This is a genomic window from Fusobacterium sp. (genome assembly GCF_032477075.1).
Lineage (GTDB): Bacteria > Fusobacteriota > Fusobacteriia > Fusobacteriales > Fusobacteriaceae > Fusobacterium_A.
On the sequence record NZ_JAWDXO010000004.1, the window covers coordinates 57,672 to 114,350 of the forward strand.

At 28.3% G+C, this 56,679-nt stretch carries 57 protein-coding genes, 1 tRNA gene, 1 rRNA gene and 1 riboswitch (1 of these 60 cut by a window edge); of the genes, 15 read left to right on the forward strand and 44 right to left on the reverse strand.

Features of this window, described 5'->3' with window-relative positions; translation table 11 throughout:
• Nucleotides 1–964, reverse strand: the 5' end (the start) of a protein-coding gene (locus tag E6771_RS03215; protein WP_316089642.1) for an aminotransferase class I/II-fold pyridoxal phosphate-dependent enzyme. The gene continues 1,385 nt to the left of window position 1, outside the view; only the first 964 of its 2,349 coding nucleotides appear in the window; its start codon is at nt 962–964; its stop codon lies beyond the left edge, outside the window.
• Nucleotides 965–1,118: 154 nt separating this feature from the next.
• On the opposite strand from E6771_RS03215, the gene E6771_RS03220 reads away from it, so the two are divergent.
• The 6 genes from E6771_RS03220 to E6771_RS03245 all read left to right on the forward strand — a co-directional run bounded on the left by E6771_RS03220 (nt 1,119) and on the right by E6771_RS03245 (nt 6,615).
• The gene (locus tag E6771_RS03220; protein ID WP_316089643.1) at nt 1,119–1,706 is read left to right on the forward strand and encodes a DJ-1/PfpI family protein; all 588 of its coding nucleotides are present in this window, start codon (nt 1,119–1,121) and stop codon (nt 1,704–1,706) included.
• Between the two features lie 215 nt (nt 1,707–1,921).
• Nucleotides 1,922–2,407, forward strand: coding sequence for a peptidylprolyl isomerase (locus E6771_RS03225; RefSeq protein ID WP_316089644.1), 486 nt, complete (start codon nt 1,922–1,924; stop codon nt 2,405–2,407).
• Between the two features lie 84 nt (nt 2,408–2,491).
• Entirely contained in the window at nt 2,492–2,923 is a 432-nt protein-coding gene (rpiB, locus tag E6771_RS03230; protein ID WP_316089645.1) for a ribose 5-phosphate isomerase B, read from the forward strand.
• 44 nt (nt 2,924–2,967) lie between these two features.
• A complete protein-coding gene (locus E6771_RS03235; protein ID WP_316089646.1) occupies nt 2,968–3,309 on the forward strand; it encodes a histidine triad nucleotide-binding protein in 342 nt (113 codons plus the stop codon).
• A 559-nt stretch (nt 3,310–3,868) separates the two neighbouring features.
• The gene (locus E6771_RS03240; RefSeq protein WP_316089647.1) at nt 3,869–5,386 is read left to right on the forward strand and encodes an AbgT family transporter; all 1,518 of its coding nucleotides are present in this window, start codon (nt 3,869–3,871) and stop codon (nt 5,384–5,386) included.
• Nucleotides 5,387–5,421: 35 nt separating this feature from the next.
• On the forward strand, nt 5,422–6,615 hold the full coding sequence (locus tag E6771_RS03245; RefSeq protein WP_316089648.1) for an amidohydrolase: 1,194 nt from the start codon (nt 5,422–5,424) through the stop codon (nt 6,613–6,615).
• A gap of 215 nt (nt 6,616–6,830) precedes the next feature.
• Here the strand turns inward: E6771_RS03245 and E6771_RS03250 are convergent, their stop codons facing one another.
• Complete coding sequence (locus tag E6771_RS03250) at nt 6,831–10,628, reverse strand: autotransporter outer membrane beta-barrel domain-containing protein (protein ID WP_316089650.1); 3,798 nt, start codon at nt 10,626–10,628, stop codon at nt 6,831–6,833.
• Nucleotides 10,629–11,348: 720 nt separating this feature from the next.
• Between E6771_RS03250 and E6771_RS03255 the strand changes: the two genes are divergently transcribed.
• Nucleotides 11,349–11,927 (forward strand): urea carboxylase-associated family protein, encoded by a 579-nt coding sequence (locus tag E6771_RS03255; RefSeq protein WP_316089651.1) that lies wholly within the window; start codon nt 11,349–11,351, stop codon nt 11,925–11,927.
• A gap of 349 nt (nt 11,928–12,276) precedes the next feature.
• On the opposite strand, the gene E6771_RS03260 is transcribed toward E6771_RS03255, so the two are convergent.
• Nucleotides 12,277–12,801: an AAA family ATPase gene (locus tag E6771_RS03260; protein ID WP_316089652.1), complete on the reverse strand. Its 525-nt coding sequence runs from the start codon at nt 12,799–12,801 to the stop codon at nt 12,277–12,279.
• Nucleotides 12,802–12,946: 145 nt separating this feature from the next.
• Complete coding sequence (locus E6771_RS03265; protein WP_316089653.1) at nt 12,947–14,146, reverse strand: hypothetical protein; 1,200 nt, start codon at nt 14,144–14,146, stop codon at nt 12,947–12,949.
• Between the two features lie 143 nt (nt 14,147–14,289).
• On the opposite strand from E6771_RS03265, the gene E6771_RS03270 reads away from it, so the two are divergent.
• Nucleotides 14,290–15,363 (forward strand): AbrB family transcriptional regulator, encoded by a 1,074-nt coding sequence (locus E6771_RS03270; RefSeq protein WP_316089655.1) that lies wholly within the window; start codon nt 14,290–14,292, stop codon nt 15,361–15,363.
• Nucleotides 15,364–15,478: 115 nt separating this feature from the next.
• On the opposite strand, the gene E6771_RS03275 is transcribed toward E6771_RS03270, so the two are convergent.
• The 3 genes from E6771_RS03275 to E6771_RS03285 all read right to left on the reverse strand — a co-directional run bounded on the left by E6771_RS03275 (nt 15,479) and on the right by E6771_RS03285 (nt 18,469).
• Nucleotides 15,479–16,369, reverse strand: a complete 891-nt coding sequence (locus E6771_RS03275) for a DMT family transporter (RefSeq protein ID WP_316089656.1) — start codon at nt 16,367–16,369, stop codon at nt 15,479–15,481.
• Nucleotides 16,370–16,452: 83 nt separating this feature from the next.
• A complete protein-coding gene (locus E6771_RS03280) occupies nt 16,453–17,313 on the reverse strand; it encodes an MBL fold metallo-hydrolase (protein WP_316089657.1) in 861 nt (286 codons plus the stop codon).
• A 463-nt stretch (nt 17,314–17,776) separates the two neighbouring features.
• A complete protein-coding gene (locus tag E6771_RS03285; RefSeq protein ID WP_316089658.1) occupies nt 17,777–18,469 on the reverse strand; it encodes a YjjG family noncanonical pyrimidine nucleotidase in 693 nt (230 codons plus the stop codon).
• A gap of 211 nt (nt 18,470–18,680) precedes the next feature.
• Between E6771_RS03285 and E6771_RS03290 the strand changes: the two genes are divergently transcribed.
• Both E6771_RS03290 and E6771_RS03295 read left to right on the forward strand, forming a co-directional pair.
• Entirely contained in the window at nt 18,681–19,616 is a 936-nt protein-coding gene (locus E6771_RS03290) for a homoserine kinase (RefSeq protein WP_316089659.1), read from the forward strand.
• 53 nt (nt 19,617–19,669) lie between these two features.
• Nucleotides 19,670–19,744: transfer RNA gene (locus E6771_RS03295), tRNA-Glu, on the forward strand.
• Nucleotides 19,745–19,976: 232 nt separating this feature from the next.
• Here the strand turns inward: E6771_RS03295 and E6771_RS03300 are convergent.
• The 5 genes from E6771_RS03300 to E6771_RS03320 all read right to left on the reverse strand — a co-directional run bounded on the left by E6771_RS03300 (nt 19,977) and on the right by E6771_RS03320 (nt 24,665).
• A complete protein-coding gene (locus tag E6771_RS03300; RefSeq protein ID WP_316089660.1) occupies nt 19,977–21,326 on the reverse strand; it encodes an MATE family efflux transporter in 1,350 nt (449 codons plus the stop codon).
• Between the two features lie 369 nt (nt 21,327–21,695).
• The gene (gene pcp, locus E6771_RS03305; protein ID WP_316089661.1) at nt 21,696–22,340 is read right to left on the reverse strand and encodes a pyroglutamyl-peptidase I; all 645 of its coding nucleotides are present in this window, start codon (nt 22,338–22,340) and stop codon (nt 21,696–21,698) included.
• Between the two features lie 43 nt (nt 22,341–22,383).
• Nucleotides 22,384–23,307: a DUF979 domain-containing protein gene (locus E6771_RS03310; RefSeq protein WP_316089662.1), complete on the reverse strand. Its 924-nt coding sequence runs from the start codon at nt 23,305–23,307 to the stop codon at nt 22,384–22,386.
• 14 nt (nt 23,308–23,321) lie between these two features.
• Nucleotides 23,322–23,984 (reverse strand): DUF969 domain-containing protein, encoded by a 663-nt coding sequence (locus E6771_RS03315; protein WP_316089663.1) that lies wholly within the window; start codon nt 23,982–23,984, stop codon nt 23,322–23,324.
• A 318-nt stretch (nt 23,985–24,302) separates the two neighbouring features.
• Entirely contained in the window at nt 24,303–24,665 is a 363-nt protein-coding gene (locus tag E6771_RS03320; protein WP_316089664.1) for a hypothetical protein, read from the reverse strand.
• 248 nt (nt 24,666–24,913) lie between these two features.
• Here E6771_RS03320 and E6771_RS03325 point away from each other — a divergent pair, with 248 nt between their 5' ends.
• Complete coding sequence (locus E6771_RS03325; RefSeq protein WP_316089665.1) at nt 24,914–25,903, forward strand: hypothetical protein; 990 nt, start codon at nt 24,914–24,916, stop codon at nt 25,901–25,903.
• 188 nt (nt 25,904–26,091) lie between these two features.
• Here E6771_RS03325 and cobK read toward each other — a convergent pair whose 3' ends face one another.
• The 16 genes from cobK to E6771_RS03405 form a co-directional block, all read right to left on the reverse strand.
• Complete coding sequence (cobK, locus tag E6771_RS03330) at nt 26,092–26,838, reverse strand: precorrin-6A reductase (RefSeq protein ID WP_316089666.1); 747 nt, start codon at nt 26,836–26,838, stop codon at nt 26,092–26,094.
• On the reverse strand, nt 26,835–27,566 hold the full coding sequence (cobJ, locus tag E6771_RS03335) for a precorrin-3B C(17)-methyltransferase (protein WP_316089706.1): 732 nt from the start codon (nt 27,564–27,566) through the stop codon (nt 26,835–26,837). The genes cobK and cobJ overlap by 4 nt, the downstream gene beginning before the upstream one ends.
• Nucleotides 27,559–28,545, reverse strand: a complete 987-nt coding sequence (gene cbiG / locus E6771_RS03340; RefSeq protein ID WP_316089667.1) for a cobalt-precorrin 5A hydrolase — start codon at nt 28,543–28,545, stop codon at nt 27,559–27,561. Before cbiG ends, cobJ begins: the two co-directional genes overlap by 8 nt.
• A 1-nt stretch (nt 28,546) precedes the next feature.
• Nucleotides 28,547–29,305, reverse strand: a complete 759-nt coding sequence (gene cobM, locus E6771_RS03345) for a precorrin-4 C(11)-methyltransferase (protein WP_316089668.1) — start codon at nt 29,303–29,305, stop codon at nt 28,547–28,549.
• The gene (gene cobI, locus E6771_RS03350) at nt 29,284–30,006 is read right to left on the reverse strand and encodes a precorrin-2 C(20)-methyltransferase (protein ID WP_316089669.1); all 723 of its coding nucleotides are present in this window, start codon (nt 30,004–30,006) and stop codon (nt 29,284–29,286) included. The genes cobM and cobI overlap by 22 nt, the downstream gene beginning before the upstream one ends.
• Complete coding sequence (gene cbiT / locus E6771_RS03355) at nt 29,999–30,577, reverse strand: precorrin-6Y C5,15-methyltransferase (decarboxylating) subunit CbiT (protein WP_316089670.1); 579 nt, start codon at nt 30,575–30,577, stop codon at nt 29,999–30,001. The genes cobI and cbiT overlap by 8 nt, the downstream gene beginning before the upstream one ends.
• Nucleotides 30,564–31,208, reverse strand: a complete 645-nt coding sequence (cbiE, locus tag E6771_RS03360) for a precorrin-6y C5,15-methyltransferase (decarboxylating) subunit CbiE (RefSeq protein WP_316089707.1) — start codon at nt 31,206–31,208, stop codon at nt 30,564–30,566. Before cbiE ends, cbiT begins: the two co-directional genes overlap by 14 nt.
• Nucleotides 31,201–32,322 carry a cobalt-precorrin-5B (C(1))-methyltransferase CbiD gene (cbiD, locus tag E6771_RS03365; RefSeq protein ID WP_316089671.1) on the reverse strand — a complete coding sequence of 374 codons (1,122 nt, stop codon included), beginning with the start codon at nt 32,320–32,322 and terminating at the stop codon, nt 31,201–31,203. Before cbiD ends, cbiE begins: the two co-directional genes overlap by 8 nt.
• The gene (locus E6771_RS03370) at nt 32,322–32,969 is read right to left on the reverse strand and encodes a precorrin-8X methylmutase (RefSeq protein WP_316089672.1); all 648 of its coding nucleotides are present in this window, start codon (nt 32,967–32,969) and stop codon (nt 32,322–32,324) included. Before E6771_RS03370 ends, cbiD begins: the two co-directional genes overlap by 1 nt.
• The gene (locus E6771_RS03375) at nt 32,970–34,295 is read right to left on the reverse strand and encodes a cobyrinate a,c-diamide synthase (protein WP_316089673.1); all 1,326 of its coding nucleotides are present in this window, start codon (nt 34,293–34,295) and stop codon (nt 32,970–32,972) included.
• A complete protein-coding gene (locus tag E6771_RS03380) occupies nt 34,292–35,350 on the reverse strand; it encodes a histidinol-phosphate transaminase (RefSeq protein ID WP_316089674.1) in 1,059 nt (352 codons plus the stop codon). Before E6771_RS03380 ends, E6771_RS03375 begins: the two co-directional genes overlap by 4 nt.
• Nucleotides 35,351–35,362: 12 nt before the next feature.
• Entirely contained in the window at nt 35,363–36,331 is a 969-nt protein-coding gene (gene cbiB, locus E6771_RS03385; protein WP_316089675.1) for an adenosylcobinamide-phosphate synthase CbiB, read from the reverse strand.
• A gap of 3 nt (nt 36,332–36,334) precedes the next feature.
• On the reverse strand, nt 36,335–37,813 hold the full coding sequence (locus E6771_RS03390; RefSeq protein ID WP_316089676.1) for a cobyric acid synthase: 1,479 nt from the start codon (nt 37,811–37,813) through the stop codon (nt 36,335–36,337).
• A gap of 170 nt (nt 37,814–37,983) precedes the next feature.
• A riboswitch (cobalamin riboswitch) is annotated at nt 37,984–38,162 on the reverse strand.
• 206 nt (nt 38,163–38,368) lie between these two features.
• Nucleotides 38,369–40,222, reverse strand: a complete 1,854-nt coding sequence (locus E6771_RS03395) for an ATP-dependent helicase (RefSeq protein ID WP_316089677.1) — start codon at nt 40,220–40,222, stop codon at nt 38,369–38,371.
• Nucleotides 40,223–40,339: 117 nt separating this feature from the next.
• Nucleotides 40,340–41,299 (reverse strand): Gfo/Idh/MocA family oxidoreductase, encoded by a 960-nt coding sequence (locus E6771_RS03400; protein ID WP_316089679.1) that lies wholly within the window; start codon nt 41,297–41,299, stop codon nt 40,340–40,342.
• Between the two features lie 28 nt (nt 41,300–41,327).
• Nucleotides 41,328–42,848: an ABC transporter permease gene (locus E6771_RS03405; RefSeq protein ID WP_316089680.1), complete on the reverse strand. Its 1,521-nt coding sequence runs from the start codon at nt 42,846–42,848 to the stop codon at nt 41,328–41,330.
• A 155-nt stretch (nt 42,849–43,003) separates the two neighbouring features.
• Here E6771_RS03405 and E6771_RS03410 point away from each other — a divergent pair, with 155 nt between their 5' ends.
• Both E6771_RS03410 and E6771_RS03415 read left to right on the forward strand, forming a co-directional pair.
• On the forward strand, nt 43,004–43,996 hold the full coding sequence (locus E6771_RS03410) for a hypothetical protein (RefSeq protein ID WP_316089682.1): 993 nt from the start codon (nt 43,004–43,006) through the stop codon (nt 43,994–43,996).
• Between the two features lie 64 nt (nt 43,997–44,060).
• Nucleotides 44,061–44,642, forward strand: a complete 582-nt coding sequence (locus tag E6771_RS03415) for an HdeD family acid-resistance protein (RefSeq protein WP_316089684.1) — start codon at nt 44,061–44,063, stop codon at nt 44,640–44,642.
• 125 nt (nt 44,643–44,767) lie between these two features.
• Here the strand turns inward: E6771_RS03415 and E6771_RS03420 are convergent, their stop codons facing one another.
• The 8 genes from E6771_RS03420 to E6771_RS03455 form a co-directional block, all read right to left on the reverse strand.
• Entirely contained in the window at nt 44,768–45,052 is a 285-nt protein-coding gene (locus E6771_RS03420) for an HU family DNA-binding protein (protein WP_005950442.1), read from the reverse strand.
• A 9-nt stretch (nt 45,053–45,061) separates the two neighbouring features.
• Nucleotides 45,062–45,343, reverse strand: coding sequence for an HU family DNA-binding protein (locus tag E6771_RS03425; protein ID WP_005950438.1), 282 nt, complete (start codon nt 45,341–45,343; stop codon nt 45,062–45,064).
• On the reverse strand, nt 45,343–45,777 hold the full coding sequence (locus tag E6771_RS03430; RefSeq protein ID WP_316089686.1) for a hypothetical protein: 435 nt from the start codon (nt 45,775–45,777) through the stop codon (nt 45,343–45,345). Before E6771_RS03430 ends, E6771_RS03425 begins: the two co-directional genes overlap by 1 nt.
• 111 nt (nt 45,778–45,888) lie before the next feature.
• A complete protein-coding gene (locus E6771_RS03435) occupies nt 45,889–46,284 on the reverse strand; it encodes an adhesion protein FadA (protein ID WP_316089687.1) in 396 nt (131 codons plus the stop codon).
• A gap of 48 nt (nt 46,285–46,332) precedes the next feature.
• Complete coding sequence (locus E6771_RS03440) at nt 46,333–46,722, reverse strand: adhesion protein FadA (protein ID WP_316089688.1); 390 nt, start codon at nt 46,720–46,722, stop codon at nt 46,333–46,335.
• Nucleotides 46,723–46,766: 44 nt separating this feature from the next.
• Nucleotides 46,767–47,261, reverse strand: coding sequence for a hypothetical protein (locus E6771_RS03445; protein ID WP_316089689.1), 495 nt, complete (start codon nt 47,259–47,261; stop codon nt 46,767–46,769).
• Complete coding sequence (locus E6771_RS03450; RefSeq protein WP_316089690.1) at nt 47,258–47,794, reverse strand: hypothetical protein; 537 nt, start codon at nt 47,792–47,794, stop codon at nt 47,258–47,260. The genes E6771_RS03445 and E6771_RS03450 overlap by 4 nt, the downstream gene beginning before the upstream one ends.
• A 39-nt stretch (nt 47,795–47,833) precedes the next feature.
• Nucleotides 47,834–48,076: a hypothetical protein gene (locus E6771_RS03455; protein WP_316089691.1), complete on the reverse strand. Its 243-nt coding sequence runs from the start codon at nt 48,074–48,076 to the stop codon at nt 47,834–47,836.
• A 176-nt stretch (nt 48,077–48,252) separates the two neighbouring features.
• On the opposite strand from E6771_RS03455, the gene E6771_RS03460 reads away from it, so the two are divergent.
• Both E6771_RS03460 and E6771_RS03465 read left to right on the forward strand, forming a co-directional pair.
• Nucleotides 48,253–48,849, forward strand: a complete 597-nt coding sequence (locus E6771_RS03460) for a tyrosine-type recombinase/integrase (RefSeq protein WP_316089693.1) — start codon at nt 48,253–48,255, stop codon at nt 48,847–48,849.
• A 638-nt stretch (nt 48,850–49,487) separates the two neighbouring features.
• Nucleotides 49,488–49,853 (forward strand): hypothetical protein, encoded by a 366-nt coding sequence (locus E6771_RS03465; RefSeq protein ID WP_316089694.1) that lies wholly within the window; start codon nt 49,488–49,490, stop codon nt 49,851–49,853.
• A gap of 39 nt (nt 49,854–49,892) precedes the next feature.
• On the opposite strand, the gene E6771_RS03470 is transcribed toward E6771_RS03465, so the two are convergent.
• The 8 genes from E6771_RS03470 to rrf all read right to left on the reverse strand — a co-directional run.
• Nucleotides 49,893–50,600 (reverse strand): queuosine precursor transporter, encoded by a 708-nt coding sequence (locus E6771_RS03470; RefSeq protein WP_316089695.1) that lies wholly within the window; start codon nt 50,598–50,600, stop codon nt 49,893–49,895.
• Between the two features lie 19 nt (nt 50,601–50,619).
• Nucleotides 50,620–51,324: a radical SAM protein gene (locus tag E6771_RS03475; RefSeq protein ID WP_316089697.1), complete on the reverse strand. Its 705-nt coding sequence runs from the start codon at nt 51,322–51,324 to the stop codon at nt 50,620–50,622.
• 454 nt (nt 51,325–51,778) lie between these two features.
• Entirely contained in the window at nt 51,779–52,324 is a 546-nt protein-coding gene (gene rnmV, locus E6771_RS03480; protein ID WP_316089699.1) for a ribonuclease M5, read from the reverse strand.
• Nucleotides 52,325–52,452: 128 nt separating this feature from the next.
• A complete protein-coding gene (locus E6771_RS03485) occupies nt 52,453–53,451 on the reverse strand; it encodes an alpha/beta hydrolase (RefSeq protein WP_316089700.1) in 999 nt (332 codons plus the stop codon).
• 57 nt (nt 53,452–53,508) lie between these two features.
• Nucleotides 53,509–54,900: an asparagine--tRNA ligase gene (gene asnS / locus E6771_RS03490; RefSeq protein WP_316089702.1), complete on the reverse strand. Its 1,392-nt coding sequence runs from the start codon at nt 54,898–54,900 to the stop codon at nt 53,509–53,511.
• An 18-nt stretch (nt 54,901–54,918) separates the two neighbouring features.
• A complete protein-coding gene (locus tag E6771_RS03495) occupies nt 54,919–55,119 on the reverse strand; it encodes a DUF896 domain-containing protein (RefSeq protein ID WP_005950408.1) in 201 nt (66 codons plus the stop codon).
• Nucleotides 55,120–55,291: 172 nt separating this feature from the next.
• A complete protein-coding gene (locus E6771_RS03500; RefSeq protein WP_316089704.1) occupies nt 55,292–56,512 on the reverse strand; it encodes an FtsW/RodA/SpoVE family cell cycle protein in 1,221 nt (406 codons plus the stop codon).
• A gap of 74 nt (nt 56,513–56,586) precedes the next feature.
• Nucleotides 56,587–56,679 (reverse strand): 5S ribosomal RNA (gene rrf, locus E6771_RS03505); the annotation flags it as partial.

Genomic DNA, 56,679 nt, shown 5'->3' on the forward strand with positions numbered 1-56,679 from the left:
AAATACCTTCCTTTCCTACTATTTCATCTCCAAAGCAGAACATACCTGGAATTCTGTTAACTTCATTTCTAAATCTCTTAGCTAATTTTATAGTTCTATCTAAAAGTTCATATCCTTCTGTTGCTATCTGTCTTCTTGCACAATCCAATGAAGCCATCAATGGATAAGAAGGTGATGTTGTATGCAAAAGACTTAATATTTGCTGTACTCTATTTGTATCAATTCTATCAGAATTTACATGCAAAAGTGACATTTGAGTCATTGCTCCAATTATTTTATGTGTACTTTGAGCACATATATCTGCTCCTACATCTACTGCTGAAAGTGGTAGTTCATCATGAAAGTGAAGATGAGGTCCATGTGCTTCATCTACTATAAGAGGAATATCATAACTATGAACTATATCAGCGATTTTTTTTATATCAGTTGCTACTCCATAGTATGTGGGATTTATGATTAATACTGCCTTTATATCTGGATGCTGTTTCAGCATATTTTCTACTGCTTGAGGTCTGACACCATGGGCTATTCCTAACTCTTCATCAACTTCTGGATTCATATAAATAGGTTCAGAACCGCTTAATATGATACCAGCTGAAACTGATTTATGTACATTTCTTGGTACTAATATCTTATCTCCAGCTTTCATAACAGACATAATCATTGCTTGAATAGCACCAGAAGTTCCATTTACTGCGAAAAAGCTTTTCTTAACACCATAAGCATCTGCTGCCAATTCCTGAGCTTCTTTTATACAGCTTTTTGGCTGATGTAGTCCATCTACCATCTTAAAAATAGTTACATCTATGGAGAAAGGCCCATTCCCCATGAAATCATAAAATTCTTTGTCTACTCCTTTTCCTCTCTTGTGACCAGGTACATGAAATGGAAGAATATCTCTTCCAACATATTCATCTTTCAACACAGAGAATAGCGGAGTCTTATTTTGGTCTAGCTTTGACATCTTACCTCCTTTAGTAATTTTTTTGTTATAGATATTTATTCTTTTTTGTAATATAATGTTGAAAATAACATATTTACATAAAAAGTTAAATACGATGTATTGTAAAGCTTTTTATCTAATTAGTCAATATAATTTATTTTTTTAGGAGAAAATTATGAAAAACATACTGTTACTTATTTCACAGGGAGTTGAAATTCTTGAAGTATCCTCATTTATTGATGTCTTCGGCTGGAATATGATTGTAGGAAAAAAGGACACTCTTATTACCACTTGCAGTTTCCATAATATAATTAATTGTACATGGAATGTTAGTCTTTTGCCAGAAATAAATTTAAAAAACACAAAATTAAATTTAAAAGAATATGATGCTTTAGTAATTCCTGGGGGATTTGGTAAAGCAGGTTTTTTTAATGATATGAAAAATAAAGAATTCCATAATATTATTCAAAACTTTTATAACAGAAATAAAATAATAATTGGTGTCTGTACTGGTGTTATCCCCCTGGGGGAAAGCGGAATTCTCAAAAATAGAAAAGCTACTACTTATCTTTTGGATAATGACAGATATTTTAAACAGCTTTCAAACTTTGGAGCAATTCCTATAAGAGAAGAAATTGTAATTGATGACAATATTATTACTTCATCTGCTCCCAAAAATGCTTTAGAGACAGCATTTATTCTCCTTGAAAAATTAACTTCTAAAGAAAATATGGAAATGGTAAAATACAATATGGGATTTTAGTTTCTCTGATACTTTTAACCTACCAAATTATATAAAGAAATCCTTTAAAATTATTTTATACTAAAAAATTTTTATATATTTTTGCTTTTAGTTACCACAATATATTCTATATTATTCTATTATTAAAAAAAATTGATGAAATTTATTAGAAATTGTGGTATTCTTATTTATATGAAGACTTTTAGAAAAAATTATTTTAAAGAGGTGAGTTTTTTATGAAAATTGCTGAAAGCAATGTAGTAACATTAGAATTTAAAGTTTATGATAATGATACAAATGAACTTTTAGAGGATACACAAGAAGTTGGACCATTTTTCTATATCCATGGATTAGGAAATTTTGTTCCTAAAATTGAAGAAGCTTTAGAAGGACAAGAAAAAGGATTTAAAACTATTATGACTCTTACTCCAGAAGAAGGATATGGAGAATATGATGAAGATCTTGTTGATAAAATGGATAAAGCTGATTTTGAAGAGTTTGATGATATTTATGAAGGACTTGAATTCATAGCCGATATGGATGACGGAACTGAGCAGCAATATGTAATTACTGCTATTGAAGATGATGTTGTTACAGCTGATGGAAATCATCCATTTGCTGGTAAAAATATCAGATTTGAAGTTGAAGTAACTGGTGTAAGAGAAGCTACTGAAGAAGAATTAGAGCATGGGCACCCTCACTTTGAAGGTTTTGAAGATTAATCAATAGCAATCCAACAGGCTGACTAAAAGTGATATTTTTGCCAGCCTGTTCTTTTATATTTTAATTTTGGAGGTGTAACAATTATGAAAATCGCTTTGGGTGCGGATCATGGTGGATTTGAATTAAAAGAAAAAATAAAGACACATCTTATAAAAAATGGATATGAAGTATTAGATCTTGGAACAAATTCAAGTGATTCTGTTGATTATCCTGAATTTGGCCATGCTGTAGGATATACTGTTGCTGAAAAAAAAGCTGAATTTGGAATAGTTATCTGTGGAACTGGAATAGGTATTTCTATTGCTGCTAATAAAGTTACTGGCATCAGAGCTGCTCTTTGTACTAATACTACTATGGCAAGACTGACTAGAGAACATAACAACGCTAATATCCTTGCATTAGGTGGTAGAATTATTGGAGATATTCTTGCACTTGAAATGGTTGATACTTTCCTTACTACTGAATTTCAAGGTGGAAGACATGAGAAAAGAATCACCAAAATAGAAAATGTCTAAATTTTATTTTATAATAAATTATATTAAATTTGGGAGATGATTTTATGGCTACTATTTTTACAAAAATAATAAATAGAGAAATTCCAGCAACTATTATTTATGAAACTGATAATGTCTTGGCTTTCAAAGATATCAATCCTGCTGCACCTATACATATTTTGATAGTACCTAAAAAAGAAATTCCTACTGTAAATGATATAACTCCTGAAGATAGAGAAATAATAGGAGATATGTATCTTGCCATTGGAAAGATAGCTAAAGACTTAGGAATCGACCAAGAAGGTTATAGAGTTATAGCTAACTGTAATGAGTATGGTGGCCAGGAAGTATTTCACCTGCATTTTCATCTTCTTGGAGGAAAAAATTTAGGTTCTCTGATTTCTTAAAATTTAATTTTATTATTGAGACTGTTTCATAGATTTGAAACAGTTTTTTTATTTTAAAAAAATTAAATATATTTTAATAATATTTTTCTGTGATTATATTAATATGACTTGATAATTTTCAATTCTTTTTATATATTATTATAAAACATATTGACTTTTTTTATTTTTAGTGTATAACTTTTTAACAAAGGTTGATTGTCTAAAACTATGTCTAAAATATTTTAAAAGAGAAATTATATATCAAATTCAAATTCCTTAAGCTTAATAAAGGTACTATAATAATTAGAATTTGACTATAATTAAAGTAGCAGATAATTTTTTTAAAAACTAATTTATTAATCATAATTTTAGTACTATTTTTAACTATTTAATATTTGCTTTGTTTTTTAAACGTTGTTCTAGTCATATATAAAAAGAATGATAAAATATCTTTTTTATATATTTTTTTAATATAAAAAAGTTGATTTTTTCTAAATAAGATATATAATAAAGTATTATAAGTTTTGTCTAAAAAGACGTCTTAAAATATCAGAATACTTTTTACAAGGGAGGATTTATTATGGCAGATGCAAATATTAAAAAACATGGTTTTCTAGATTGGGTGGAAAGAGTAGGAAATAAAATCCCTCATCCTTTTATTCTTTTCTGCTGTTTAGCTGCTGCAATTATAATTATTTCAGCAATATGTACTATTTTTAAGATTCAGGTAGTTGACCCTGTTACAAATAAAGTCGTAATGGCAAAAAGTCTTTTGTCTGCAGAAGGTATAAACTTTATGTTGCAAAATATGGTTAAAAATTTTACTGGTTTCTCTCCTTTAGGACTTGTGTTAGTTATGACACTTGGTATTGGTCTTGCTGAACATGTTGGCCTTGTTTCATCATTTATGAGAAACAGTATCCTTACATTAAAAGATTACCCAAGAATAATAACTTTTATGGTAATGATAATTGGAATATGTGGAAATTTAGCTTCTGATGCTGCCATTGTTGTTATTCCAGTTATATCTGCTTTCATTTTCCTATCTTTAGGAAAACATCCATTGGCAGGTATTGCAGTAGGATATGCTGCCACTACAGCGGGATTCAGTGCTAACCTTTTAGTTGCAGGAACAGATGCACTTCTAGCAGGTATTACAACTGAAGCTGTTAAAATAGTAAATCCTGATATGCAAGTATCAGTAGTTTGTAACTGGTATTTTATGTTTGTCTCTACTTTCCTTCTTGCAATAGTAGGTACTATTGTTACAGAAAAAATAATTGAGCCAAGACTTGGAAAATATACTGGGAAAAAAATAATAACACAAGAAGAAGTTTCTCCTTTAGAGAAAAAAGCTCTAAGAAATTCTGGAATAGCTACTGCAATTTATTTAATTATTTTATTTGTAGCAGTTTTTCCTCAAAATAGTTTTCTTAGAAATGCAAAAACAGGTTCTTTATTAGATTCACCTTTATTGAAAGCTATTATTCCTATACTTTTAATACTTTTTCTAGTTGCTGGTATATCTTATGGTATTACTATGGGAAAAATTAAATCAGCTGGAGATGTACCTAAATATATGACTATTGCCATGAAGGATATGTCTTCATACATTGTTCTAGTATTTATCATTGGACAATTTGTTGCATACTTCAACTGGAGTAAACTTGGATATATACTTGCTGTTAATGGAGCAGAAATGCTTACTTCAATGAACTTGAAAGGAATTCCTCTTTTCATAATGTTTATCTTTTTGACTGCATTTATTAATTTATTTATAGGAAGTGGATCTGCAAAATGGGCTCTGTTAGCTCCTATATTTGTTCCTATGTTCTATATGTTAGGATATGCTCCATCTCTTACTCAAATGCTTTATAGAATAGGGGATTCAACTACTAATATAATTTCTCCACTATTCCCATATATGCCTATTATTTTAGGACTGGCACAAGAATATGATGAAGAATATGGAATGGGGACAGTTATCTCTACTATGCTTCCATATACAATTGCAATGCTTATCATGTGGATAATAATGGCTATTATATGGATATCTTTAGGTATTCCTTTAGGACCTGGAGAAGTACTTTATCTTTAAAAATTAACAAATAACTTATTACTGGAGGCTATTACATGAAATTTTCTGATATAGAAAATATTATAGATAAACATATAGATGAAATAATAGTATTTAGAAGAGATCTACATGAATATCCTGAACTTGGAGGGAATGAAATCAAAACCTCTGCTAAAGTAGCTGAGCAATTAAAAAAATTACCTTTGAGTGTAAGAGAGAATATAGGTGGTCATGGAATAATTGCTGATCTTATTGGAATTGAAAAAGGAAAAACTATTTTATTGAGAGGTGATATGGATGCTCTCCCTATCAATGAAAGCAATAATCTTTCTTTTTCTTCCAAAGTTCCAGATGTGATGCACGCCTGCGGACATGATGTGCATACCTCTATAATTCTTGGTACTGCCATTGTGTTAAGTGAATTAAAAAACAAAATAAAAGGGAATATAAAATTTATGTTTCAGCCAAATGAAGAATCAGCTCCAATTGGTGGTTCTAGAGCTATGATGAATGATGGCCTTTTAGAAAATCCAAAGGTTGATGAAGCTTACGCTCTTCATGTTTTTGGTAACCCTACAGGTACTGTAGCTTTTAGACCTGGAGTAGCAAATTCCAGATCAGATAGAATAACAATAGAAATCAAAGGAAAAAGCAGTCATGGTTCTCTTCCTGGAGAGGGAAGAGATGCTATAGTCACAGCAGCAAATGTTATATCTTCTATTCAAACAATCATCAGCAGAAATATGGGCCCTGGTGAAAATGCCGTGGTTACAATTGGAAAGATAACTGGTGGAAGCAGATACAATGTTGTTTCTGACTATGTAAAATTAGAAGGAACAGTTAGAACTTTTGATACTGGCACTGCTGAGCTTATAAAGAAAAGACTAAATAGAATAGTTATGGATATAGCTGATGCATATGAATGTATAGGAATATTAGACTATCAAGATGGATATGATTTTATGTTCAATGATTTAACTCTTTCTGAAGAAGTTATAAAATCATTAAATCCTTTATTAGGAAAAGATAATATCATTATTCAGCCTAATCCTTTGCCAGCAGGAGAAGATTTTTCATTCATAACTAAAAAAGTTCCTTCTGTTTTTCTATGGCTTGGAACAGAAACTGATTTTAACAAAGGAAAATGTATTCTTCATAATCCTGAATTTATGGCTGATGAAAATTCTATAAAAGTAGGAATAAAAGTTTTATGCAAACTTGTATTAGATAGATTGAATTCTTTGGAATAAATGATACCTAAAAAATAGAAGGCACTATAGTATGTAGTGTCTTTTGTTTTTTATAATTTACAAAAAAGCAGAGATTTATACTATATTCTTCATCTTATCTCTAAGATTTTAGATACAATATATTTTCTCTGCCTTTTAATTAACTCTTTTAAAATGGGGTTTTTATAGAATCATATAAATTCTCCTTCTGTCATAACTTCCCCCTGTTGTTTTAATTAAAACTTGTAACCTAATCCTGCTCCTACTATCCATTCTCCTTTAGTCTTATTCTTTCCAGAATTATTATGAGAATCTCTTTCTACAGAATAAGTTCCTTTTACATCAAATATTACTCCATTTTCTAATTCCAGCGCATATTTAGCATTAAGTCCTATACTATGCTCATTTTTGTGAGCTACAAGAATATCAAAATCGCTTCCACCTTTAAATCTTCCTATGATATATTCCTCATCTGCCCCATCTAATATTCTTGTATAGCTGACTCCTGCTGAAAGTGTACTCTTTCCTTTTTCATGAGGAATTACTTTTTTCAAATCTACTCCCACTTTTCCTACTGTATAATCAAATGATTTAGAATCAGTTTCAATAGCTAGTGTCTTATTTCCTTCATCTGCTCCATCTTGGTCTACATATGTATATGACAGAGTTGCATATGGTTCTAAGAATAAATTATCTCCTATTGGATTAGAATATCTTCCATTCAGATAAATATCATATGTCATATCATTGTAATTGTCTGAATATTTCACTATTGATTCTCCTGTGCTTGAAGCTACCTTGTTTACTGCCAGTCTGTCTGCGTCATAGTCTCCATACTGGAATCCTGCTCCTGCTGTTACTTTTAGATTTCCAATATATTTCTTAGCATAAGCTCCTAAATACATTGCACTTCCATCTACTTTTGAGTCGTTAGACAAGTCAGATTTTAATTTATTTCCTCCAATTACTACCCCAGAAGTAAGTGTATCAGATACTCCATATTCTCCGAGCATATATGCTCCAGTTATCTTAGTATCTGCATCCATGTCAGAACTTCCTATGTCATAAGTATAATATCCTTTTCCAAAGTATGTATCTTTAGTTCCTCCATCTACATGAGTAAGTCCACCATATATCATCCATTTTCCTGTGTTAGCTTTAAATTGGTTCTCTGTCACTATTTCTCTGAACATTCCTGTTGATTTTCTTGAAAGTTCACTAGAGTATGAATATGGATTTCCTACATAGATATCATTCAAATATCCTAAGAATGTTGACAGCTTTTCATCATTATCTACATTAAAGTTTCCTAATTCATCTACTGAAAGAATACTATGATATATTTTATTTAATTTTTCATAGGCTAAATCATCAGGAGCTGTTGCTTTAGTTGGAAGATTATTTTTAGCTGTAACTTCCACTTCTTTAGGCCTAGATGTTCTCTTCACAGAATGAAGTTCTGATGTTGTTGTAAAAGTTACATCTTCTTGATATTCTCCTTCATATTCTGTTACCAAACTTCCATCTAGATCAAGATTTCCAAAAGATATTATAGTAGTCATTCCAGCTCCATTTAGAGCAAGAAGAAGTTTTCCTCCATTTTCAGATTTTATTATTCCTGTATTTCCATATAGTGCATGACCTACAATTTTATCTATTCCACTTGAACTATCTATTTTAGTTGAATCTAGTCTTAGAGTAAGTACTCCATTTTCACCTATTGTTATATTTTCTGCATCTGTCACTTTTAAGCCTGTAGAATTTCCACTGCTGTCAACTATTGTTTCAAATAGAGTTATATTTGTGCTTATATTCATACTTTCAAAGCCAGAGATATTATGAAGAATATTTATTTCTCCACCAGTTGAAGTTCTTGTTCCTGTTGAATTAAAATTAAGAGTATCATTATTATCTGCGCCACCATCAAGAGTTCCATTGAGAATACTTCCAGTTTCTATTGTAAGTATATCATCTCCAGTCCCCATATTTATTTTTCCGTTGATTATTGTCCCTTCTCCTACTATGAGAGTATCAGCTCCATCTCCCATATCTATTTTTCCATTAATTATAGTATTTTGAGTGCCTATTGTCCCATTTGAATATGCAATATCTCCAGATTGAAGTATTAGTATATTTTTATTACTGCTTCCTATTATTGTTTCACTTGCTCCATCTGCTCCGCCATTTACTATTGTTCCTGATAGTCTTAATTCTCCACCTGCTGTATCAAATTTTACTGCTGTTTTATAGGCATTAATTATAGAGCCTTTTATTTCTCCTGAACCTGAAACATTCAATGTATTATTCTTTCCATTTAGTATTGAATTGTCAAATTCATTAGTTCCTCCAGAAATTACAAAACTATCTGTTGATGTTCCTATCCCTGAACCACCTTGTATAACAGCATTTTGTATAGTCATTGCTCTTTTTATTTCATTTCCACTTTCGTCATGTCCTGTTGTTATTTCTATTGGATCTGTACTCTGTTTATTATTATCAATACTTACCTTTCCATCTATATCATTGATATACAGTCCATAATTTGTTATTGTTATCCCACCATCTACTACTGAATTTCCTTTCGTTGCTAGTAGTCCATAATTATTTGCTGGATTTATATTTCCTCCATCATTTTTTATAGCATTCATAGTTCCAAATATAACTCCTGTATTTATTAGATTTTCTATTCTGCTACTACTATCATTATAAATTCCATAACCATCATTCTCTATTCCTGTTATTGATCCACTATTTGTTAGATTTTCTATACTGCTACTATTATTATTAGAAATTCCATAAGAATGACCAGAACCATTCCCTATTCCTGTTATTGATCCACTGTTTGTTAGAGTTTCTATTCTACTATCTGCATTAGAAATTCCATAACCAGTATATCGTGTTCCTGATATTAATCCTCTATTTGTTAGGCTTTCTATACTGCTCTTATTATTAGAAATTCCATAACCAAAAATACTATCCCCTATTCCCAATATTAATCCACTATTTGTTACGCTTTCTATACTGCTACTATTATTAGAAATTCCATAACCAGAAGCAATATCTGTTCCTGTTATTGATCCACTGTTTGTTACGCTTTCTATACTACTACTATTATTAGAAATTCCATAAGAATGACCAGAACCATTCCCTATTCCTGTTATTGATCCACTGTTTATTAGAGTTTCTATTCTACTATTATCTGCATTAGAAATCCCAGAACCATTATATCCTGTTGTTGATATTAATCCACTATTTGTTAGGTTTCTTATACTACTACTATTATTATTAGAAATTCCATAACTTTTATAATACCCTGTTCCTGTTATTGATCCACTGTTTGTTAAGTTTTCTATACTGCTACTATTATTAAAAATTCCAGAACCAGAATCATGATTAGAACCAGAACCAATACCTGTTCCTATTGCTGATACTAATCCGCTGTTTGTTAGGGTTCCTATACTGCTACTACTATCATTATAAATTCCATAACCAGAACTATTATTCTTTGTTCCTATTCCTGATATTAACCCACTATTTGTTAGGCTTTCTATACTGCTACCCCCATTAGCAATTCCATAACCACCACTAGCCCCTGTTCCTGATATTAATCCACTATTTGTTAGAATTCCTATTCCATTACTCACATTAAAAATTCCCCAACCATTACTCTTCCCTGTTCCTGTTATTGAAGCATTATTTATAAAATTCAAGTCATTTAAATCTCCACTCAAGCTTAATCCATAGCCTATTGTAGAACTAATATTGTTTGTTCCAGACAAAGTTATATTATTTATATAATCAGTTTCATTCCATGTATTTTCACTATATGGATTTCCATCTTTCCATTCTCCATCTGTACCACTAGTTGTATCAATACTGAATTTTATTCCGTTCTCTTCTTTTATTCCCAGATAATCATCAGCTTTAACCATTACTGTACATGAAAGTAAAAATCCTACTACTGCTCCTACTGTGATATTTCTTCCTCTCTTTTTGTTGCTGCTTTTTATAGTCTTTATAATCTTTTCGATCATCTTTTCCCTCCATGAAATTTAATTCAATTTAAAAGTAAAAACTCGTTATAACATTCTCAAATTGGCATAAAAAAAATATAATTCTATTCAATAAATGTTCACATTTATAAATAAAAGTATACTTGCAAATATTTTTCAATTTTAAAGAGTATTATTTGCAAATCAAATATTGACTTTTGATTAAATTTGAGATATTATCTATCATAGCAGCATAGTATTTAATGATTGGTTTAAAGAATTTTTTAGAAACAAAAATTTGTTAACTGTTCTCTTTTATTTATAAATACGAACTTTTTTTATTCCTTTTTCTTCTGCTCTATTCTCATGAATTCCAACTTTAGAGGAAACTTTTATAAAATTTCTTTTAGGGAATTATTTTTAAATTTTTTTGTAATATAAAAAAATACAGAGATTTTACTCTCTGCACTTTATTTTTTCTTTCAGCTTCTATTCTGTTTTATCAGCTGTTCCTCTATCCTTGTCATTCTCTATTCTATCCTGTATATTCTCCTTTCTGAATTTCTCAACAAAGATTCTTTTTTTTCACAAACTGTCTTGTCTACTTTTTTCTTCTTCTACCTTTCCAAATTTTGCAGCAGGACAGGGAACTGAAACGGTATAATAGTGTCATAGATATTTAGTCTGTAGTATGATACAATATTTTCACAAGATGATTTTATATTGATAAATAAACAAATTAGAATTTGGGAGGCAAATGCAATGGGTAAAGAGTATATAATTCCAGCCTGTTCTGGAATAAAAATTGATGTTAAACAAGATCAAAGTATTACAGTAATTGATATTGAAGGTGGTCAAGTAGTAGATTTTTTTGCTGAAGTGAATGGAAATGCAAATGAATTTCTTTCAACTGGAGTAACAATTGACTGTAACGAATCTTTGAAATTGAATATTGGAGATATTATCTATACAAACCTATACCATCCCATGATGCAGGTGCTTTCTGATGATGTTGGAGAACACGATCTGCTCCATCCATGTTGCAGAACTGAAATGTATGACTTCTTTTATCATAATGGTGAAGAACACCCAAACTGCTTTGATAATATCAATAAGGCTCTTGAAAAACAACATGTTATCATTACACCTGTCAACTTGTTCATGCATACAAAAATCAATGCCAATGGTAAAATCTCAGTAGAAGAACCTATTTCCAAAGCAGGTGATAAAATTATATTAAAAGCACTAATGGATATTACACTAGGAGTTGCTGCTTGTAGCGTTTCTGAAAGTAAATGCAACAGTGGAAAGTGTTCTCCTATCAAAATTATTATTGATTAAAACAATTCAAGTTTGTAAAACTAAAAAATAAGGCTTCCTTTACTTTATATAATATGAGAGTATAAAAAAGCAGTATTCCTGTTTTCCTACATGGAACAGGTAATGCTGCTTGTATGATGGTGTGTTGTGCTTCTCTCTTTAATTATTGACATACCATTTTTAAATAAAATAATGGTATAGGATCTATCTTCAAAAGGATTTCAACAGCATATCAAAGCTAACTTCATAGAAATGATAAGATATATTTTTTCATAACTTTTTCTCCTTCAATAATTTTTTATATTCTTAACTATAATATATACCAGTAAATTATGTTCTGACTATGTCAAAAAAAATTATAAAGATATAGTTAATTCTGCATTTGCTCTATGATACATTTTATATTTTCCTCAACACTCTTTATTCCATCTATTCGTATGATAGTACAATTTAAAGATTCTACCCATTCTTTAACAACATTCTCAGTTCTAGATTTAACAAAATTTAAGAAACTCTTCTCCTGTTCATATAAATCTCCACCTGGCAACATTCTATTGCCAAATTTTTCTAAAGAACGTTGTTTAACTCTTTGTATCCGAATATCCTTTGGAACATCAATCAGTATAGCATATTGAAAAAATTGATAAATAGATTCTTCATAATCTGCCTTTCCAGATGCAAAGACAAAATTTTTATGTGTTTTAATTTCACTTAAAAAAAGTGTTTCAACTTCTTCACGAGTACGTGAAGAAGTATAGATATAATGAGTATCTATTTTGGGAAAATATAAATCTTCATCATCAATAAAATAGAAATTCAATTTTTTTGCTAAATTTTTTCCCAGTGTACTCTTTCCAGCACCATTTAAACCACATATAATAATTCCTGTTCCCATAAATTCTCTCCATTTTGTTGATATTAATATATTCCAATAAAGAATTTTACAAAGCAAAATATAAGTTCTTTATGCTTGCTATATAATTTTGTCCATAAAACCAGAATAAAAAAGAATGTCTGCATACAACATCCTTTTCATATTATTAGAATTTAAATTTATATACCTTTTTAGGCCGTCCTCTGTTTATCTTCTCAATGGAGTAACCTGCCATTTTATTCTCTTCAAGTTTAAGAAGTATTCTGCTTGTTGTTCTCTCAGTGGTATTAAGATATTTTGCCAGTTTATCTATTGTTACTTCTTCACCCCTTTTATAAAGCTCTATAAGCTCTCTTGCCTTTTCTCCAGATATATTTATTCCTTTTAATCTTTCTATTATCTCTAAATCCTTTTTGCTTTCTTCAGAAGCTTCTGTAAGAACTGTACTACCACCAGCTTCTGTTAAACACAAGACTTCTCCATTAGATTCTACATTTTTTTTGTATGATTCATCAGCATAAAATCTAGCTTCACTTATACTTGCTCCCCCACCCCAGCCAATATTCACTTTTGATTTATACTCTTTTTTAATTATCTCCTTAGGATTAATATTTAGAAATTCTTTTTTCAGCATAAATACTTCTACATAATCCTCTACTCTTTGAGTAATGAAATTTTTAAAGTCATATCCAAGTCTGTTTTTTAGTTCATTTATATCTTCATCAGAAGTTATTTTTCCCATTATTATTTCTTTACTGTCAGATTTAGAAGCTTTAATATCCCTTACAGCAAATTCAACTGTTTCTTTTATAGTATTTTTAGATGGAAATAAAAATATATGAGGTACATCTAAGGTATCCAAAAATGAAAGCATATTACTTATTCTTGTTAAAATCAAATCAACTTTATTCTCAGCTATCAGCCTAAGATACTTTTCTTTAAAGTTTTCATATAATTTTACATCACTGTAATCTAATGGAAGAAATATAGGCTCTTTGCCTTTTATAAAAGTATCTTCCAGCCAATATTCCTTTTCGGCCTCAGACACAAAGTCTATATAGACTCTTGAAAAATCTATTCCCGGATTCTCTGATAGTACCTGAAATAGACACTTATATAATTCATATTTTGCAATTTCTATATAATACACAGGTGTAGTTATTTTTGTATTTTTTCTTATAATCTCAAAACCAATAGGCCCACTGGTAACAACTCCATCAAATTTATGAGCATTTTCTCTATATATATCTTTTAATTGGTTAAGATTATCATAAAAAATATATTCCTTTTCTCCTTCTACATCTTTTAATGCATCTCTTACATATGAGTAAGAATTTTTAGGAGTTAAAATTGCTATTTTTATCATAAACTTTTCCTTTCATTCATTATTGTTTATAATAATTATATCACATTTTTAAAAAACTTATGATTTTCATTTTATTTACATTAGTTTTGAGTTATAATATCTTTATAAGTACTTAGATTTATACAATAAAGGAGGAGAGTATTTTGTGGTTTTTTATTACTTTTTTTGTTGGATTAATTGGAGCTGGAATTGCCTTAAAATACAAAGTTCCTGCTGGAGCTATGATAGGTTCTCTATTTGCAGTTGCTGTTTTCAGCATTGTTACAGGAAAAGCTTATCTTCCTCAGAGTTATAAAGTTATTGCTCAAATATCCACTGGTGCATTTATAGGTGCTCGTATAAAATACAATGACATTGTTGAGCTGAAAAAAGTTCTTAAACCTGCTGTTATAATGGTAATTCTCATGGCTTTAATCAATTTTGTGATGGGATACTTCCTTTATAAATCATCTGATATGGATATGAAAACAGCTCTTTTCTGTACTGCTTCTGGGGGAATAATGGATATGACTCTTATAGCTTATGATTTTGGAGCTGATACATCTAAAGTAGCTGTTATGCAGATGATGCGTCTGGTTTCTGTTATGTGCCTTATTCCAGTTCTTATAAAGGGAGTTATCAGATATTACAAGTCTAAATCTCCTACTGATAATATTGATCCAATAAAAATATCTGAAGAAAAAATTAGCAAGAATGAAAAAGAAAAAGTCCCTTTTATGATAGATTTGAAAAAAATAGTTATAACAATGGTGATTGGAACTATCTCTGGTTTTATTGGATATTTTGCTGGTATTCCTGCTGGTGCTATGAGTATATCTATGGCTGGAACAGCGGCATATAATATAAAAACTAATAAAGCTTTTATGCCTATAAAACTAAGACAGTTTATTCAAGTGCTGGGAGGAGCTTTAATAGGTGCTAAAATAACTATGGGAGACCTTCTTGGGCTGAAAACAATTGCAATTCCTGTTATTATAGTTATCAGTGGCTTCTGTCTTATGAATCTTATTCTTGGTATAATGGTATACAAAATAAGTGATTTCAATATTCCTACATCTATGTTTTCTGCTGCTCCTGGAGGAATATCTGACATAGCTATTATAGCTGGTGAATTAGGTGCTGATACTCCTAAAGTAGCTGTTATGCAGTTCATAAGATTAGTATGTGTAATAGCTTTTTACCCTATTTTAATCAAAATAATAGTGCAATATTTTTAATAGAATTTACCATTTAAAAAAAGGAACTCTATAAATTAAAGAAAAAGCTGACAAGAAGGAAAACTTCAAGACAGCTTTTTGGCAATTGAGCTATTTTAAGTTTGCAACAGCCCCTTTAACTTTCTATATACTTTTTAGTAAAAAATTTGAATTCTGTTTCTGATATAACTACTGATGCAAATATCAGCAGACCTCCCAAAACAGTTTTTATTGTTACTGGATCTCCTAAAAGAATAACAGAAGTTATTGCTCCAAAAAGTATCTCAGTAGATAATATGAGAGATGCTGTTGAAGACTCAACATATTTCTGAGCTGTTGTTTGAACTAGATATGCAATTAAGGTATTGAATATTATTAAAAATCCCACTGCCATTATCTGCGCACTTGTAAGTTTTGTAGTAACAATAGAAAAGTTTTCATAAGTTATATTCAACAGAAGCGTAAGTAATCCTCCACTAAACATTTGAAAAGCATTTATAACTATTGGATTCATATTACCTATTTTAGCTCCTATTACAGATATTTGAAGAGCAAAGAAAAAAGCACATATCAATGTCAGTACATCTCCATAATTCATTGATAAATCTCCATCTAAAGATAGAAAGCCTATTCCTGTAAAACATATTATAGAAGATAAATAAGTTATCCATTTAGGTCTTTTTTTAGTAAGCATCCACAGCATAAATGGCACACATACAACATAAGCTCCAGTTATAAAAGCATTTTTTGATGAAGTTGTATGCATAAGTCCTACTGTCTGTAATGAGAAAGCAGTTCCTAATATTAATCCAGCTCCCAGCCCAAGTTTCATTTCATCTTTTGTTATCTTCACTTTTTTTATAAAAAGGAATAAAAATATTAAGAGGGAAGCTATTAAAAATCTTAAACTCATAATAGCATTTGGTGCCATCCCACTATCTAATGCTATTTTTGTTATAGGAAAACCTCCACCCCAAGTTGCTGCTACACACACCAACGCAATTTTACATACAGTCTTTTTCTGCACAGTTATCACTCCTTACATCTATTCTGCTCTTATATAATACTCTATATTTCAAATAAAATCAATTTAAAATAATACTATTACATTTAAAGAGTGATTTCCATTTCATCTTCAGATATTACTATTCCTATTTTTTCCACTTTTTCTTTTAATTCTTTATCTGTAAATAAAAGATTAGTGTGATTAAAATGAGTTAATATAACTTTTTTATCTTTTAAATTCCATTTATTTTTCTCTATAAATTTTATTGTTTCCTCTACAGTAGGGTGAGGAATTTCTTTAAAGTTTCTTCCTCTTAAGTTTCCAATTTCTTCCTTTGTATAAAAAGTAGCATCTACTGCTAAATAATCACATTGTTTAAAAATATCATTTAGTTGATTTTCAAAACCTTCCCAACTATCTATATCAGGGACAAAGAAAAAACTTTTCTTTCCTTTTACTATAAAACCATGTGTATCTGCAAACTCATTTCTATGAGGAACTTCCACTGGAATTATTCTTATATCATTATCTAAAACTAATTCTTTTCCATTTTCAAATTCTACCAATTCTATGTTTTTAAGTTTTACTAGTTGACTCCATGGAGCATTATTTTTTAAAAACTCCGCCATTTTTCTGCTCACATATACTTTTATTTCTTTTGAATTGAGAGCTTCTTTTCCTAAATACATTAATCCTGTATAATGCCCCATATGTGCATGTGTCAAAAATATTCCATCTAGCTTTCCATTTTTATCTGCTATAAAACTTTGATATTGTTTAGAAAAACTAGGTGTTGCCTCTATCATATATCTATTTCCTGTTTCAGTATTTTCTATCCCAATTGCTGCCTGAAGTATTTCTTTTCTTTTTCCTGCCTTTATATCACTGCACATTTCACATTTACATCCAATTTGTGGTATTCCCCCATCTTGTGCTGTACCCAAGAATTTTACTATTACACTCATCATTTCCTCCTGCTTTATATTTTATATCTATTATATTATCTAATAAACTATTTTTATACAAGTTATTTTAATAATGAAAAGTTTTTTTCGAATATTTAATGTTCATTTATGGATTATTTTTTAATCACATTTATATAAAAAATCTATTTCATATAAACTATGAATTGATTAAAAGATTGACTATGAAATTATAGTGTGATATCATAAGGAGGTAGAACAATGACAGTTTGTTTCTAATACCCATGGTTCACTCATGTGAACAACCCATATAACCCTGACTTACTTAGGTTGGGGTTTCCCTTATTAATAAATAAAATATATTTTAAATAAATAATTTTGTTTAATTTATGACCAAAAACAAGCTTTGTGATTGGAGCTTATTTCATATAAACCATACAATTTTAGGATATTCCTAATCCTAAAGAAAGAGATCATAGTTTATTTCTACTGATCTCTTTTTTTATTAAGCTATCCCAATTAATTGTCTTAATTCTAAAAGGTCTTTTATTTCATAATCAGGTTTTATATTTTCTATACCAATTTCACTATTTGGATTATACCAGCATGTTATTATTCCAGCATTTTTACCACCTTGTATATCAGCAGTAAGGGAGTCTCCTATTATTATTATTTTCTCTTTTGGTATATTTTCTATTTTTTGAAATATATATTCAAAATATTCTTTATGAGGTTTGTTATACCCAATTTCTTCTGATACAAACATATAGTCCAAATATTTATCTAATCCAGTTTTTTTTATTCTTCTTATTTGAATATCATTTCCCCCATTAGAAGCTACTCCTATTTTTACTTTATTTGCATGAAGCTCTTTACATATTTCCATAGCATTATTCAAAAGATATGCTCCTTCTTTCAGCTTATCTCTATATTTAAAATTAAATATATCTATATCAGTTTCTATTTTATATTCTGAAAAAAGCTGTTCATATCTTTTATACGCCAGTTGCTTTTTATCAATAAGCCCTTTTTCCAACTGCCTCCAATAAAAAATGTTTATTTCATGATATCTATTTAAAATTTCATTGTTGCAGTCAAAATTATACTCTTTTAATGTTTCTGCCAGTGCATTCTTTTCAGCTAAATCAAAATCAAGAAGTGTTCCATCTATATCAAATAATATCAGATCAAATTTCATCCTTTCTCCCTTTGTTACCTTATAAAAAAAATTAATATTTCATTCTTTTAATAAACAACTATCACTTTAAAAAATTTTATTTTAAAGTATTCATAAGTAACTTAATTATATCATATAAACTCTAAAAACATATTTAAAGTATTTATTTTAAGTAGAAAAATTTCATTAAAAATGTTAGAATTTATTGAAATGTTTTTTGACTGGAGGAGAAATGGCTGTTTATACAGTTCTTGATATAGAGGATATTACCACTATTTTAGCTAAATATAATCTTATTCCTTTACAATATGAGGGAATAAAAGATGGAATACTTAATACTAACTACCTTATTTCCACTGCAAAAGGAAAATTTGTATTGAGAGTTTTAGAGGGGCATCGCAGTTATGAAGCCGAAAAAGAAGAATTAGATTTTCTTTTGGAATTAAATACAATAATTCCTTGCTCTGTTCCCTACAGTACCACAGATGGTGAAGTATTGATAAAGTATAACGGAAAAATGATAAGCCTTTTTTATTTTATTGAAGGTGAGAAACTTACTGAAATAAATGAACATTTTTTATCTGAAATTGGAATATTACTAGGTAAGATGCATCTTTTTTCTAAAAATAAAAAATTGAACAGGAAAACAAGAATAGATGAAAAGTACTACTTTTCAAAAATAGACATGCAGCAGATTTCTATAACAAAAGAAGAGAAAAAAATTCTTTTATCTCTATATGACAAAATTTCTATGATAGATTTTTCTTCTCTTCCCTGTGGTATAATCCATAATGATATTTTTCCAGACAATATTCTCATAAAAGATGGAGCTATTTCTGGAGTTATTGACTTTAATGATTCTACTTATGCTCCCTTTATTTTTGATCTTGGAATAGTTATAAATTACTGGATAAGAATAAATAATTTTTCACCAGAAACTGAAAATAGATATATTAAAATATTTTTAAACTCTTATGAAAGTATCAGAAAACTTTCTGCAGCAGAAAAATCTCTTTTAAATATGGGAATATTAAAAATGGCTCTTGCCTTTATTTTTCTGAGAATAAATAAATTCTCTGTAGAAGATAATCAAAATATTTTAATAGAAGATAAAACTTATTATGAACTTTTTCCATTATTAAAATACTATCATAATATAGAATTATAGAAAAAAATAATTGACACTTATTCTATTTTATGATAATATATCTTAGTTCAAAAGCCCCGTTCGTTCAGTGGTAAGGACATCAGATTTTCACTCTGGCAACAGGGGTTCGATTCCCCTACGGGGTACCACTATGTATTTAAGCTCAAAACTATTTGGTTTTGAGTTTTTTTATTCCTATTTATCCTTTTTATTCTCTATCCTATAGAGATAATGAAGTATATCTTCATTATAGTATTGTGTTATAAACTCTTTTATTCTTTAAAAGTGTTGATAAATTTTCTAAATCATTTTCTGTCATTTCTCTCAAATATAATCATCCGTTTCTAATATCATCCTTACCACCTTGTACTTAATCAATTTTTATATTATTTCTATTTTATCTTTCCAATTTTCTTTTTTATAATACAGCCATCCTATTACTGCTGGAATTATAGGAGAAACTGCCTGGCTTATATATAGACTATTTACCCCATATGAAAGAAAATAAGTAAAAAGAAAACTTAAAAATAACTTTATAATTATTGAATCAAGAAAAGAATTCAACATTGCTAAAAAAGAATTTCCTACACCTATTGTAAAAGAATCATAAATATACATTGCTGAATATATCAAACTATTTACTGAACAGCAGATTCTCAAATATTTTACTCCCTCTGTTATTATAGTTTGATTCTCTTTTTCAAATATCATTACCAATCTCTCAGCAGTTAATTGAACAAATATAACCATCATCAATGTCAGCAAAAAACTAATTTTTACTCCAGTTTTCACCACTTCTTTAACTCTTTTTATTTTCCCAGCCCCTATATTCTGCCCTGTCATAGCTGTAACTGTCTGTCCCACTGCCCAACAGGGCATTCCTGCAAAAGTATTTATTTTCAATCCAATTCCTGAAGCAGCAGATATTATCATTCCATATCCATTAAATAACCCAGTCATTATCAAATATGCTATATTGATTATGATCATCTGTAGAGCTGCTGATATACCAATTTTTAGAACATTTTTTATCACTTCTTTTTTTACATACTTAAAAGAAAATTCAAATATATTTTCATATCTTTTTAAATATAATATTGCCAATAAAAAAGAGACTCCTTGAGAAATAATTGTAGCAACTGCTGCTCCTTTAATCCCCATATTCATACTTCCTACTAGGAAAAAATCCAATCCTATATTCAAGATTGCTGCTGTTAAAACAAAATATAAAGGTTTTTGTGAATCCCCTATTCCTTTCATTATCGAACTCACACTATTATAACCAAAAACAAATATGCTTCCCAGATAAATTATATTCATGTATTCTATGGACTCTTGTAATGCTTCCTCAGGTACTCTAAGCAAAATAAATACATATCTGCATGTCAGCATTCCTAATACTGTAACTGCTATGGATATAATTATTATAAGGAAAAATATTGAGTTTATAACTTCTTTACAACTCTCATTATTTTTCTTTCCTCTATATTGTGCCATTAATACAGTTCCACCTAAAGTTATTCCAATACATATTGAATTTATTATAAAACACAGCATTGAAGTATTGCTTATGGCTACAACACCTCTGCTCCCTACTATTCTTCCTACTATTACCATATCTGCAATATTATAAAATGCCTGTAGTAAATTTGCTATAAATAATGGCACAGCAAATTTTATCAATTGTGCAGATACTTTTCCTGTTGTTAGATCTATTTCTGTATTTTTCATTTGATATCTCCTTAAATATAAATTTTACAAAAAATAAAAAAACAGAAGTCATTCCTTCTGTCCAATTTTTTTGTAACAAAAGGCTTGGAAACATCTACCCAGCCTTCATATTTTCAAAAACATATCAAAATAAAACATATGAGTCATATGTTTTCAGATAATTATTTTTGATGAATAATTAAGAATGGCTCTGTACAATGTTTCATCTATCCAATTGTCAGAGCTTGTCAATATACAAAACTTCCCTAATAGCATTTCAAACATAAAGCACTCTCCTTATGCAATATATTTTAATTATACATTTTCTTCTTCTCTATGTCAATTTAAAAAGAGATCAGTAAAATACTGACCTCTTTTTTTATTTTTTAATTAGAATTCTTTTCCACCAGATACAACTATATCTTTTTGATAAGTTTTAACTGCTTTTATTGATACTTCTAAAGCTTTTGTAATTCTTGATAATTCCATATATGGTGTATTTTTCTTATCTATTACTTGTTCAGGTATATATGGAACATGAATAAATCCACCTCTAATATTATTTAATTTATTTTTATTTAAATAATATAATAGAGAATACATAATGTGATTGCACACATATGTTCCTGCTGTATTAGATACTGCTGCTGGGATAGAAGCTTTTTTCAATTCTTCCACCATTCCTTTTATTGGAAGAGAAGTAAAGTATGCCGTATCTCCATCTTCAAATACAGGAGTATCTACTGGTTGATATCCCTCATTATCAGGTATTCTTCCATCATCTAAATTTATAGCTACTCTTTCTACACAAAATTCATATCTTCCTCCTGCCTGACCTACACATATTACTACATCAGGCTTTACAGAATCTATATTTTCAAATAATTTTTTCGCTGATTTTTTGAATACAGTTGGAATTTGAAGTTTTATTACTTCTATTCCATCAATATTATCAGGTAAAGCTCTTACTGCCTCCCATGCAGGATTTACTTTTTCTCCTCCAAATGGATCAAAACCAGTTATTAATACTTTCATATATTACCTCCTCAGTTTTTCTTTACTTTATTTAAATTGCCAATTAGAAAGCAAATAAATACATTATAATAATATGGATTATAAGCATTACTATAGCTATTGGAGCTTGAACAAATATAACACTATTCTTGTTTTCCATTTCCAAAATAGATGCTGGAACAATATTAAAGTTAGCTGCCATAGGTGTCATTAAAGTTCCGCAGTATCCTGCTGTTAATCCCAAAGCTCCAACTAGTGCTGGATTAGCTCCTAAATTAATAACAAATGGAACTCCTATTCCTGCTGTAATAACTGCAAAAGCTGCAAAGGCATTTCCCATTATCATCGTAAACACTGCCATAGCTACACAGTATCCTATTACTCCAAACAATCTATTTCCATCTGGAATAACTCCTCCCATTAACGAAGCAATAACTTCTCCTACTCCAGCTTTAGCAAATACAGATCCCAATGCTCCAAGAAGCTGTGGTAAAATAACTGTTGCTCCCATTTGCTGTAATATTCTTGAAGACTCATGAGGTATCATAGCAGGTGATTCTTTAGTTACTATTAGAGATATAACAAGAGCAGCCAATGCTCCCCCTCCAAGCCCTACAAGACCCCCTAATGGAGTGAACTGAGCTATTGCAAAAGCTACTATCCCTATTGATAAAGCAGGAAAAAATATAAGGTTTCCTAATTTTGCTGCTTGTTTTTCTCTAAATTCTTCACTGCTGTTTGCCAGTGATCCTATTTTTATATTTTTAGTAGCTGTAATCAATCCCATTACAAGAAGAGAAGCTCCTACTATAACTGGCTTTATATATGGCCCTAATATAAATACAAGTCCAAAGATTATCCAGAACGCTGCACTTCCAATTCTTTTATCATTTTTCTGATCTCTCAAAGCATATATTCCACATAGTATGGAAATTACTCCACAAATAACATACATTATTTCTAAAATTAAATTTATAGTTTCTTTCATTTAGCTCTCCCCCATTATCTCTTAGTATTTCTCAAACTCTTATCAAACATATAGTTTCTTATAATAGAAACAACTATTGAAATTACTGCAACTGGAATACTACATTTTGCTACAGCATAAGGTTCAACATTTGTAATTCCTAGTTCTTTAAGAGTTCCAACTATTAATAGTACACCTGATGAGGCTATAAATACATTTTGCCCATAGAAGTTTCCATAGTTTTCCATACTTGTAGCAAGAGCTTTCAATTTTTCATCAGTTTTAGCATCTACTGTTCCCTCTTTTTCTGCTGCTCCTTTTACCATTGGATAAATAAGAGGTCTAATAAATTGTACATGACCACTTAATCTGAGTGAAAATGCTGCTGCTATTGTTCTTATAACAACATAAATACTCAAAACCTTTCCACTAGTAGCTCCTTTTAATTCAGAAATACATTTTGCTGCTCTTTCTCTAAGTCCATTTCTTTCTAAAATTCCAACTACTGCTAATGTTAAAAGAAGAAGAGTCATGTATCTTGTACTTACAAAAGCTTTTCCCAGTACTTCAAGAATTTCAATAAATCCCATGTCTGCAACTAAACCTGTTGCTACTCCAGCTATAAGTACAACAGCTATAGTATCAAATTTTAACACAAATCCTAAAAGTATTATCAATACTCCTATTAACTTAATCATAATTTCCTCCTTGAATATCTTAATTACATAAATATCATTATCCTATTTTATAGCATATTTTATTCAAATTTAAAAGTAAATTTTTCTTCAAATGTTTCTTCATTTCTATTTTAAAATATTAAGACTCAAAAAATTAAAAAATGAAATTTTTTTTCCTTGAATAATTTTCCATTAATTTAAAATTAAAAAAACACTTTATTTTTAAAATTAAAAAAGTAATTAAAACTATATTGAAATTAATTAATTTATTAAAAAATTAAATTTATTACAAAAAAATAAGGATAAGTTATCTAAAAAAAATTATTACTTACCCTTATTTTAATTATTTTCTACTATCATTCCTTTTTTATATTTCTCTATTTTTTCAAGAGAACCATTTTCAGAATAAAATTTCCATTCACCATCAAGAAGACCATTTTTATAAAAACCATCACTTGCAACTACTCCATTTTCATAAAACGATATATAGTTCCCATCTAACTTAAAATTATAATAATTTCCTATAGTAGAAATTTTCCCATCTTCATAATATATTTTAAACTTTCCATTTTTTCTTACTTTATATATATTTTCCAATTTTATTTTATCTTCTAAATTATTTAAAGAAACTTTTTTCTTAAAATTCACTAAATTAAAAGCTGCAAAAAAAGTTAAAATTATTACCCCCATTTTCAATTTCATTCCCCACCCCTATTTAATTCTTTAAAATTATTATTTATAATATTTTACATAATAAATTAAACATATTCAAGTATTTTTATTCTTTATTTTTTAAATTTAACCTCTACTGACATATGATTAATTATAAAAAATATTTAAAATTTTCATTTTTCTTTTTTTGAACAACTACTAATCTAGTTCATTGTAATTCCCATAAAAAAATGGTAGAATAATTTTATTATAATTAATTCTAAAATTGAGGTCACTTTATGGAAAAAAATTCCACTTTTCTTAAATCTAAAAAAATAATATTGATAGATAAAACAAATTTTGAATCTTCTATATCTCATATTTTAAGAGATTCAGATATAAATTATTTGATATTTCTAATTTTCCAAAGTAACATTGAAGAAAATCTTGAGCTTCTTAGAGAACTCAAAAGATACTTTTTTAATCCTTCTAAACATGAATATCTACATAATACAATAATATTTACTGAAAGAGAATATCTTGCAAATGATATGGGTGTTAAAGCCGTTATTACAGTTAAAAATATTCAGCTTTTTGACATTAATTTTTTAAATTCATTATATGAAAAATATAATTTTTCAGAAAGAACATTAGAAAATTTCCTTGTAGAACATTCAGCAGAATTTTCATATAAAATAGATATATATGATGAGGATGATCCATGGATTACATCTGTCAATGGTATTGGGCTTCTTTTTATCAGTGATACTACATATGATAAAATTATGTGCAACTATCATAAAGTCAAAAATCTTTATCCAGATATTACTATAGTCACTTTTAAAGGAAAAGATGACAGTAAACCTCTTGGTCTTCTTAAAATGATTGGAGCAGATGCACATATTACTTTGGGAATTACAAGCACAAAAAATATTGAGTATACTAAGCGTATTGATGCCTTAGTATATAATAGAAGTCCTTATTCCGAAACTAACCTTAAAAAATTTGTAATAGAAATGCTGAAAGAAAAAAATTTTAAAAATAATTTATTCTTTTTTAGAGATTTTCTTGGAATTCCAGAAAAAAATTTTGATGCTGATTTATTTTATGATGAAGAGGAAGAAATAAACAAAAAAGAAGAGAAATATTTTAGATTGAAAGTAATTGCTGCAAATAAAGAAGATAATTCTAAAAATTCTATAGAAAAAGACTGTATATATTTATGCAGAGAAAAAGAAAAAAATAAAAGTGAGATATACCATTTCGAAAGAATTGAAAAAATTGATTAATTTTATATACTAAAAATCCTCCTAAAAAATTAGGAGGATTTTCATATAATATCTTGGGGAAAGATTTTATATAATTATTATATGATATTTTTGTGACGATTTCGTGACAAAAATCTTTATTTTTTAAGAAATATTTTCATAAAAATGACAGCTCTCTATACTGTTCTGTACAAAGAGCTGCTTTAATTTTATAATAAGATATTTCTTATTAAGTCCTCTATATTCTTATAACAGTTAGGATAGTAAATTTTAGGCTTATCCAGAAGTATTACTTCTATTCCTTTTTCGTTACAGGCATCTATTTTTTCCCTTTCTCCTCCTGTATCTCCACCTTTTTTAGTCACCATATATTTTATATTAAGCTGTTCTATCATTGCTTTGTTCATATTCAAAGAAAAAGGTCCCTGCATAGCTATTATATTTTTGGGAAGTATTCCATTATCTTCACATTTTTTTACCATATCCCATTTAGGAAGTATTCTGAAATAAAACTTTTTCAAATCCTTTAGTTTTGAAAAATGCTCTATATTGTTACTTCCAAGGGTTACAAGAATATTGCCTTCCAATCCACTGCAATACCCCAATAGATCATTTATATTTTGAAATTCACTAAATCTATCAGGAACAATGTGTATTTCTTCTCTTTCAAATCTATAGTAAGTTATAGAAAATTCTTCAGCAACTTTCATTGCATTTTTAGATACTTCAAAAGCATAAGGATGACTAATATCAACAATAGTTTTAATAGAATTTTTTTTTATAAATTCTCTCATTAACTCTAAAGGCAGTCTTTCTGATATCACTTTCACTGGAATCCCTTCTAAAAGCTTTCCTCCATATTCAGTAGCTGTTGAAACTATAATATTCTTATCAGCAGATACAAATTTCTCTAGGAATATTCTTGAATCTTTTGTTCCCCCAATAACCCATATCATAACTTATAACCCCTAGGTGTAATCATTTTATTACCTTTCACATAAGATTTTGAATTTCCAATTATAACTACTGTAAACATATCTATCTCATGTTCAAGGAAATGTTCAAGATCAGTTAAAGTATAGTTCTGATCTTCTCTCCCTACATGTCTTAATAAAGCTACTGGAGTAGTTGGAGCTTTATGCTTCATCATTATTTCTCTCGCTTCAACAATCTGTGTAGTTCTTCCATTACTTTTAGGATTATATAGAGAAATTACAAAATCTCCTTCACTTGCTTTATCTATTCTCTTAGTAATTACATCCCAGTCAGTTAAAAGGTCACTCAAACTAATAATAGCCTGATCATGCATTATAGGTGCTCCTACAAGAGCTGCTCCTGCTACTGATGCAGTTATTCCTGGTATTACTACTACCTCTATTCCACTGTCAGCAGCTACCTCTATCATAATACCAGCCATGCCATATATTCCAGCATCTCCACTGCTGATTAATGCAACTGTTTTTCCTTCTTTTGCTAATTCAAGAACTTTTTCACATCTGTCTATCTCTTTTTTCATTCCTGATACATAGAATTCTTTATCTTTAAATTCATCTTTTACTAAATCTACATAAGTTGTGTATCCTGCAATTATATCGACATTTTTAAGCGTATTATATGCTCTTACACTGATATCTTCCATATTTCCAGGACCTATTCCTACTACATATATTTTTCCTTTATTCATCATTAAAGCTCTCCTCATAAATAGATACTGTCATTCTATTATAAATAAATTTATTTTCAATAAATTTCCCTTTTCCATTTGAAGCTAGAAATGCACAAGGCTCAGATACACAAGATACTCCTATCTGTTTTTTTACAAATTCTGAACCTTCAAACCTATCTTCAACCTTTTTTATGTCTTCTCTGGAAATTATAACCAATTCTTTTTTCAATAATTTACTGCTTTCTATTATTCCTACTTCATCAGCTTTTAAATCAACAGTAGCTATTTTTTTTATACTTTTAACAGAAAGATTATGAGCTTCCATAGCTTTTTTTATTCCTTCCATTATAACTTCTGTTTCTATACCTCTTCTGCATCCTATACCAAGAATCAGATTTTTAGGATATATCCTCACTGTTTCTATTTTTTCTCTATTAGAAACTATTATTATTCCTTCCTCATTTGTATCACTATCAAATTTTACATTTTTTGGCAGAAGAATATTAACTTCTTTTCCATCAATAATAAGGGAAGTAACATTTTTTGCTTTCTCAAGGCTTTCTAATTCTCCCTGTATTTTTTGAGAAATAGTGTCAACTGCTATTTTTCCAGTTACATCTGAACTGGTAGTGATTATTGGAAGAAGACCAAGTTTTTCAGCAGCCTCATTTGCAAGTTCATTAGCTCCACCTAAGTGTCCAGAAAGAAGAGAAATAATAAAATTTTCACCTTCATCTGCAACTAATACTGCTGGATCTATATCTTTACTTTTTATCAGAAAAGCTATTTTTCTGATGACTATCCCTGTAGCCATAATAAATATATGACCATCGTATTTATTGAACTTTTCATTTAAAGTACTTGTAAAATCTTCCATTTGCAATGTACTTTCTATCTGAAATTTTTTCAGTGTGAAAACATCAGCTTTTAATATCTCTCCATATTTTTTTCCTAAATGACCTGCTCCTCTTGTAACAGTCCATACAGCCAGTTTCATTTTACTCTATTCCTTTTCTAAATTCATGTGTAAAAGTTTTATCATATAATTTAGACTTTTCATATTCATTTCCTAGAAAATCTCCAACTAATATTTGAGCTGTTTTAGATATTCCTGCTTCTTTCACAAGTTCTTCTATTGTTTCCAATGTTCCTATTACTACTTTTTGATCCTCCCATGTAGCTCTTTGAACTACTGCAATGGGAGTAGTCATTGGATAAGAAGTAGCAAGTCTTTTTACTACATCTCCTATCATATGTACAGAAAGGAATATTGCCATAGAGGCTCTGTGAGCAGCAAGACTTTCCAAAGATTCTTTCTCTGGAACTGGTGTTCTACCTTCTAATCTTGTACAAATAACTGTCTGTGATACAGATGGAAGTGTAAATTCTTTTTTTACTGCTGCAGCTGAAGCAAGAAATGAACTTACCCCTGGAACAACTTCATACTCAATTCCATTTTCATCTAAAATATCCATTTGCTCTCTATGAGCACCAAATATTGCAGGATCTCCAGTATGTACTCTAGCTACTTTTTTCCCAGCTTTTATTCCCTTTATAGTTACATCCATAACTTCTTCCAATGTCATAGAAGCCGAATTGTATATCTCAGCTCCCTCTTTATGGCATTCTATTACCTGTCTTGGAACTAAAGAACCAGCATATATAATGATATCTGCTTCCTTTACTATTCTTTGACCCTTTATAGTTATTAATTCAGGGTCTCCAGGTCCTGCTCCTATGAAATAAACTTTTTCCATTGTTCAATTCCTCCTCTTTTTAATAACATTGTAGAGAAATAATGAATATCATCTTTTTCTAAATGAGAAATATCAAAGTATACTTCCTGATTTTCCTTTCCACAATTAGAAACCAGTATTATATTTTCCATATTTCCTGTTTTTTCCAATGCTGCTTTTAATCTGTCAAAGTTTCTGTTAACTTTCATAAATACAAGGTTATCACTTCCTTCTATTTCTTTTTCTATATCAGTAGTTTCACTAAGTCCAATTATTTTTAATGATTCATCTCCCATTACTATTGGTAGGTTGAATCTTGAAGATATATCAGCAAATGAAGATATTCCTGGAATAGTTTCCACTTCATATTTTTTATCAAGATGCTCCAATATATATACATATGTACTATATGTCATAGTATCTCCTATAGTAAGAAATCCTACATTTTTTCCTTCATCTAATAATTTTTCCACAATCTTTGTATTTGCTTTTCTTCCTTCTACTCTATCTAAAGGATTTTTAAGCATTGGAAATTCCATAAATACAAGTTCTGCATCTTCTTTTAAATATTCTTTAGCTATTGAATAAGCTGTACTCCCCATATCTTTTTTTGCTTCTGGTAATATCACTACATCTAATTTTTTTAGTGTCTTTATCGCTTTTAAAGTGATTTGATCAGGATCTCCTACTCCCACTCCAATCCCATAAAACTTGTTATCCATTTACATTTTCCTCCTTCACAGCTGTTATTATATAGATTGGATTCTCCCCATACATCATAGTATATGGTCCAACTTTTTTTCCTCTTGATATTGACATATTTACAACTTCTATATTATTAAAACCCTTTTCTTTTAATATAGTCATAGCACTATTTAATGTTTCAAGTGTTATTGCATTAATGACCAGTCTTGAATCAGGTTTAGAATACTTTATAAAATGTTCTACTATTTCTTTCATTCCCCCAGTAGAACCTCCTATGAACATTCTGTCATAGTTTGTTTCTGGAATATCCTCTGGTGCTCTTCCATGTATAAGATAATAGTTTTTAAGATTAAACTTTTTTACATTTTCTCTTATTACTTCAAGCCCCTTCTCTTCTTTTTCTATCCCTATTACTTTTCCATCTTTTAAATATGTAGCAGCTTCTATTCCAATAGTACCTGTCCCTGCTCCCACATCTATCAATACAGAATCTTCTTTTAATCTGAGTTTTGCAATAGATACTGCTCTCACTTCCTGTTTAGTCATAGGAAGTTCTCCATGTATAAATTCATTATCATAGATGTGCATAATTTTCTCCTTTTTTCAATACCACAGTATTCATTTTAAATTCTTTGTTCAATTCTTCAAAATTCTCTGCATCTACTCTGATTATTATTTCATCAGGATAAGAAAGCCTCTCACCTACTATTATTTCCACTCCTCTTATTCCTGATTCATAAACTTTTTTTCCTATGGTATATGGCGTATTTTTTTCATCTGTAAGAAGAACCACCCCATCTTTTTCATCCATTGCTTTTATATAATCAAAATCCCTTCCATGAGCACTTGCCAGAATAAAATTCTGCCAGCATTCTCCTATTTTTGAAAATAAATACTGATATGAAGATATTCCTGGCACAACTTCTAATTCATCATTAGAAAAATATTTCTTTAAGAAGGGAAGAAGGCTGTAAAATCCCGTATCCCCTGATACAACTACTGTTATTTTTTTATTCCTGTTATCTTTTATATAATCAATTAAATCTAAAAGTTTTCCCAAAGCATATTTTTCACAGTTTTCTGATAGGAGTATGTCAATTTCCTCCAGCTGTCTTTTTCCTCCAACAGCTATTTCGCAATCTTTTATAGCTTTTATTCCAGCTCCAGTAAGATAATCTAAATTTCCTGGTCCTAATCCAACTACATTTATTTTATTCAGCTACCTCACCCACCAATTCATAAAATCCATCACTATATCCTAAAGTGTCTCCCTTAAATGAAAATATTAGAGATTCACATCTTAAATCATCTGTTCTGCTGTATTCCATAACTTTTTTCTTAACTTTTTCTGCTATTACTGTAAAGAGTTCTTTTTCTTCTACATAATCACAGGCTTCTTCCACTGTATTAGCTTCCAGTATTTTTTTTATATTTTCACAGCTTTCTCCAACAAGAAAAGCATTTGCTCCCATTATCTCCATTCTTGCATCTGCTACTCTGCTATGAGTATTAAATATTCCCCCAGCTATTTTTATAGCTTTTCCTATATGACCCAAAAGGATTATTCTTTTAAAATCAAGTTTAACAGCAGAGTCTATCATAAATCCTACAAAGTTACTTATAACTGCCATCTGTTCCAAATCTAATCCTAATCGTTCACAATAATTTTTTCCATAATTTCCAAAGGCAAAAACTACCCAGTCTCTGTCTTTATCCATTCTCAACACTTTCAATTCTGCATACATGGAATCTTTTAAGGCTTCCTCACTCATAGGCTTTACTATTCCAGTAGAACCCAATATAGAGATACCTCCTTTTATTCCCAGTTTAGGATTAAAAGTTTTTTGAGATTTTGCTTTTCCTTCTGGAACATAAATTGTAACTACAGCTTTTATTTCTTTATCTTCTAATAATTCATTGACCACTTCTGATATCATCTTTTGTGGTCCAGGATTTATTGCTGATTTTCCTAATGGAACCTGTACTCCTTTTTTAGTTGCTGTTCCTACTCCCCTTCCTCCTACCAGAACAAATTTATCGAAATAATGTCCTTTTTCTATTTGAGGAAGCTCCTTGACTAATTTTACTTTTGCACATATTCTAATTCCATTAGTTACATCTGGATCATCTCCAGCAAATTTTACTACAGCACAGGTAGCAAAATTATTTCTCACCCTCAATTTAAATACAGGAATAGTAAGCTCTACCCCATTAAGAGTTGTTATTTCTATCTCAGAAGATTCCTTTCCATAAAGAAGGGCTTCTAAAGCTGCTTTTGTTCCAGCTGCTGCACAAGTACCAGTAGTATAACCGCTTCTTAGTTCTTCATTCATTAGAATCCCTCTCTTTGATACATTTGATACAGTATACCATGAAGAATAGAAACTGCTACTGTACTTCCTCCTTTTCTTCCATTTATTGTTATATATGGAATCCCTAATGATTTAAAAGCTTCTTTTGATTCTGCAGCTCCAACAAATCCTACTGGAACTCCAACTACAAGAGCAGGTCTTTCTATTTCATTTCTTTCTATCATTTCTTTTAACTGGTAAAGAGCAGTAGGAGCATTCCCAATAAGAAATATTTTTGTATTTGGATCTTTTGCTGCCTTTTCCATTCCTACTATTGATCTTGTAACTCCTCTTTCTTTTGCTTCTTTCACTACTTCATTATCTGCTACAAGACAGTAAGCTTCACAGTTAAATTTAGAAAGCACCATTTTGCTTGCTCCATTCACTATCATGTTTGTATCACAATATATTTTGCATCCATTTTTAAGAGCTTCTTTTCCACTATTTATAGCATCATTCATAAAATCAATTAAGTCTGCATATTCAAAATCTGCAGTAGTGTGTATAACTCTTTTTATCACTGGAAGAGTTGCTTCATCAAATTTATTAATTTTATCCCCTAGTTCCTCTTCAATTATTTCAAAACTTCTTTTTTCTATGTCCTGTGGTACTTTTATATAGGTATTCATTTATTTACCTTCCTTTTCTAATATATCTTTCAATAAATCAAAACTTGTGAAGAAATGGATATGGGGATATCCTCCTTTTAATCCTTTTTCTTCAAATATGCAATTCCACTCTCTACCATCTTTTTTTCTGGCAGTATATTTTCTTGTATCATTTCCTATCTCTTTTATTTTGGAATAATGAAATTCATGTCCTTTGCCAACAATTTTATTTTCTTTTAATAAGCTTATATATCCAAATCTTGAAATATCAAGTCTGTTTCCCATTTTTATACTGCAGTCTATTATATTGCACATTGGAAATTTTTCACCATCTGCTGTTTCTATCTCTTTAGATAAAAACATGAATCCTCCACATTCACCAAATATTTTTCCATTATCATAATAAAATTTATTTACTGATTCTATCATACTTTTATTTTCAGAAAGCTCCTTTGCAAAATTTTCAGGATACCCTCCACCAAAATATAGTATATCCATATTTTCTGGTATTTTTTTATCATAAGTAGGAGAAAAATATTCTATCTCTATACCTAAATATTCAAGTAATTCTATATTATCATTATAGTAAAAATTGAAAGCTCTGTCTTTTGCTATTCCTATTTTCAATCCTTTATATCTGTCTTTTTCTTTTTTAAAAGGATTTTCCATTGGTTTTGCTTCAGCTTTGACTGCTATTTCCAATAATCCATCTACATCTATTGTTTCTTTTAAAACTTCAGCAAGAGAAGATATTTTAGCTTTTAAATCTCCAATTTCTTCTGCCTGGAGCAGTCCTAAATGTCTGCTCCCTATATGCAGTGATTCATCTTTAGGCACATATCCCAGACACTTTATATCTGTATACATCTCTATTGCTTCTTTAAAGATATCATAAGTTTTTTTGCTTGAAACTTTATTAATAATAACTCCTGCTATATTCACTCTTTTATCCAATAGTTGATATCCAAGTACCTGAGCAGCTATACTTGTACTTTTTCCTACTCCATCTACTACTAATATTACAGGTATTTCAAGAACTCTTGACAGATGTGCTGAACTATTATTATCCAATGAATTATCTATTCCATCATATAGCCCCATTACACCTTCTACTATTGATATATCTTTTTGATGTTTATAAAAACTATATTTTACTCCCTCTTCTCCCATCATAAATAAATCCAGATTATAGCTTTTATTTCCAGTTACAAACTGATGAAAGCCAGGATCTATATAATCAGGTCCTGTTTTGAATGGTGATACATTTTCAAAGAGTGACATAAGCCCCATAGAAACTGTTGTTTTTCCTATTCCGCTGCTTATTCCTGCAAGCATAAAGGCTTTCATGACATCACCTCTTTCAGAGCCTGCAATACCTTTATATTATTTTCTCTATTCTTTATTGCAAGTCTTATGTATTGATTATTTAAAAATTTAAAATTAGAAGCATCTCTCACGACTACACCTTTTTCTATCATTTCATCTCTTACAGCAGATGAATTTTTCTTCAAAAGTTTTACCAGAATAAAATTTACATTTGTTTTAAAGGTTTTTATATTTTTAATTTTACAGCTTTCTTCATAAAACCATTTTTTTTCTTCTTCTATCCAGTTTTCAGTTGCTTCTATATATCTCTTATCCCAGAGCATAATTTTTCCAGCTATATCAGCAAAACTATTTACACTCCAAGGTTCTTTATATTTTTCCATTTTTTTCATTATCTCTTCATCATAAGTTATTCCATATCCTAATCTTACCCCTGGTACAGCAAAAAACTTAGTCAGAGCCCTCATTACAAAAATATTTTTATCCTTTAAAAGTACACTTGTCATATCTTCCCAGCCTCTTATAAACTCTATAAAAGCTTCATCTATAAATAATTTTATTTTTCTTTCAGATAAAATACTGTTTATTCTTTCCATATCTTTTAAAGAAATAAAACTTCCTGTAGGATTATTTGGATTGCATATAACCACAAGGTCACATTGAGGTATTTCTTTTATAAAACTTTCTACATCTAAGTTATAATTATTATTTTCCAATAATGGATAATAGATTATTTCACTTCCTACACTTTCTAATGCTCTTTTATACTCAGCAAAACTTGGAGATATTATTAAAGTTTTTTTAGGCTGCATAGCTTTCATATACAGAAATAAAATTTCTGTTGCTCCATTTCCTGCTATTATATTTTTAACTTCAACATTATTATATCTTCCTATGTTTTCCCTTAATTCTATATAGTCAGGGTCCGGATACTTTTCAAGAATATCAAAGTTTTCTATTATCGCTTTTTTAAAAGATTCAGGTACTCCTAAAGGATTTATATTAGAACTGTAATCTAATAGTTCTCCTTTCCCCTCTCTTTTTAATCTATAGATATTTCCTCCATGCAGATCCATCTTTTTCTCCTTCTACATTTTTTTTAGTAACAAATCTGTTAAATAAGCAATTAATGTAAATACTCCTATCCCTACCCATGAAGATACATACAAAAGTTTTATAGCCTTCATAATATCTCTTAAATCAAAACTTTTTTTTCTATCTCCAATAGTTGGTTTTTCATGTATTTTTCCAAAATAACTTGTTTTTCCTCCAAATTGTACCCCTAATGCACCAGCAAAAGCTGCTTCTGAATTCCCAGAATTAGGGCTTGAATGATTCAATCTATCTCTTAGGAATATTTTCCAGGCATTTTTATAATCAAATCTCAATATCATTGCTGCTATTGGTATAATAAATCCTCCTGCTATTCTCGCAGGTATAAAATTAGCCACATCATCTGTCTTTGCAGATACCATTCCAAAATCCATATATTTGTCATTTTTGTAACCTACCATAGAATCGAGAGTATTTATTGCCTTATATCCCATGGCAAATGGCAGGGCAAGAGAAACTCCATTTATATGGAAAAAACTTCCTAAAAAAGCAAAAAACATTGGAGCTATAACTCCATCTACACTATTTTCACTTATTGTTTCAAGTACACTTCTTGTAATCTGTCCTATATCCATATTTCCTGTATCTCTGCTTACAAGATAAGATAATTCTTTTTTAGCCTTTTCTAAATCACCTTCTGTAAGAATTTTACATACTCTGAAGCCTTCATCTGCCAGACTCTTTGTAGCAAGTGTAGTATACAGAAAGAAAATTTCTAAAATATATGAAACAGATGATATATAATAAGAAATAACAGATGTGACTCCTACTACTATAATTGTCAGAAAAGCTCCTGATATTTTTTTATTAGAAGCTTTATATAGTATTTTTTCTAAAAAGCTAATAAATTTTCCTATAATCCTGACAGGATGTGGAAACCAATGAGGATCACCAAATATCAAATCCATTACATATGCAATTCCATATTTCATTATAAAATTCATCTTCTACTCACCTAGTATTTCATATATTTTTTTCATATCTAAATTTTTTCTAAATATTTTTTCAAGTTTATCAAATTCCTGTTCTCTATATTCATCAAAGGTTATTCCTGCTTCCATTTTTTCCAAGCCTTTTTTCTCTCTTATCTTATTTAATATACTTCTTGTCACTTCTTCATTATCAAATATTCCATGAAGATATGTTCCAAATATATTATCTTTTACCACTGCAACTATATGATCATCATTTGTCACTACTCTTTCATTTCCAGCTGTAACTCCTTGATGTATCTCATAGCCTTTTATTTTTATTCCATTTAATCCTGAAATAATCCCAGTTGTATTATTAAATTCTCCTGAATACTGAGTTGTATTTTTTTCTTTTTCCATTATAGTTTCCATATCTAATATACCTAATCCTGGTATCTCTTTAATATCACTTTCAATTCCATATGGGTCTTTTACTCTTTCTCCAAGCATTTGGAAACCACCACATATTCCTATTATTACAGTTCCTTTTCTTGAAGCTTTTATAATCTCAACAGCGATTCCTCTATCCTTTAAATCTTTCAGGTCATCTATTGTATTTTTAGAACCAGGTATGACAATTATATCTTCATCTCCTAATTCTTCTGCTGAAGTTATATAATTTATGCTTACATCTTCCTGTATACCTAAAGCATCTAAATCTGTAAAATTAGAAATATGTTTTAGTTTTATAACAGAAACCTTTATTCCCTTAGTATTTTTTGATTTTTTAAATTTATCTGTTAGACTATCTTCATCTTCTATATCTACATCACTGTATGGAAGCACGCCCACAATTGGAACTCCTGTAAGTTCTTCCAATTTTTTTAATCCTGGTTTAAGTATTTCTACATCTCCCCTAAATTTATTTATTATTACTCCCTTTACTCTGGCTCTTTCTTCTGGGGTCATAAGCATTATTGTTCCATATACAGAAGCAAATACCCCACCTCTATCTATATCTGCAACTAAAATTACAGGTGCATCTGCCATAGCAGCCATTCCCATATTGGCTATATCCTCTTCTTTAATATTAATTTCTACTGGACTTCCTGCTCCTTCTATTACACATATATCAAAGTTGTCTTTAATTTTATTGTATGAATTCATTAATTCTGGTTTCAAAGTAAGTTTAAATTTTCCATACTCCAATCCACTCATATTTCCAATAGATTTTCCATTTACTATAACTTGTATCTTTTTAGCAGTTGTAGGTTTCAGCAAAATTGGATTCATAAAAGCTTGAGGTTCAATTTTTCCAGCCATAGCCTGAACTACCTGAGCTCTCCCCATTTCATCTCCATCTTTTGTTATAAATGAGTTTAATGCCATATTCTGTGATTTGAAAGGGGCTACACTATATCCATCATTATAAAAAATCCTACATAGTCCTGTTACAGTTATACTCTTTCCAGCTCCAGATGATGTTCCTACTATCATTATATTTCTATGTTTCATAATCTACTCCCTCATGAATATTTTTATACTAAAAAAAGTATCAATTAAAAAATTGATACTGTCATTTTAAATATATTATTAGCCACTATAAAATACTCAAGCACTTTTTTTCTCCTCCAAATTTAATACTGGAGAGAAGTATAGTAAATATACACTTCCCGTCCCCGCAGGATAGTTAAAGTCTTTAAGGCAGGTCTCCTGACTCAGATTCATTCTACTAACAGCCCTTCCCGAAATATTTCAGTGGTTAACCTGTTTTCGTCATCTTCACAGTGGCGGGACCGTGTAAGTTTTTCACTTATCTTCCCTTTTAATCGCAGATATGCAAACCTTAAAAAATTTATTTTTCACATACTAATTATACAAATTATTAATACTTTAGTCAAGCTTTTTAAAGGCTTAAATCACTGAGAACTATGCAGAAAATGATTATATTGAGAGAAATTAATCTATTTAATTTATAAAACAAAAATAGGTATTTTATAAATAAAAACACATATAAATTTTAAAATTAATTTTATATTATTTTTACAGATATTTAATTATTCTATATACCTATTTTAAAAAAGAAGATTTTTTATCAAAATATCCAACTTTTTCATAGAAATATTCTGGATACAAAAGATATAAATATTTTTTTCCTCTGCTGCAGGCTACATAAAATAATCTTTTTTCTTCTTCTAGATTTTTTTCTCCAATATTGCTTGGAAATATTCCTTCCAGCAATGTTGGTATAAATACTGCTTCCCATTCCAATCCTTTGGAACTATGCACAGATAATAAAGAAACTTTTCCTTTGGTTATCTTCTTTTCAATATTTAAAATATTTCTTAATTCTTTTATATAGGTTTCTAAATCTTCTTTTTTTCTTATACTGCTTTTTACTTCTTTAAAAAAATCTATTTCTTCCTTAGAAAATACCGTTTTTATTTCAAGAATTTCAAATGTAAGCTTTTCACATTTATTTAATATTTCTTCTATGGAATAATTTGATATTTTATCACTTATTTTTATTAATTTATTTAATAATTTATCTTCAGTTTCTTTTTTTCTTGTTATGTTCAATACAGAATATGAATAATTTTTTGGTAGTATTCTTATTAATTCTTCCCATTTTAAAATATTTTCCTTATCATTCCATACCTCTAGTATTTTTAAATAAATATCTAAAGGACTTCCAAAAAAAATTTCTTTATCTTCTTGTAAATTAAAAGGTATATCTTTTTCTTTCATTAATCTTTCCAATTTATGAACTATATATTTATTACGATAAAGAACAGCTATTTCTTCATAGGGAATTCCTCTTTCCTCCAGTTCCTTTATTTTTCTGCAGATAAATTCCCCTTGCTTTTCTTCATTGAGAAAACTTATAATATGTGGATTTTCTCCTTTTTTCATAGTTCCTTTTGTATTTTTATTGTATTTCAAAAGAAAATCTTCAGATATTTTATTCACATATTGAATTATTTCATCACTGCTTCTATAATTTTTTTCTAATTTTATCAATTTACTGTTATGAAAATCTTTACCAAACCTAAGAATATTTTTAAAATCTGCTCCTCTAAATCCATATATACTTTGATAATCATCTCCCACTGCCATTATGTTTCCTTCCATACCTACCAAGATTTTCAAAAATTCCTTTTGAATAGAATTAGTATCTTGATATTCATCTACTATTATATATTTATATTTTTCTCTTAAAAGTTTAAGAAAAATTTTATTTGATTTTAATTTTTCTAATACCTTTTCTATTAAATCTTCAAAATCATATATCTGAAATTCTTTTTTAAACTTCCTGTATTTAATTTTTAAAAATTCTAAATCATCTAAATAGATCCTTTCTTCTTTAGATAAAAATTCTATTATATTTTTTTTTCTGCTTCTTATTGCTTCAAATATCTCAATTACTCTTTTTTCTGAAAGAAATTTGCCATTATTTTTCTTTTTTAATGCATATTCTCGAATAAGCAGACTTATTACAGCATTATTTTTATTTTCATCTATAATATTAAGTTTTTCTATTCCAAATATATTCTTATATTTTGTAAGCAATTCAGCACAAAGAGAATGAAATGTTGAAATTGAAACTTCCTTCTCTTTATCTGAAACAAGATGCCTCAATCTTTCTTTCATTTCCAAAGCAGCTTTTTTTGTAAATGTAAGCATTAAAATATTTTCTTCTGGTATTCCTCTTTCTATCATGAAAGCTGTCCTATATACTATTGTTCTAGTTTTTCCTGAACCTGCACCAGCTATTACTAAATATTGTCCTTCTAGAGAAGTCAAGGCCCTCAATTGTTCTTCATTTAATTCATTGTAATAATTTATTTTATATTTTCCAGTCAGAATATCTTTGTTAAAATCTTTGACTTCATGCTTTTCAAGTTTTTTTATAAAATATTTCAATTCTTCTTCATTTTTAATTTTTGTATTCTCTTCATTTTTTCTGGAAAATTTTATTTCTTCTTTTTCTTTTGATTTATGAAATATCTTAAAAAATGCTTCAAAAATTTTACTCTCCTCCTAGTTTTTGTTAGCTAGATTTTCCATAATTTCAACTACTTTTCTCGAATTTTTATGGCTGTTTGTATCAGATTCAAGTTTTCCTTTTTTGATAAGATTTATGAATTCCATTACTTCATAAACCATATCATTTTTATGTATCTCTACTTCTATTTTTTCTTCTCTTCCATCTCTATATAATATTTTTATCCCTTTTACAGTAGAAAGTTTTTCAATTATTATAGAACCCTTTTCTCCTTGAATTTCTGAAGGTACTTTTGAATCAGTTATTTTTGAATATGTAATACTTGCTATTTTATCATTATATTTTAAAATTATATTTCCATATCCATCTGCCCCGCTGCTTACCAGATAATTTCCTCCTATGTATTCATCTGGTACTCCAAACATACCAATAGTAAAATACAATGGATAAACTCCTATATCATATAATGCTCCTCCAGAAAATTTTGGATCAAATATATTTGTAAGTTCTCCTTTTTTTAAATTATCATATCTTGAAGAATACTGACAGTAACTAGCTGTTATACCTCTTACAGGTCCTATTTTTTCCAAATTTTCTTTTATTATATTGAAATTTGGATTTAAAGTAGGTCTCATAGCTTCCATCAGTACTACATTATTCTCTTTTGCAATTCTTATCATTTCATCCAATTCTTTTACTGTTGGAGCAATGGCCTTTTCACAAATCACATGTTTTCCATTTTCCATCATTTTTATGGCCTGTGATGGATGAAGTCCATTTGGAGAAGCAATATACACTGCATCAACTTTCTGACTTTCAGCCATTTCTTCCAATGAGAGATATATTGTTTTTACATCATGTTTTGTAGCAAAATAATCTCCTTTTTCCACACTTCTTGAATATACTGCTGTTACTTCACATTTTTTTATAGTTTTCAATGCCTCTACAAATTTATCACTTATACTGCTTGTTCCTATTATTCCAAATCTTACCATTTTTCCCTCCATGAATTTATAATATATTTTACTGTTTTTTATCCTTTAAATACTCTCCTAAAATAAATAATGAAAATACTATCAAAAGTATCACTGAACTAAAAGCTGCACTTTCTAAATATTTTTTATTAGATACCAGAGAATAGTTTACTAATGAAGCTACAGGAACTATATCCCCTAACTGCATAGTATATCCTATTGTAAATTCTCCAAAAACAATTGCAAATATCTGCAGAAATGCTGATAAAAAAATATTTTTTAAAATTGGAAATTCAATGTATATAAATCTTTCAAATCCATTGCTGCAATCTAATAAAGAACTCTCCAGAATATTTACTGGAAATTTTTTTATATATTGATACATAAAAGAATAACCAATTGGAATACTTACCAGAATATATCCTGTTCCAAGTAATAAGAGCAAAGGAACATTAAAAAGCACATTTAAATAAAAAAGTGCTACTGCTAAAAAAGCTCCTGATATTCCAAGATTTGAAAAAATTATTACATCTGTTATTCTACTGTAATTTTTAATTATAAAATAAATTGCTATTATTGAAAGAAAACTTACTGCTGCAGATATTCCTATAGAATTTATTATTCCTTTTATCACTTCATAATCTTCATTGAAATCTTTTGAAAATATTCTCAAATAAGCTTTAATTGAAAACTCTCCAGTATAATAATTATAGAAAGAAAAAAGAAAGCTTGAAGCAACTATTAAATATTGCAAAAACAGATAAATAATTGAATATCCTCTAAAGAATATATTTTGTTTTTTATATTCTGCTTCTCCTTCCAGTTCATACTCTTTAACAAATACTCCTGTTAAATTAAGCATTATTAATATAAGAAATTGAATCATTCCAAAAATCATTGCCTTAGAAAAATTAAGTTCTCCCATAAGTGTAGATGCTATTTCCACTTCTAAGGTAGAAAACCTTATCCCTCCAAGAGATAAAATTATTCCAAATCCTGTAAAGCAATAAGTAAACACCAAAATAAATCCTCTAAATATCTGTGGCAGTATTAATGGAAGCTGTCCTGAAAAAAATATTCTTATATTTCCTGCTCCTTCCATTTTTAAAGCCTCTATGAGCTCCTTAGGCACTCTTTTCAGCCCTTCACTGATGTACTTTATAAATATAGGTGAATTATAAAATACATTGGCTATGATAATAGCTTTAAGTGAATACAATATTCCCAGATTTTTGAAAAATTCTATATTAAAAATAATTGAAAATATTGTGACTGTAGATATTATTGGAAAAAAGAATGGGATAAAAAGAAGGCCATGAAGAAGTCTGCTTACTATCCCTTTTTCATAAGCTGCAAAATATGCTGGTATAATTGCTATAAGAAGAGCTGCTGCTGTTGAATACACCCCTTGTTTTATTGAAAATAAAATTATATCAAGAGTTTTTTTTTCAAAAATAATATTTACATCCTCTACTTTAAAAAAATCTTTCATAAAAAAATATAAAGGGATAAACCATACTAGTGCATAAAATATATTTATATAAATTTTTATTTTTTCTCTATTCTTCATTCCAGCATTCCTTTCAAATTTCGCTTTCTATCCTATTATAGCATTATATGAAGTTTCTCTCAATCTCTCTTTAAGAATCCCTTTATAATCTTTTTTTCTTATGATATACTGAAGATGTAATAATTTTTAAGACAGTTCTTTTCTAAGGAGGAAAAATGCTTTATTTTTTACATGGTGACACTTCTCCTCTTCAAATAAAATATGAAGAGTTATTAAATAAAATTAAAAATGAATTTCCTAATATCCCTGAAAAATATTTTGATGCTTCACAAAAAGAAGATGAAAATTTTCTTCAAACTATTTCTACTAATTCTATTTTTAATCCTAAAGAGTTAGTAATTTTAAGAAGAGCTGAAGAGATAAAAAATATAGAAAACTTTTTTAAATCTTTAAAGCTTTTTAATCTTTCTCAAAAAGAAATCATAATAATATACGAAGAATTTTTAAATGATTATGGAAAAATTAAAAATCCATTATCAAAAAAAACTATGGATTCTATTAGTGAAATAGCGCAAATAATTTGTTATAGAAAAGAAAATGAAAAAAAAGCTGTTATTTTCTACCTCCAGCATGAATTAAATATATCTGAGTATGAAGCTGAAAAATTTGTAGAGATTATTGGTGATGATTTTTTCAAAATAAAAAATGAAGTCGAAAAGGTTAAAAATTATTTAGATGGAGATAAATTTAATCTTTCTAAAGTCATGCCTATACTTTCTATTACTAAAGAGTATAATCATCGAACTCTAATAGAGGATTTTCTTTATAATAAAAAAACTGCCCCTCTTTTAGAATTCCTGCAAAAAGAAAAAGAATATATGGGATTTCTATATATTACTACTGAAGAGCTTCTTATTAACCTTAAGCTTAACTATCTTTCAAAAGAATCTATAATAACTAAAAATACTTCTTATAAAAAATTTAATGATTCTATTTTTGAAAACACAAAAAAATATTTTAAAAAAGATAATGGATTTATGCATCCATATCAAATATTTTTAAAATTTAAAAATATCGATACTTTCAGCTCAGAATTTATAGAAAAAAAATTGGAAGAACTTTTGTATGCTGAATATAATATAAAAAATGGAACATTAGATGATGAAATAGCAGTAGAAAGTTTTATATTAAATTTTTTTACTGATTAAAAAGGAAAATTGTATTAAATTTGAATACCTAAATTAGACAAATAATTTTACTGGAGGTAGTCTTATGGCTAATGAAAAATTTTATATTGATGTGTTTGATTTAGGAGGCTTAAAAAAAATATGGTATTACTATCTTATAATTGGTATTCTCCTTGCAATAACAGGTTTGATTGGAATATTTAATCCACTTGGCTTTTCTATTTCTCTTATTTATGTTTTAAGCTGGGGATTCTTGTTAATGGGGCTTCTCAATATTTACTATGCATACCAAGGAAGAAAAAATAAATATTTTCATTGGGGAATAGTATTAGTGAGTGGTATAATTGATATTCTAGCTGCTATTTCAATATTCTACAACCCTTTTGAAAGTGCTGTAATACTTCTAATATATTTAGGTATACTTATGTTATTCAGAGGTTTTTCACTTATATTTACAAGAGGAAAAGCTATTGCTGATGAAATACCAGAAGTACATAATATAAGATCCATTTTAGTAATGAGAGGTATTCTAGATATAATCTTTGGTATTTTATTAGTAGTTTGCCCTCTTTTAATGGGGTACTTACTTCCTATTACCATTGGATTTTATCTTTTATTTATGGGAATACTATTTATAATATATAGTATTCAAATTAAAAGAGCATAAAATAGAAAGAGACAAGTTCAATTGGAACTTGTCTCTTTTTCATTGCATTAATTGTCTTAGAAATGCAATATATTCTCATTATCTTTACCGTTAAACTCATAATTAAAGATAAAACATTTAATAAATTATTTTTTATCTTGAATTTTATCTTTTAACTTAAATGAAGCATTAAACTTTACTTTTTTCATTTCAGTTGTCTGCATAAGTTCTCTAGTTTTTGGATTACTTATAGTTTTAGGTTTTATATTTCCAACAGTAAATACTCCTTTATTGAAGAATTGTACCTTACCATCTTTTTTTAAACCAGCTTCTATAATTTCCAATATTGCTTCTACATCTTCTTTTGCTTCTGCAATTGTTAAATTATTTAATTTTTTTCTGTATAGTTTAATAAAATCTTTCTTATTCATAGTACCCCTCTAGTCAACATTGATATTTTCTTTAAGTATTTTTCCCTGTCTGAAAACCAATTTATTTTTAGGTAAAGTTTTCTTAATTTTTTTTATTCTAGGATCACAGTATTCTCTAGCTCTTACAGGTTTTATTTCAAATATTCCCCAACCTTTGAATACTAATTTTTTATCTTCTTGAAGTATTTCTTCTACAGTTTCCCAAAAAGTTGAAATTCTATGTTGAGCTTCTTTTAAGTTCTTTAGATTTCTTTCTTCTTTGTAAACTTTTATAAAATCTTTCTCTTTCATTATTCCCTCCCTAAGTCTTTTGTTTCGCTTTCTTTCGAAAAATCATCTTCTGCTAGTGTTCTAGGAAGAAATTCAATAAATTTTCTAAATCTTTGATCATTTAATTTTAAATTCTTAATTATTATTGTCTTATTTTTAGCTGAATAAATATTTATAATATTGCTTTCTTCTTTTTTTTCCAATAATATTATTATATTTGAATTGTTTTTATCATCTACTGCATTTAAATATTTCATTTCTAAATATTTACCCATGAGTATTTGTTCTTTCAGCCATTGTATATTTCCTAAGAATTTATAGTAAAATCTCACTCCAATTTTATTAGTTAAATTCCTTATTGCTAAAGCAGTTTTTAATTTAATAAATATAAATATTATAAAAAATATACCTACCAAATACAAATATAAAATCAACTTTGAGTCTAAATAATTCATTTTTATATCTCACTTTCTCTTTCCCTATTTAATCAATGAGAGAGAATTAAGAGAATTTACTCTTAATTCTCCACCCATTTAACTATATCTAAGAGAATATAGTTAAACAAATTACTCTGCTCTTAAACTTTTTAATTGATTAAATTCAAATATTTTTCTTTCTTCTACTTTAGCTTGTTTATCAATTTCTGTAAGAAAACCTTGGTATTGTTTTAATAAGTTTTTCATTTCATTAGAATAGATACTTCTTCCTTCCATAGAAGTCATGTAGTTAATTCTTTCTCCACATTTATTTCTAAGATTAGTAAGTACATTTAAATTATTTTGAGCCGATTTTGCTATTTGTTCTTCTTCTTTGAATCTTTCATTTTCTTTTTGCTCAAGCATTTTTAATTCTGCTTCTAATTGAGAAAATCTTGAATCTACTGCTGGTGTTGGTGCTGCTAAAGATACGCTTGATACTAATAATAATGCTGCTCCTAATAACATAGTTGTTTTTATTTTCATAATAATACTTTCCTCCTGATTTTATTTTCTTTTGTATTTAAAATATAATTATTTTCCTTCTTTTACAGCTTGTAATTGTTGGAATCTGTTGATGATACTTTCTTGCTCTTTCATTTGTCCTTCTAATTCTTTAAGTGCATCTTGATATTTTTTAGCTAATTCTCCATATTGTTCTTTGTAGAATTTAACATCTTTGATTTGTCCTAATTTCCCTGCTTTAGTTGAAATTTGGTTATATAATTCTCTTTGTTTAGCTAAAGTTGCTTTTGCAGTTTCAGCTATTTGTTTTTCAGAATTATATCTCTCATCTTCTTTTTGCATAAGCATATTGTATTCTTGTTCTAGAGTATTGAAACGGCTTTCAAATTCTGCTGTCACCCCTGTAGAAAATGCTGATGCTGATAATAAAATTGTTCCTACTACTAATAGTTTTTTCATGTTTACCTCCAAGTTTATAATATAGTTTTGTTTAGAAAACTTTTTTATTTGTTTAATTTTTCTAATTCAGCAAGTCTTTTTTCCAATTCCTTTATTCTTTCCTTGCTTATATTTTTTCCATCTAATTCATTATTTATATTAATTATTTCTCTAAATATCTCTTCTCTAGACATTCTTTGATCTTTAAGAGCCTGTTCTTTTGCTGCTGCTTCTTCTTTAGCTTTCTGTACTCTTAAAGCTTCCTGTCTTTTAGTTTCTTCAGCTTTTTCTTTCATAGCTGCTTCTTTCTCTAAAGCTTTTTGTTTTAATTCAGCTTCTCTATTAGCTGCTTTCTGCTTCATTTCTGCTTCTTCTGCTAGAGCTTTCTGTCTTAGTTCTTCTTTTTTAGCTGCTTCCTCTTTTTCTTTTTTCTCTATTGCCAGTTTAACTAATCTTTCTCTTTGCATATCTTTTTCTGACAAATTAGAAGTATTTCCAGCATTATTGTTAGAACAGCTTATTAATAGTAAAGAACCCAAAATTATAAGTGTCTTTTTCATATTTTTTCCACTTCCTTCCCATCAATCTTTTCTGTTTGTTCATCTTTAATAATTCCTTCTTTTTTCAATATATCATTCAATTTATATTTTTCAATTATAGAATTATAGTACTCAACTTGTGCTTGATTATACTTTTCTACAGCTAAACTTTTATATAATATTGGAAGCATTTCTTCTAAAGGTTTATCATCAAATTGTTCTTTATGCCTTTTATAAAAATCTGCTGCTTCTTCATCTGTGATTTGAGTTTTATTTTTTAACTCTCTTTCTATAAAATAATTTATTTTAATTTGATTTTGAGCTATTTGAATATTTTCAAGTTCTTCAGGTGAAAATTCAGCCTTTTTAACCTCTTCTAACAATGCTTTATAAACTAATATTCTTGCAACTTCATCTTTATCTTTTTGCTTTTCTGTTTCAGTTAAAGTAATCTGTGCAGAACCATTATTAGTATTTTTATTACCAGTATCATTACATCCTGTTATTAATATCCCAGCAGCAATAATAGATACTATTCCACAAATTTTTTTCATTAAAAATCCTCCCGATATTTTGTTTTAAAGAAAACTTTTCTATTTAATTTCTTTAATTTTTTCTTTTATTCTCTGAATTTCATATTCATTTCTTTCTTTTTCTGTCATTCTAGAGATTTCAGCAGCTTTTCTAGCTTGTTCTGCTTCTTTTTCTTTTTCCTTTTCATAATATTCTCTTCTTCTCTGATTAAGAATATCTAAAGGATCATCACTATTTTGTTTAGCGTTTGAACAGCTCACAACTAAAATGGCTGATAGAAACAAAAAACTTAATTTCTTCATAATTCCCTCCCAATTTGATCTTATTCGTAATTTATAATAGTCTAAAAGAAGCTGCAACTTCTTTTATTAAATTACATTTTTTCATTAGGTAATAAAAATATCTTATATTAACCATTAACCGTAATCTAATGATGAATTTATAGTAATTTTCAAAAAAAATAAAAAAGGAGAAAAAAATGGATAAAAGAGGACAGGAAGTTAAATATATTTGTAAGGAAGATTTAAAAAAATTAAGAAAATATTTTAAATTAAATGATAAAGTTGTAATTTTAGCATTGATAAATATAGGTGTAAATGTTGGTTTAAGAATTTCTGATTTGTCAAAAATAAGATTTGAAGATATTAACGTGGAGTATGTTGTGAAATTAAAAGAGAAGAAAACTAAAAAGATGAGGGAGATTAAGTTAAATACAGTTTGTCAGAATTCAATTGAAGAATTAAAGAGATATTATGAGACATTAGGTTATTCTAGAGAAAAAGGATTTTTATTTAAATCTTTAAATAGAAAATATGTAAAAGAATTGTTTGATAAGCCTATTTCAACTGTCTCAATAAGTAAATATTTAAATCAGGCTAAGGCAGATTTAAATATTGCATATCCCATTGGAACTCATTCTTTAAGAAAAACATGGGGGCACACAGTTTATAGAGGAACTTTAGACATAGCATTGGTAATGTCTATATTTAATCATTCTTCAGCAGAACAAACATTAAAATATATAGGAATAGAGCAAGAAATGATTAACAAAGTATATGATAAATTCAAGATATGAGTTCAATTTTTTAAGTTTATAGAAAGAAAATAGTTAATTTATTTAAAAAAAATAGTTGATTTATTTTTAAAAATACGATATCATAAAAAAGAGAAATGGTTAATATAAGATATTTATATTAATCATTATTTTCTTATTAATGCTTATATACTAGGTATTATTAAAAACATACTTTCTTCCTTTTAAAAAACAATTTATATTTTAAAAAATATATTTTCACATCGTATAAATTCGTTTTTAGACTAGATAAATACTTTTTAAATTATCTTTTATACTTTAATTTAAAAATAAAATTTTAGCAATCAAAAATATATATTTTTTATATAAAATCCGACTATACATTTTGTATCAAGTCTTAATTTTACAAATTTTATTTCTCAAATATTTTATTTATTATAAATATTTCTTTTTAATTTCTGAATTTCAAAATCAATTATTTTATTCAATATTATTTTAATTTATTATATTTTGATATTTATTTATTTTTTACATAATAAAATGAATGCATAGAATTATTATGACATACAAAAAAAATCATATTTTATTATATAAAATTTTCATCATAAAAACAGTATTTTAAAAATACATTAATAATCACATCACGTATATATTTAATTTATAATTTTAGAGGTGATAATATGACAGAACTTAAAAAGAGAAATTTATTTAAGAAATTCGATTTAAATATTTTGTTAGATCATCTTGAGGAGAATAACAATCTTGTAGTAAAATTTTTATTTAATGAAAATGAACAGAATTTCCCTCTAGAAATATTTGATATTCTTCTTAGAGAAATTCAGTTCTTAAAAAAAGTATGTGACAATATGGGAGAATGGAAAAATTTAATAAAAGTATATACAAACAGCATCATATCTGTAAAAGAAAATATGAAGTTATTTTATTATATTCAGAATGGAAAAATCCAAAATATTCTTATAACAAAAGAATTAAAAGAGAAACTTGAAAATAAAATAAGTCTTTGTATTGATGAAAGTTTAATATAAAAAAAGGAATCCTCTATATGCGAGTTTTCCTTTTTTTATTTATAACTCTGTTTCTTTTATTTTTCCATTTAATTTTAAATGATTAGCAATATACACAAATGGTGTATCAAAAACTGCTACTATAAATTTCATACAATAAGTAGTGATAAATATTTCTAATAATACTTCTTTAGGATAAATACCCCAAAAAGCTATCAGTGTAAAAATAGTATTATCTATAAGCTGACTTATCAATGTACTCATGTTATTTCTAATCCAAATATGTTTTCTTTCACTAAACTTTTTTTTCCACATTTCGTATGCCCATATATCATGACTTTGAGATATCCAATAAGATACAAGGGAAGCTACTGCTATTCTTGGCATAAAATCAAATATTCTTTTTACCCCATTGAAAGTAATTAAACCTTCCTCCACATTAGAAGGTATAAATGCTACAGCTACCTGCATTATTAATGTCATTGCCAACAAAGAAAAAAATCCTATTTTTACAGCTTTTTTGGCATATTCTTTTCCATAATTTTCAGCAAGAATATCTGTCACCAAGAATCCGCCAGCATAAAGTATATTTCCTAGAGTGGTACCAAATCCAAATAAGTCCACCAACATAACTACTTGAATATTAGCTAATATAGTTGAAATTGGTATCCAAATATACAATCCTATTTTTCCAAATCTAGAATAAGCAAATATTATTGCTAAAAAATTTATCAGCAGCATTACTGCCCACAAAAATTCGTTTCTCATTTTCCCTCCTATAATTTATTTATTGTTCAAAAACTCCTAGATCTTTGTTATCAAGAAGTAATTCTACCTTGTTATCAGATGTTAAATATGAATATTTCTTTATAAACCATTTCACCAGATTATCATCTCTTTCTATTACTGTTCCATTATTAATAAAAATATTTATTGTTACCCCTTGAAAATTTTCTAAAGCAATTTTTATATCATTTTCTATCATTTCTTTTGTTTGACCTTTTACACATACTAATAGACATACAGAAAATAATTCCTTACTTATTTTCTCTATGTCTTCATTTTTCATAATAAAGTTTTTATTATATACTCTCACTCTAAAATCATTATCAAATGTTTCTACTCCCATTCTAAAACGTATTTCTACTCCTGGAAAATATCTCTCAATTTCTTTGAGTCTTTTTATATATCCATAATAAATTTCAAAATAAAGAACTTTTATGCTCTTTTCTATAACTATTCTTTTTATTTCTTCTAAAGTTTTTGGTGTCAGTTCAAAAACTGATCCAGAATTTATAACTTCTAAAACTTCAAATTCTCCTGTTACTTTTTTTAAAGCTTCCATATTTACAATATCAATTTCCTTTTCATCTAAAGAATTATCCTCTATATAATTGCAAAAACTACATTTTCCATATTTACATGGAAAGCTTTTTAAAAGAACTATTTCTCTTTGATGTTTATCAGTGATTTTATTGTATCTTATTCCCATTTTTGCTCCTTAATCTAAAATTTTTCAATAAAAAAAGCAGAGTCCAAACCCTGCATAAATAAAAAAAGACTAGTTTTTTATAGATGGTTGGTTCACGCTAGGACATCTCCCTCTTAATAGAGGATTTAGTGATTTATTTAATTTGACAATATATTTTATATGTAACTTAATAAAAAGTCAATAATAATTTTATAAAAGTATATGCTTATTAATATTATTCTGCATAAATTTTTATAAAAATCTTAAAAAATTATATAATTTAAACAATTAAGCAGCTAATAGTTTTAACTGCTATAATTATTAAAATTTTAAAAGCTGACTTACTCCGACTTTCCTTTAAATATAGAGCAATTTTTATCTGCTTTTTTATATAAAAAGTAATTTGATAATTATTATTCCATCAAAATTTAATTTAATATTTTTTTAAAAAGGCATTCTCTAATTTTTATTATATTCAGATACTCTTCAGTGCTTCTTCAAATTCTTCTTTAGTTATTCCATATCTATTTAATCTTGATAAGAATTGTTTTCCATTGGAATATCCAATTCCTAATTTCCCTCCAACTTTTTCTCTCCTAACACTTGCATCTCCACTTCCTACAAGTCCACAATCCATTAGATAATCCATTGTAAATATTGTGGTCTTCTCTTCCATCACACTACATCTAGCTTTCTCTAATGCCTTTATAATAGCTTCAGGAGAGGCATTCTCTACACCTATATCTCCATCTTTTGTTCCTTCTATTCTTCTGATATAAGCATCTTTTGCCTCTGGGAAAAATTTATGTATATATTTTCTAATTTCTTCACCAGCATGATCTGGATCAGTAAGAATTATTATCCCTTTTTTTTGGTTTGCCACTCTTATTTTTTCAATAGTTCCCTGTTTTCTTACAGCAAATCCATTTACCTGTATTATTTCAGCATCAACAGCAGCTTTTACTGCTGATATATCATCTCTTCCTTCTACAACAATTATTTCTTTTATACTTTTTCTCATCATTACCTCTCAAATATCTCTTTATCTTGAATTGTCAACCTATATATTGTATCAGAAATACCAGAAAAATAATAGAGTTTAAAAAAAACTCTTTGAAGATTTTTTAGATCAACAAAGAATTTCATATATTACTTATTTATTTTTTCATTAAAAAATTTTAGAAAATTAGCCATATCTCTAGCTACATAATCCCAAGTATGTGTTTCTCCATCACATAAATATCCTCTAAAATTATATTTATTCTTTTTCATTCTCCCCATTACATCTAGCCATTGCTGAAGCATTAAATGATTTACTCTGTCTTCTATTCCTACACTAGCATAAAAATATTTATTTTTTAATTTATCCTCTTTCATATATTTTATCATACTATATGGATCTTCTTTCAATATTTTATATCCCCATGAACCAAAAACTCTTACAAACTGTTTTTTATCAACATCAGTAAAAAGAAATTTAGGAATATAAATAAATTTAAATAATCTTATAACTCTTCTATTAACACTCATTCTTATGAGGTTTATTGCGCCTGAAAAACTACCAATAACTTTAAAAATCTCTATATATTTAAGCCCTAATTTAAAAGCTGCGTATCCTCCCATGGAAAAACCTGCTATTCCAAAAGGTGATTCAGTAAACTTTATTTTTATTTCTGGAATAAGCTCTCCTATTATATAATTTTCATACTGATAATTTTTTTCTATAGCAAAATTAGAATACCAACTTTGCCCATCTCCTCCAGAAGATACTAAAATAAATATCATTGGATTTATTTCACCTTTTTTCAACAAAGAAATATAGTTTTCTAATAATTTTCCTTTTTCCAGCCAATCATTATTTTCATCTCTCAATCCATGAAGAAGAAATAAACAGGGAATATTATTTTTTATCTTATTTTTAGGGGAAATAATAGTATATTTCATTTCTTCATTCACAAAAGAACTTTTAATATTTTTTTCTTCTAAAGTTATATATTTATTAATTTCTTCTTGCGATATATTAGAATAGTTTGTATCTGAATTTTTTATAAATTCAACTTCTTCAAAGCTGTTAACTCTTTTCAGTTTCCTAAGAAGTTTTGATTTATATGGATAAGTTATTATATAAAATATCCCTAATATAATCATTAGCCAGAGCAAAAAAAACTTTAATACCATCATGAATCCCCTTAATTAATATTCAAATTAAAATTCTGCATTATTAGGTGTTCTTGGAAATGGAAGCACATCACGGATATTTGTCATTCCTGTTATGTACATAATTATTCTTTCAAGCCCTAATCCATATCCTGAGTGAGGAAAGCTTCCATATTTTCTTAAATCTAAATAGAATACATAATCTTCTGTGTTCATTCCCAACTCATTCATTCTTCCTTCGAGGATTTCAAGGTTATCCTCTCTTTGAGAACCACCAATGATTTCTCCAATTCCAGGAGCTAGTAAATCCATAGCTCTTACAGTTTTTCCACCTTCATTGAGCTTCATATAGAATGCTTTTATATCTTTTGGATAGTCAGTAAGAAAAATTGGTTTTTGAAAATATTCCTCTGCTAAATATCTTTCATGTTCACTTTGAAGATCAATTCCCCATTTTACTGGATAATCAAATTTCTTTCCTGATTTTTCAAGTATTTCAATAGCTTCAGTGTATGTAAGTCTTCCAAAGTCACTATTTAATACATTGTTAAGTTTATCAAATAATCCTTTTTCAATAAATTGATTGAAAAACTCCATTTCTTCTGGACATTGTTCCAAAACATATTTGATTATATATTTTACCATAGCCTCAGCAAGCTCCATATTAGCTTCAAGATCAGCAAAAGCTATTTCTGGCTCTATCATCCAAAATTCTGAAGCATGTCTTGCTGTATTAGAATATTCAGCTCTGAATGTTGGTCCAAATGTGTATATATTTCTAAAAGCAGCACAATAAGTTTCTCCACTCAACTGACCACTTACAGTCAAGTTAGTTTCCTTTCCAAAAAAATCTTTAGAAGAATCTACTTTCCCATCTTCATCTTTAGGAAGATCGTTTAAATCTAAAGTAGTTACTCTAAACATTTCTCCAGCACCCTCAGCATCAGAACCAGTTATTATTGGAGTATGAACATATACAAATCCATTGTCTTGAAAAAATTTATGAATAGCATAAGCTATAACTGATCTTACTCTAAATACAGCTGAAAATGTATTTGTTCTAGGTCTTAAATGCGCTTTTGTTCTCAAATATTCAAAAGTATGTCTTTTATTTTGTAGAGGATAGTCTAAATCGGCTTTTTGATATATTTCTATACCTTCTGCTACTATTTCTATATCTTGTCCTGCTCCTTGAGATTTTACTAATTTTCCATTTACTTTAATTGAAGATATTATAGATAAACGTGAAATTTCATCAAAATTATCCAATTTTGTATCAAATACTATTTGAATTCCTTTGAAAAATGATCCATCATTAATCTCTATAAAACCAAAGTTTTTTTGAACTCTGATCTTTTTTATCCATCCTGATATTTCTACTTCTTGATCAATAAATTTTTCTTTATCTCTGTATAGAGACTTTACTGTTACTTTTTCCATTTTTACCCCCGTAAAACTTTATATTATTTTTGTACTGTTTTCAACTTCTCCATCTACTATTTTTATATTATCTAAATGCCCTTTTACTTGAGCCCTGAATTGTTCCATATACATTTTTCTGAATAATTCTCTTTCTTTTTTTTCATCAAGAGTGAGCTCTCTTTCTCTTGAAAGCTTTGTAAAATAATTTATTTTTTCTATTATTTTATTCATTTCCATTTTAACTATCTCCTTTATAAATATATTTAATTCTCTATATAAATAAAATATTCAATTTTCATAATAAAAAATTAATAATGTCATTATATCATATATGAGATGGGAATTAAAGCCCCACTTTTGCAAGTTATTCATTTTTTATAAAAATCTATATTTAAAATATCTAATTTTTCTACTCTTCTGAATTTATATTTCCTATTATTCCAAAAGCTGAAAATATAGTTATAAGGGAAGTACCACCATAACTGAATATGGGCATAGGTATTCCAAATACTGGAAGCATACCAAGTGCAACATAAATATTTATTAATACTTGAGTTATAAGATACCCTCCTATTCCTATTGCCAAATATTTTCCAAAGTAACTTTTACATTCCATAGCACTTCTTTTTATAAGATTAAATATCAAAAAGAAAAATATCATTATAATGAACATTCCAATAAATCCAAGCTCTTCCCCATATGAGGCTAAAATAAAATCAGTTCTAATTTCTGGAAGATAACTATATTTCTGTACTCCATTTGCATACCCCTTTCCTAGAATACCTCCATTTCCAAAAGCTAAAAGAGATTGCCCTACTTGGTATCCAATTGCATTATCATATTCATTATTAATGAGACCATTTAAAAAACTTCCTATCCTCTTCATTTTATATCCCTTATCTGAAACATCACCTAAATGATAAATATAGAGACATATACCAGCAACTCCCACTACACCTGCAGTTATCACTGAAACTATCCATTTTATATCTATTTTTGACATAAACAGCATAAATAATAATATAGCAACATAATGTATTACTGTTCCCAAGTCGTCTTGAAACATTATAAAAAAACCGAATAAAATCATTATAGGCATAACAGAAAAAACTATTGAAAGATTTTTAGCACCATCTCTCTCACATCTCTCTAAAATATGAGCAATAAGAATTATGAAGGGCAGTTTTAATAATTCCGCTGGCTGCAGACTGAAGCCAAATAAACGAATCCACCCAATAGCTCCATTTATTCTAGGAACTACTTTAGGAAACATTTGTGCTCCAATTAATACAAATGAAAATAATCCTATTGTTATTATCAAAAGAAATAAATTAAAACCATTTTTATTATATTGCTTATAATTTATACTTCCAGCAATTATTAGGGCAGCAAAACTAATAAACATATATATAAGATAATTAGTAAAAATTCCTATACCTCTAGTATAGATAGTATAAAAACTTGCACTCAACATATTTAAAACACTCAATATAATTAAAATAAGAATACATCCAATCATAGTTATATTTCGCCTTTTTTTTCTTTTCTTTTCCTCTTTTTCTTTTTGTCCTTTTTTGAGCACATTTATCTTGTGGTAAATATTTTTATCATCAATGTTTATATCAGCCATTTGTCCTCCATGTAAACTTCAAAAAATAAAAAAATATTCCCCAAATGGAGAGTTATACAAAATATTATAAAAAAGCTTGGCAAGTACCTATCCTCCCGGGAGGCTTCCCTCCAAGTACTTTCAGCGTTTACGGGCTTAACTTCTGGGTTCGGTATGGGACCAGGTGT

What these genes read in the sequence shown, in the direction of transcription:
- E6771_RS03470 (WP_316089695.1), bottom strand. Translation starts at nt 50,600, where the DNA reads ATGAGAAACGAATTTTTGTGGGCAGTAATGCTGCTGATAAATTTTTTA.
- E6771_RS03265 (WP_316089653.1), bottom strand. Translation starts at nt 14,146, where the DNA reads ATGATAAAAATAGCAATTTTAACTCCTAAAAATTCTTACTCATATGTA.
- E6771_RS03410 (WP_316089682.1), top strand. Translation starts at nt 43,004, where the DNA reads ATGCTTTATTTTTTACATGGTGACACTTCTCCTCTTCAAATAAAATAT.
- E6771_RS03450 (WP_316089690.1), bottom strand. Translation starts at nt 47,794, where the DNA reads ATGAAAAAAATTTGTGGAATAGTATCTATTATTGCTGCTGGGATATTA.
- E6771_RS03260 (WP_316089652.1), bottom strand. Translation starts at nt 12,801, where the DNA reads ATGGGAACAGGAATTATTATATGTGGTTTAAATGGTGCTGGAAAGAGT.
- cobK (WP_316089666.1), bottom strand. Translation starts at nt 26,838, where the DNA reads ATGATATGGGTTATTGGGGGAACAAAAGATTCAAGAATATTCCTAGAG.
- E6771_RS03455 (WP_316089691.1), bottom strand. Translation starts at nt 48,076, where the DNA reads ATGAAGAAATTAAGTTTTTTGTTTCTATCAGCCATTTTAGTTGTGAGC.
- cbiG (WP_316089667.1), bottom strand. Translation starts at nt 28,545, where the DNA reads ATGAAACTGGCTGTATGGACTGTTACAAGAGGAGCAGGTCATTTAGGA.
- E6771_RS03440 (WP_316089688.1), bottom strand. Translation starts at nt 46,722, where the DNA reads ATGAAAAAACTATTAGTAGTAGGAACAATTTTATTATCAGCATCAGCA.
- rnmV (WP_316089699.1), bottom strand. Translation starts at nt 52,324, where the DNA reads ATGAGAAAAAGTATAAAAGAAATAATTGTTGTAGAAGGAAGAGATGAT.
- E6771_RS03435 (WP_316089687.1), bottom strand. Translation starts at nt 46,284, where the DNA reads ATGAAAATAAAAACAACTATGTTATTAGGAGCAGCATTATTATTAGTA.
- E6771_RS03255 (WP_316089651.1), top strand. Translation starts at nt 11,349, where the DNA reads ATGGGTAAAGAGTATATAATTCCAGCCTGTTCTGGAATAAAAATTGAT.
- cobI (WP_316089669.1), bottom strand. Translation starts at nt 30,006, where the DNA reads ATGGATAACAAGTTTTATGGGATTGGAGTGGGAGTAGGAGATCCTGAT.
- E6771_RS03400 (WP_316089679.1), bottom strand. Translation starts at nt 41,299, where the DNA reads ATGGTAAGATTTGGAATAATAGGAACAAGCAGTATAAGTGATAAATTT.
- E6771_RS03320 (WP_316089664.1), bottom strand. Translation starts at nt 24,665, where the DNA reads ATGAAATTGAAAATGGGGGTAATAATTTTAACTTTTTTTGCAGCTTTT.
- E6771_RS03235 (WP_316089646.1), top strand. Translation starts at nt 2,968, where the DNA reads ATGGCTACTATTTTTACAAAAATAATAAATAGAGAAATTCCAGCAACT.
- E6771_RS03285 (WP_316089658.1), bottom strand. Translation starts at nt 18,469, where the DNA reads ATGAAATTTGATCTGATATTATTTGATATAGATGGAACACTTCTTGAT.
- E6771_RS03445 (WP_316089689.1), bottom strand. Translation starts at nt 47,261, where the DNA reads ATGAAAAAGACACTTATAATTTTGGGTTCTTTACTATTAATAAGCTGT.
- cobM (WP_316089668.1), bottom strand. Translation starts at nt 29,305, where the DNA reads ATGGAAAAAGTTTATTTCATAGGAGCAGGACCTGGAGACCCTGAATTA.
- E6771_RS03290 (WP_316089659.1), top strand. Translation starts at nt 18,681, where the DNA reads ATGGCTGTTTATACAGTTCTTGATATAGAGGATATTACCACTATTTTA.
- E6771_RS03250 (WP_316089650.1), bottom strand. Translation starts at nt 10,628, where the DNA reads ATGATCGAAAAGATTATAAAGACTATAAAAAGCAGCAACAAAAAGAGA.
- E6771_RS03415 (WP_316089684.1), top strand. Translation starts at nt 44,061, where the DNA reads ATGGCTAATGAAAAATTTTATATTGATGTGTTTGATTTAGGAGGCTTA.
- E6771_RS03300 (WP_316089660.1), bottom strand. Translation starts at nt 21,326, where the DNA reads ATGAAAAATACAGAAATAGATCTAACAACAGGAAAAGTATCTGCACAA.
- E6771_RS03495 (WP_005950408.1), bottom strand. Translation starts at nt 55,119, where the DNA reads ATGGAAATGAATAAAATAATAGAAAAAATAAATTATTTTACAAAGCTT.
- E6771_RS03390 (WP_316089676.1), bottom strand. Translation starts at nt 37,813, where the DNA reads ATGAAACATAGAAATATAATGATAGTAGGAACATCATCTGGAGCTGGA.
- E6771_RS03420 (WP_005950442.1), bottom strand. Translation starts at nt 45,052, where the DNA reads ATGAATAAGAAAGATTTTATTAAACTATACAGAAAAAAATTAAATAAT.
- pcp (WP_316089661.1), bottom strand. Translation starts at nt 22,340, where the DNA reads ATGAAAGTATTAATAACTGGTTTTGATCCATTTGGAGGAGAAAAAGTA.
- E6771_RS03465 (WP_316089694.1), top strand. Translation starts at nt 49,488, where the DNA reads ATGACAGAACTTAAAAAGAGAAATTTATTTAAGAAATTCGATTTAAAT.
- E6771_RS03310 (WP_316089662.1), bottom strand. Translation starts at nt 23,307, where the DNA reads ATGAAAGAAACTATAAATTTAATTTTAGAAATAATGTATGTTATTTGT.
- cbiB (WP_316089675.1), bottom strand. Translation starts at nt 36,331, where the DNA reads ATGAATTTTATAATGAAATATGGAATTGCATATGTAATGGATTTGATA.
- E6771_RS03405 (WP_316089680.1), bottom strand. Translation starts at nt 42,848, where the DNA reads ATGAAGAATAGAGAAAAAATAAAAATTTATATAAATATATTTTATGCA.
- E6771_RS03370 (WP_316089672.1), bottom strand. Translation starts at nt 32,969, where the DNA reads ATGAATACCTATATAAAAGTACCACAGGACATAGAAAAAAGAAGTTTT.
- E6771_RS03315 (WP_316089663.1), bottom strand. Translation starts at nt 23,984, where the DNA reads ATGATTAAGTTAATAGGAGTATTGATAATACTTTTAGGATTTGTGTTA.
- E6771_RS03430 (WP_316089686.1), bottom strand. Translation starts at nt 45,777, where the DNA reads ATGAATTATTTAGACTCAAAGTTGATTTTATATTTGTATTTGGTAGGT.
- E6771_RS03375 (WP_316089673.1), bottom strand. Translation starts at nt 34,295, where the DNA reads ATGAAAGCCTTTATGCTTGCAGGAATAAGCAGCGGAATAGGAAAAACA.
- E6771_RS03325 (WP_316089665.1), top strand. Translation starts at nt 24,914, where the DNA reads ATGGAAAAAAATTCCACTTTTCTTAAATCTAAAAAAATAATATTGATA.
- asnS (WP_316089702.1), bottom strand. Translation starts at nt 54,900, where the DNA reads ATGGAAAAAGTAACAGTAAAGTCTCTATACAGAGATAAAGAAAAATTT.
- E6771_RS03485 (WP_316089700.1), bottom strand. Translation starts at nt 53,451, where the DNA reads ATGATTATATTAGGGATATTTTATATAATAACTTATCCATATAAATCA.
- E6771_RS03245 (WP_316089648.1), top strand. Translation starts at nt 5,422, where the DNA reads ATGAAATTTTCTGATATAGAAAATATTATAGATAAACATATAGATGAA.
- cobJ (WP_316089706.1), bottom strand. Translation starts at nt 27,566, where the DNA reads ATGAATAAAGGAAAAATATATGTAGTAGGAATAGGTCCTGGAAATATG.
- cbiD (WP_316089671.1), bottom strand. Translation starts at nt 32,322, where the DNA reads ATGAATGAAGAACTAAGAAGCGGTTATACTACTGGTACTTGTGCAGCA.
- cbiT (WP_316089670.1), bottom strand. Translation starts at nt 30,577, where the DNA reads ATGCACATCTATGATAATGAATTTATACATGGAGAACTTCCTATGACT.
- E6771_RS03475 (WP_316089697.1), bottom strand. Translation starts at nt 51,324, where the DNA reads ATGGGAATAAGATACAATAAAATCACTGATAAACATCAAAGAGAAATA.
- E6771_RS03500 (WP_316089704.1), bottom strand. Translation starts at nt 56,512, where the DNA reads ATGGCTGATATAAACATTGATGATAAAAATATTTACCACAAGATAAAT.
- E6771_RS03220 (WP_316089643.1), top strand. Translation starts at nt 1,119, where the DNA reads ATGAAAAACATACTGTTACTTATTTCACAGGGAGTTGAAATTCTTGAA.
- E6771_RS03280 (WP_316089657.1), bottom strand. Translation starts at nt 17,313, where the DNA reads ATGAGTGTAATAGTAAAATTCTTGGGTACAGCACAAGATGGGGGAATA.
- rpiB (WP_316089645.1), top strand. Translation starts at nt 2,492, where the DNA reads ATGAAAATCGCTTTGGGTGCGGATCATGGTGGATTTGAATTAAAAGAA.
- E6771_RS03225 (WP_316089644.1), top strand. Translation starts at nt 1,922, where the DNA reads ATGAAAATTGCTGAAAGCAATGTAGTAACATTAGAATTTAAAGTTTAT.
- E6771_RS03380 (WP_316089674.1), bottom strand. Translation starts at nt 35,350, where the DNA reads ATGGATCTGCATGGAGGAAATATCTATAGATTAAAAAGAGAGGGGAAA.
- E6771_RS03240 (WP_316089647.1), top strand. Translation starts at nt 3,869, where the DNA reads ATGGCAGATGCAAATATTAAAAAACATGGTTTTCTAGATTGGGTGGAA.
- E6771_RS03460 (WP_316089693.1), top strand. Translation starts at nt 48,253, where the DNA reads ATGGATAAAAGAGGACAGGAAGTTAAATATATTTGTAAGGAAGATTTA.
- E6771_RS03425 (WP_005950438.1), bottom strand. Translation starts at nt 45,343, where the DNA reads ATGAAAGAGAAAGATTTTATAAAAGTTTACAAAGAAGAAAGAAATCTA.